At 63.3% G+C, this 57,671-nt stretch carries 45 protein-coding genes, 1 tRNA gene and 2 pseudogenes (2 of these 48 running past the window's edge); 22 read left to right on the top strand and 26 right to left on the bottom strand.

All coding sequences use genetic code 11. The features are described 5' to 3' along the window. The 5 genes and pseudogenes from AC0NIH_RS13000 to AC0NIH_RS12980 form a co-directional block, all read left to right on the top strand. On the top strand, positions 1-1,235 hold the 3' portion of the coding sequence (locus tag AC0NIH_RS13000) for a mandelate racemase/muconate lactonizing enzyme family protein (RefSeq protein ID WP_473461494.1). 124 nt of this gene lie to the left of the window's left edge; the window shows 1,235 of its 1,359 coding nt (coding positions 125-1,359); its start codon lies off the left edge, out of view; its stop codon occupies positions 1,233-1,235. A 45-nt stretch (positions 1,236-1,280) separates the two neighbouring features. Beyond that, positions 1,281-1,607, top strand: coding sequence for an NIPSNAP family protein (locus AC0NIH_RS12995; protein ID WP_023767759.1), 327 nt, complete (start codon positions 1,281-1,283; stop codon positions 1,605-1,607). 8 nt (positions 1,608-1,615) lie between these two features. Further along, positions 1,616-2,812 carry a mandelate racemase/muconate lactonizing enzyme family protein gene (locus AC0NIH_RS12990; protein ID WP_473461491.1) on the top strand — a complete coding sequence of 399 codons (1,197 nt, stop codon included), beginning with the start codon at positions 1,616-1,618 and terminating at the stop codon, positions 2,810-2,812. Between the two features lie 335 nt (positions 2,813-3,147). Further along, positions 3,148-3,822 (top strand): GntR family transcriptional regulator, encoded by a 675-nt coding sequence (locus AC0NIH_RS12985; RefSeq protein ID WP_473461489.1) that lies wholly within the window; start codon positions 3,148-3,150, stop codon positions 3,820-3,822. A gap of 46 nt (positions 3,823-3,868) precedes the next feature. Further along, positions 3,869-4,139: pseudogene (locus AC0NIH_RS12980) on the top strand (SDR family oxidoreductase); the annotation flags it as partial. A 293-nt stretch (positions 4,140-4,432) separates the two neighbouring features. On the opposite strand, the gene AC0NIH_RS12975 reads toward AC0NIH_RS12980, so the two are convergent. Continuing rightward, positions 4,433-4,509, bottom strand: a tRNA-His gene (locus tag AC0NIH_RS12975). Between the two features lie 351 nt (positions 4,510-4,860). Beyond that, the gene (locus tag AC0NIH_RS12970) at positions 4,861-5,319 is read right to left on the bottom strand and encodes a phasin (protein ID WP_013893743.1); all 459 of its coding nucleotides are present in this window, start codon (positions 5,317-5,319) and stop codon (positions 4,861-4,863) included. A gap of 250 nt (positions 5,320-5,569) precedes the next feature. Between AC0NIH_RS12970 and AC0NIH_RS12965 the strand changes: the two genes are divergently transcribed. After that, positions 5,570-9,487, top strand: a complete 3,918-nt coding sequence (locus AC0NIH_RS12965; protein WP_473461486.1) for a PAS domain S-box protein — start codon at positions 5,570-5,572, stop codon at positions 9,485-9,487. 284 nt (positions 9,488-9,771) lie between these two features. Here AC0NIH_RS12965 and AC0NIH_RS12960 read toward each other — a convergent pair whose 3' ends face one another. Then, positions 9,772-11,730 carry an acetoacetate--CoA ligase gene (locus AC0NIH_RS12960; RefSeq protein WP_473461484.1) on the bottom strand — a complete coding sequence of 653 codons (1,959 nt, stop codon included), beginning with the start codon at positions 11,728-11,730 and terminating at the stop codon, positions 9,772-9,774. A gap of 186 nt (positions 11,731-11,916) precedes the next feature. On the opposite strand from AC0NIH_RS12960, the gene AC0NIH_RS12955 reads away from it, so the two are divergent. Continuing rightward, positions 11,917-13,770: an AsmA family protein gene (locus AC0NIH_RS12955; RefSeq protein ID WP_473461481.1), complete on the top strand. Its 1,854-nt coding sequence runs from the start codon at positions 11,917-11,919 to the stop codon at positions 13,768-13,770. A 25-nt stretch (positions 13,771-13,795) separates the two neighbouring features. Here AC0NIH_RS12955 and AC0NIH_RS12950 read toward each other — a convergent pair whose 3' ends face one another. The 6 genes from AC0NIH_RS12950 to AC0NIH_RS12925 all read right to left on the bottom strand — a co-directional run bounded on the left by AC0NIH_RS12950 (position 13,796) and on the right by AC0NIH_RS12925 (position 20,769). Then, positions 13,796-14,614, bottom strand: a complete 819-nt coding sequence (locus AC0NIH_RS12950; protein WP_013893738.1) for an ABC transporter permease — start codon at positions 14,612-14,614, stop codon at positions 13,796-13,798. After that, positions 14,611-15,579, bottom strand: a complete 969-nt coding sequence (locus tag AC0NIH_RS12945) for an ABC transporter permease subunit (protein ID WP_473461479.1) — start codon at positions 15,577-15,579, stop codon at positions 14,611-14,613. The genes AC0NIH_RS12950 and AC0NIH_RS12945 overlap by 4 nt, the downstream gene beginning before the upstream one ends. 9 nt (positions 15,580-15,588) lie before the next feature. Then, a complete protein-coding gene (locus AC0NIH_RS12940; RefSeq protein WP_473461476.1) occupies positions 15,589-16,731 on the bottom strand; it encodes an ABC transporter ATP-binding protein in 1,143 nt (380 codons plus the stop codon). 76 nt (positions 16,732-16,807) lie between these two features. Continuing rightward, complete coding sequence (locus AC0NIH_RS12935; RefSeq protein ID WP_473461474.1) at positions 16,808-17,905, bottom strand: polyamine ABC transporter substrate-binding protein; 1,098 nt, start codon at positions 17,903-17,905, stop codon at positions 16,808-16,810. 325 nt (positions 17,906-18,230) lie between these two features. Then, complete coding sequence (locus AC0NIH_RS12930) at positions 18,231-19,184, bottom strand: DMT family transporter (protein WP_473461471.1); 954 nt, start codon at positions 19,182-19,184, stop codon at positions 18,231-18,233. A gap of 136 nt (positions 19,185-19,320) precedes the next feature. Beyond that, positions 19,321-20,769, bottom strand: coding sequence for a helix-turn-helix domain-containing protein (locus tag AC0NIH_RS12925; protein WP_473461469.1), 1,449 nt, complete (start codon positions 20,767-20,769; stop codon positions 19,321-19,323). A gap of 236 nt (positions 20,770-21,005) precedes the next feature. Between AC0NIH_RS12925 and aceA the strand changes: the two genes are divergently transcribed. From aceA to AC0NIH_RS12910, 3 genes are all read left to right on the top strand, one after another. Continuing rightward, positions 21,006-22,295, top strand: a complete 1,290-nt coding sequence (gene aceA / locus AC0NIH_RS12920; protein WP_023766760.1) for an isocitrate lyase — start codon at positions 21,006-21,008, stop codon at positions 22,293-22,295. 63 nt (positions 22,296-22,358) lie between these two features. Continuing rightward, on the top strand, positions 22,359-22,601 hold the full coding sequence (locus AC0NIH_RS12915) for an SMc00767 family acetate metabolism repressor (RefSeq protein ID WP_023766759.1): 243 nt from the start codon (positions 22,359-22,361) through the stop codon (positions 22,599-22,601). A 271-nt stretch (positions 22,602-22,872) separates the two neighbouring features. Next, positions 22,873-23,316: a response regulator gene (locus AC0NIH_RS12910; protein ID WP_473461465.1), complete on the top strand. Its 444-nt coding sequence runs from the start codon at positions 22,873-22,875 to the stop codon at positions 23,314-23,316. A gap of 63 nt (positions 23,317-23,379) precedes the next feature. On the opposite strand, the gene AC0NIH_RS12905 is transcribed toward AC0NIH_RS12910, so the two are convergent. Beyond that, positions 23,380-24,096 carry an HAD family hydrolase gene (locus tag AC0NIH_RS12905; protein WP_473461462.1) on the bottom strand — a complete coding sequence of 239 codons (717 nt, stop codon included), beginning with the start codon at positions 24,094-24,096 and terminating at the stop codon, positions 23,380-23,382. A gap of 146 nt (positions 24,097-24,242) precedes the next feature. Here AC0NIH_RS12905 and AC0NIH_RS12900 point away from each other — a divergent pair, with 146 nt between their 5' ends. From AC0NIH_RS12900 to AC0NIH_RS12885, 4 genes are all read left to right on the top strand, one after another. After that, a complete protein-coding gene (locus tag AC0NIH_RS12900; RefSeq protein ID WP_023766756.1) occupies positions 24,243-25,679 on the top strand; it encodes a glutamine synthetase family protein in 1,437 nt (478 codons plus the stop codon). Between the two features lie 63 nt (positions 25,680-25,742). Then, a complete protein-coding gene (locus AC0NIH_RS12895) occupies positions 25,743-26,111 on the top strand; it encodes a four helix bundle protein (RefSeq protein WP_249491013.1) in 369 nt (122 codons plus the stop codon). Between the two features lie 57 nt (positions 26,112-26,168). Beyond that, complete coding sequence (locus AC0NIH_RS12890) at positions 26,169-27,455, top strand: NAD(P)/FAD-dependent oxidoreductase (RefSeq protein WP_473461460.1); 1,287 nt, start codon at positions 26,169-26,171, stop codon at positions 27,453-27,455. Between the two features lie 366 nt (positions 27,456-27,821). Then, positions 27,822-28,679, top strand: coding sequence for an SH3 domain-containing protein (locus AC0NIH_RS12885; protein WP_473461457.1), 858 nt, complete (start codon positions 27,822-27,824; stop codon positions 28,677-28,679). Positions 28,680-28,718: 39 nt separating this feature from the next. Here AC0NIH_RS12885 and AC0NIH_RS12880 read toward each other — a convergent pair whose 3' ends face one another. Then, positions 28,719-30,023 (bottom strand): Mur ligase family protein, encoded by a 1,305-nt coding sequence (locus AC0NIH_RS12880; RefSeq protein WP_473461455.1) that lies wholly within the window; start codon positions 30,021-30,023, stop codon positions 28,719-28,721. A 105-nt stretch (positions 30,024-30,128) separates the two neighbouring features. Further along, positions 30,129-30,875, bottom strand: coding sequence for an SDR family oxidoreductase (locus tag AC0NIH_RS12875; protein WP_023766751.1), 747 nt, complete (start codon positions 30,873-30,875; stop codon positions 30,129-30,131). 279 nt (positions 30,876-31,154) lie between these two features. On the opposite strand from AC0NIH_RS12875, the gene zwf reads away from it, so the two are divergent. The 3 genes from zwf to edd all read left to right on the top strand — a co-directional run bounded on the left by zwf (position 31,155) and on the right by edd (position 35,210). After that, a complete protein-coding gene (gene zwf, locus AC0NIH_RS12870) occupies positions 31,155-32,624 on the top strand; it encodes a glucose-6-phosphate dehydrogenase (protein WP_473461452.1) in 1,470 nt (489 codons plus the stop codon). Further along, on the top strand, positions 32,606-33,322 hold the full coding sequence (gene pgl, locus AC0NIH_RS12865) for a 6-phosphogluconolactonase (protein WP_473461450.1): 717 nt from the start codon (positions 32,606-32,608) through the stop codon (positions 33,320-33,322). The genes zwf and pgl overlap by 19 nt, the downstream gene beginning before the upstream one ends. A gap of 64 nt (positions 33,323-33,386) precedes the next feature. Continuing rightward, positions 33,387-35,210 carry a phosphogluconate dehydratase gene (gene edd, locus AC0NIH_RS12860; protein ID WP_023776558.1) on the top strand — a complete coding sequence of 608 codons (1,824 nt, stop codon included), beginning with the start codon at positions 33,387-33,389 and terminating at the stop codon, positions 35,208-35,210. Between the two features lie 66 nt (positions 35,211-35,276). Here edd and AC0NIH_RS12855 read toward each other — a convergent pair whose 3' ends face one another. The 4 genes from AC0NIH_RS12855 to AC0NIH_RS12840 form a co-directional block, all read right to left on the bottom strand. Next, the gene (locus tag AC0NIH_RS12855; RefSeq protein WP_473461447.1) at positions 35,277-36,935 is read right to left on the bottom strand and encodes a vWA domain-containing protein; all 1,659 of its coding nucleotides are present in this window, start codon (positions 36,933-36,935) and stop codon (positions 35,277-35,279) included. Between the two features lie 127 nt (positions 36,936-37,062). Then, on the bottom strand, positions 37,063-38,061 hold the full coding sequence (locus tag AC0NIH_RS12850; RefSeq protein WP_032923168.1) for a GlxA family transcriptional regulator: 999 nt from the start codon (positions 38,059-38,061) through the stop codon (positions 37,063-37,065). A gap of 28 nt (positions 38,062-38,089) precedes the next feature. Further along, positions 38,090-38,989 carry a bifunctional methylenetetrahydrofolate dehydrogenase/methenyltetrahydrofolate cyclohydrolase FolD gene (gene folD / locus AC0NIH_RS12845; protein ID WP_473461445.1) on the bottom strand — a complete coding sequence of 300 codons (900 nt, stop codon included), beginning with the start codon at positions 38,987-38,989 and terminating at the stop codon, positions 38,090-38,092. A 185-nt stretch (positions 38,990-39,174) separates the two neighbouring features. Then, on the bottom strand, positions 39,175-41,748 hold the full coding sequence (locus tag AC0NIH_RS12840; protein ID WP_473461442.1) for a GumC family protein: 2,574 nt from the start codon (positions 41,746-41,748) through the stop codon (positions 39,175-39,177). A 200-nt stretch (positions 41,749-41,948) separates the two neighbouring features. On the opposite strand from AC0NIH_RS12840, the gene AC0NIH_RS12835 reads away from it, so the two are divergent. Then, positions 41,949-43,244 (top strand): lipopolysaccharide biosynthesis protein, encoded by a 1,296-nt coding sequence (locus AC0NIH_RS12835; protein WP_473461440.1) that lies wholly within the window; start codon positions 41,949-41,951, stop codon positions 43,242-43,244. Positions 43,245-43,276: 32 nt separating this feature from the next. Here the strand turns inward: AC0NIH_RS12835 and AC0NIH_RS12830 are convergent, their stop codons facing one another. The 3 genes from AC0NIH_RS12830 to AC0NIH_RS12820 are packed head-to-tail and all read right to left on the bottom strand — an operon-like array spanning position 43,277 to position 46,175. After that, the gene (locus AC0NIH_RS12830; protein WP_473461438.1) at positions 43,277-44,212 is read right to left on the bottom strand and encodes a DUF6492 family protein; all 936 of its coding nucleotides are present in this window, start codon (positions 44,210-44,212) and stop codon (positions 43,277-43,279) included. Next, a complete protein-coding gene (locus AC0NIH_RS12825; protein WP_224690319.1) occupies positions 44,209-45,012 on the bottom strand; it encodes a WecB/TagA/CpsF family glycosyltransferase in 804 nt (267 codons plus the stop codon). The genes AC0NIH_RS12830 and AC0NIH_RS12825 overlap by 4 nt, the downstream gene beginning before the upstream one ends. Then, the gene (locus tag AC0NIH_RS12820) at positions 45,009-46,175 is read right to left on the bottom strand and encodes a glycosyltransferase (RefSeq protein ID WP_473461435.1); all 1,167 of its coding nucleotides are present in this window, start codon (positions 46,173-46,175) and stop codon (positions 45,009-45,011) included. Before AC0NIH_RS12820 ends, AC0NIH_RS12825 begins: the two co-directional genes overlap by 4 nt. A gap of 171 nt (positions 46,176-46,346) precedes the next feature. On the opposite strand from AC0NIH_RS12820, the gene AC0NIH_RS12815 reads away from it, so the two are divergent. The 3 genes from AC0NIH_RS12815 to proC are packed head-to-tail and all read left to right on the top strand — an operon-like array spanning position 46,347 to position 49,518. After that, on the top strand, positions 46,347-47,345 hold the full coding sequence (locus AC0NIH_RS12815) for a glycosyltransferase family 2 protein (RefSeq protein WP_473461432.1): 999 nt from the start codon (positions 46,347-46,349) through the stop codon (positions 47,343-47,345). Further along, positions 47,314-48,642, top strand: coding sequence for an O-antigen ligase family protein (locus AC0NIH_RS12810; protein WP_473461430.1), 1,329 nt, complete (start codon positions 47,314-47,316; stop codon positions 48,640-48,642). Before AC0NIH_RS12815 ends, AC0NIH_RS12810 begins: the two co-directional genes overlap by 32 nt. 60 nt (positions 48,643-48,702) lie before the next feature. Next, positions 48,703-49,518, top strand: coding sequence for a pyrroline-5-carboxylate reductase (proC, locus tag AC0NIH_RS12805; RefSeq protein ID WP_287275364.1), 816 nt, complete (start codon positions 48,703-48,705; stop codon positions 49,516-49,518). Between the two features lie 11 nt (positions 49,519-49,529). Here the strand turns inward: proC and AC0NIH_RS12800 are convergent, their stop codons facing one another. From AC0NIH_RS12800 to AC0NIH_RS12770, 7 genes and pseudogenes are all read right to left on the bottom strand, one after another. Continuing rightward, entirely contained in the window at positions 49,530-49,922 is a 393-nt protein-coding gene (locus AC0NIH_RS12800; RefSeq protein ID WP_023766737.1) for a type II toxin-antitoxin system VapC family toxin, read from the bottom strand. Next, positions 49,922-50,164 (bottom strand): type II toxin-antitoxin system VapB family antitoxin, encoded by a 243-nt coding sequence (locus tag AC0NIH_RS12795; RefSeq protein WP_023766736.1) that lies wholly within the window; start codon positions 50,162-50,164, stop codon positions 49,922-49,924. The genes AC0NIH_RS12800 and AC0NIH_RS12795 overlap by 1 nt, the downstream gene beginning before the upstream one ends. Before the next feature lie 66 nt (positions 50,165-50,230). After that, the gene (locus AC0NIH_RS12790) at positions 50,231-51,544 is read right to left on the bottom strand and encodes an NAD(P)H-dependent oxidoreductase (protein ID WP_473461427.1); all 1,314 of its coding nucleotides are present in this window, start codon (positions 51,542-51,544) and stop codon (positions 50,231-50,233) included. 84 nt (positions 51,545-51,628) lie between these two features. After that, on the bottom strand, positions 51,629-53,023 hold the full coding sequence (locus AC0NIH_RS12785; protein WP_287275369.1) for a multicopper oxidase family protein: 1,395 nt from the start codon (positions 53,021-53,023) through the stop codon (positions 51,629-51,631). Positions 53,024-53,246: 223 nt separating this feature from the next. Continuing rightward, positions 53,247-53,727, bottom strand: a pseudogene (locus tag AC0NIH_RS12780) (alpha/beta fold hydrolase); the annotation flags it as partial. Between the two features lie 140 nt (positions 53,728-53,867). Beyond that, positions 53,868-55,418 (bottom strand): peptidoglycan L,D-endopeptidase MepK, encoded by a 1,551-nt coding sequence (locus tag AC0NIH_RS12775; protein WP_473461425.1) that lies wholly within the window; start codon positions 55,416-55,418, stop codon positions 53,868-53,870. Positions 55,419-55,627: 209 nt separating this feature from the next. Further along, positions 55,628-56,770 (bottom strand): hypothetical protein, encoded by a 1,143-nt coding sequence (locus AC0NIH_RS12770; protein ID WP_473461422.1) that lies wholly within the window; start codon positions 56,768-56,770, stop codon positions 55,628-55,630. 266 nt (positions 56,771-57,036) lie between these two features. On the opposite strand from AC0NIH_RS12770, the gene AC0NIH_RS12765 reads away from it, so the two are divergent. Further along, positions 57,037-57,671, top strand: the 5' portion of a protein-coding gene (locus AC0NIH_RS12765) for a LysR family transcriptional regulator (protein WP_287388617.1). It continues 367 nt past the right edge of the window; the window shows 635 of its 1,002 coding nt (coding positions 1-635); its start codon is at positions 57,037-57,039; its stop codon lies beyond the right edge, outside the window.

The raw sequence follows: 57,671 nt of genomic DNA, 5'->3' as shown, positions 1-57,671 counted from the left end.
TCATCAAGATCTACACCAATCAGGGCATTGTCGGCCTGGGCGAAGTGCGCGACGGCGCCAGCGCGACCTATGCGCTGATGCTCAAGAGCCGGCTGCTGGGCGAGAACCCCTGCGACATCGACCGGCTGTTCCGTCGCATCAAGCAATTTGGCGGCCACGGGCGGCAGGGCGGCGGTGTCTCGGCGGTCGAGATCGCGCTTTGGGACCTTGCCGGCAAGGCCTATGGCGTGCCGATCTACCAGATGCTCGGGGGACGGTTCCGCGACAAGGTGCGTGTCTATTGCGATACCGACGCGGAGAAGCCCAGTGGCACCGAGACCGGCAAGCGGCTCAAGGCGCGGATGGATCTCGGTTTTACCTTCCTCAAGATGGACCTCGGGCTGACGCAGATCTCCCACATCCCAGGCGCGGTGGTCGCGCCGGCTGGCGTGCTCGATGGTTTCCGCGGGCACGCCGCTCGCGGCCGGGCACGCACGCTGGACGAGCGCCGGGCGCGCAACGCCGCCTATGACGCGCAGAACGTGCAGCATCCCTTCACCGGCCTCCACTTCACCGAAAAGGGCATCGACCTACTCGACCGATATATCCACGAGGTCCGCGAGGTGATCGGCTACGAAATCCCGCTCGCCATCGACCATGTCGGCCACATTTCGCTGCAGGACGGCATCCGTCTCGCCCGGCGGATCGAGAAATATGCCCCAGCCTGGCTCGAGGACGTGATCCCCTGGCAGTACACCGAGCAGTATCGGCAGCTGCAGCAGGCGACTTCGGTGCCGATCTGCACGGGCGAGGACATCTACCTCAAGGAAGGCTTCGAGCCGCTGCTCAAGGCGGGCATCTCGGTCATCCATCCGGACCTGCTGACCTCGGGCGGCATCCTCGAGACCAAGAAGATCGGCGACGCGGCGCAGGACCATGGCGTCGCCATGGCCATCCACATGGCGGAAAGCCCGATCGCCGCAATGGCCGCCGCGCATGTCGCGGTGGCCACGGAAAACTTCATGGCGCTCGAATATCACAGCGTCGAGGTGGACTGGTGGGACGATATCGTCACGGGCCTGCCCAAACCGCTGGTCAAGGACGGGTTCATCAGCGTGCCGGACAAACCGGGGCTGGGCATCGACGACGTGGTCGACGAAGTGATCAGCCAGCACCTGCAGGAAGGCATCAAAGGTATCTGGCAGCCGACCGATCACTGGGATGACGAATACTCCTGGGATCGGACCTGGAGCTGACTCTACACCTCTTCCAGGAGGGAGAGGTGAACACAAGGATCGACCATGATCTACGAACTTCGCATTTACGACTGCCTGCCGGGCCAGTTGCCGGCGCTGCTCAAGCGTTTCAACGACCATACCTTGGCACTGTGGGATAAGCACGGCATCCGCCAGGCCGGGTTCTTCACCACGGTGGTCGGCGAAAGCAGCAATCGACTGACCTATTTCGTCGCCTGGGAATCCCTTGCCGAGCGCGAGGTGAAATGGAAGGCCTTCACCACCGATCCGGCATGGCTCAAGGTCCGCGACGAGTCCGAGCGCGATGGCCCGATCCTGGCCAATATTTCCAGCCAGTTTCTCGCGCCAACCGCCTTCTCGTCGGTGAAATAGAGGACGTCATGAAGATCACCGATCTCCGGTGCGCCGTCATCGGCAAGCACCCCATCGTCCGCATCGTGACCGACGAAGGCCTCCATGGCCTGGGCGAGGCTGAATACACTAAGCCCTATCTCAAGCCCTGGGTCCTGCATTTTCGCGAGGCGCTGATCGGTGAAGACCCGACCGATGTCGAACGCTGCATGCTGAAGATCCGCCAGCGCGGTTCGTTCAAGCCCTACGGCGCTGCCGTCAGCGCCATCGAGCACGCGCTCTGGGACATCGCCGGCAAGGCGGCAGGCGTTCCGGTCTATAAGCTGCTCGGTGGCAAGGTGCGTGACAAGGTCCGGGTCTATAATGGCTCCATCCGCAAGAAGCGCACCGGGGACAGACCCGAGGACTACGCGGCCGACGTCAAATGGATGATGGAGCGGCCGGAAAACTTCTTCATGGTCAAGCAAGGCATCTCCTTTCACTCCAACATGAAGACCAGCATCCCCGACTTCCACTATGGCGTGCGCCAGCCGCCGACCTATCACGGCGCTATGGACCAGGGCCAAATCAGCGAGCGCGGCATGGCGCACATGGTCGAATGCGTCATCGCCATGAAAGAGGTGCTCGGCGACAAGGTCTCCCTTGCCCTGGATTGCGGCCCCGGCTGGTTCCTGCCGGACGCAATCCGCTTCGCGCAGGCGGTGGAGAAATACAATCTGATGTGGCTCGAGGACATGCTGACGGGCGACTACGTGCCATGGGTCAATCCGCAGGCCTACCGCGAACTCACGACATCCACTTCCACCCCCATCCACACGGGAGAGCAGATCTACCTGCGCCATAATTTCAAGGAACTGATCGAAACACAGGCGGTCCGCGTCATCGGCCCGGACCCCGCCGATATCGGCGGCATCGCCGAGCTCAAATGGGTGGCCGAGCATGCCTACATGCATTCGATCATGATGGCGCCGCATGGCACGGCAAACGGTCTGCTGGGCCTCGGCGCGCTGATCAACGTCTGCGCCACACTGCCCGCCAACTATATCGCCTTCGAATATCCCAGCGCCTCCGATCCCTGGTGGGAGGATATCGTTGTTGGCCTGCCGACGCAGATCGTGAAGGACTCGATGATCGACCTGCTCGAGGCCCCCGGATTGGGCCTCGACATCGATGCCGTGGGCGCGAAGAGACATCTCAAGGAAGAGGACGCCGGCTTCTTCGATTGAATGTCCGCGGCGCGAACCTTTGCAGATGCGACCCTCGTCGGCTGCATCCTGGATCCGCCACACCCGGCTAAGCAGCCAAATCACGCAAGTCGCCGCGGAAGACGGAGCAGGCGGCCCGGCTGAGCGCGATCCGCCTTCGGCAAGAATCCTCGCCTCTCGGCATGCGGCTCCGTTCAAGCCTTCCCTTGCGGGTCGAATTCCTCACTGCGGATACCGACTATTGCGACTGCGCAACCCCTTCCATCGTCGACGAACCACGGCTCGCATTGGATGCAGCGCGATTTACATTCTAGTATAATCTGATCATTTCTGGTGAACGAAGCCACGGATTTGCCATGGACCTGGATCCTTCGACCCTCAATCGGGCTCTGCCGCTCCGCGACCAGATCTATCAGAAGATCCGCAACCTGATCGTCGTCGGGCAGATGAAGCCGGGGGAAGTGATCAACGAGGTGGCGATCGCCGAAGCCCTCGGGGTCTCACGCACTCCGGTGCGGGAAGCCGTCAAGCGCATCAGCGACGAGGGTCTCGTCAAGATCCTGGCGCAGACCGGCACCTATGTCGCGCCGATCAGCCGCGCCGACCTAGAAGAAGCCTATGTCATCCGTCGGGCGCTGGAGATGGAGAGCGCGCGGCGCGCGGCCGTCAAGCTGACACCGGCATCGGCCGAACTGCTTGAAGACAATATGGCGGCGCATCGGCTTGCCATATCGCGCGGCCGATATGCCACCGCGATACAACTCGACGATGTCTTCCACCGCACCATCGCCGAGATCTGCGGCCTGCCGATGATCTGGCGCGCCGTCGACATCTCCAAGGCGCAGATGGATCGCGGCCGTTACCTCGCCATTCCCAAGCCCGGCTTTGGCGAACAGACGATCGAGCAGCACGAGGCCATCCTCGACGCGCTCAAGCGCCATGACGCCGAGGGGGCAGCGCAAGCGATGGAACACCATATCGAGACGTCGTTCCGCAACACGCTCGAAGTCGCGGCCGACCTGCTCGGTTGAGGCGGCCCGCCCGGCGGGCGCACCAAGTCGGAAGCGCTCGGTTATGGCCGCCGTCATCGGCATGACCAAGTCGCTCGGCAACGAACTGGCCCAGTACGACATCGCGGTCAACTGCATCTCGCCGGCCACCGCGCAGACGCGCATCCTCGAACAACTGACGGCCGAGCGCATTGAATACATGCACTCGCGTATCCCGCGCGGCCGCCTGCTGGAAGGTCGACGAGGCCGCGACCATGGTCGCCTGGCTCATCTCCAAGGAGAACAGCTTCACCACGGCCTCGACCTTCGATCTGTCGGGCGGGCGGACAACCTATTAGAGCGCGTCGCGCTGAAAACCGGGTCACTTTTGGGCGACATGCATTGGTCGCACACCGGCATGCCGCATTCTGCGGTGCGGCATGCCGGAAGCACGGCCTGTCCGGCGGACGCCGGCACTCCGTCAATGGCCGGCCGGCAGATTGATGGCGCATAACTGCCTCGGCACGATCTCGAGCTCGCCGTCGGGCACGGCGACCGCGATGCCGGCAATGTGCCGCATCACATGGGTGCGACGGTTTCCGGGAGCGATTGAGTTCGCCCGAAGAAGATCAAGGCCTTGTGAAAAAGCCGATGGTACCGTTGGCTGGGATCGAACCAGCGACCTCCGGATCCACAATCCGGCGCTCTAACCATCTGAGCTACAACGGCACGTTTGCCTGAGCAGATCGAGGTGGGAAGTCCCGGCGATCTGCTCTGTCGTTCGGCGATGCGTCCTTACGGGCTTATGGATTCTAATTCAAGGCTTTTGGAAAGCAAAGGGCAGTTCCCCACATCTCGCCGCAACGACGCTGGTTTCGCCGGGCAAAGAAAAAGGCCGGCGGGAGGAGGTGCCGGCCTTTTCCTGTTACGAGCCAGCGGGAGGAGGTGCTGGCTGGTCACCCCGGGAAGCAGAGGGAGGAGGTTCCACTCGCCGGGTATTCGTTGATGGCTGTCATCATACGCTTTATGGGCTTGAAGAAAACGCGACCTTTTGTTGCATCTTTCAACCAAGCGCAAATATTAGGCAGCCTTAATGTCCTTCACGGCCTTCTCGAAGGCGGTCTTGATCGGCTTGGAGACGTCTTCGGCCGCCTTGGAGGCAACAGCCTGGAAGTCCTTGGCCTGCTCGACGGTCATTTCGACGCGCTTGCGCAGGAAAGCGGTCTGCAGCTCGACGACTTCCGACAGCGACTTGGCGCCGATCAGGGCTTCGAGATGCGAGAAGCCGGCTTCGGCATTGGCGCGCAGCGCCGCGATGGTCTTGAGCGAGAGGTCGCCGGAAACAGTCTTGGCGGTCTCGTAGGTGGACTCCAGAGCCTTCTGTGTTTCCTCGGCGCCGGTCTTCAGCTTGGCATAGGCCTCTTTCGACTGCTCAACGCCCTTTTCGGCGAAAGCGCGGATCTGGTCGGTGGCCTTGGAAGCGTCGAAGCTCGGGAATTCAACGTTTTCGATCGTCTCGGCGGTCTTGGTCCTGGACATTTTCCATCCTTTTCAGCGGCAGCGGCTTTGACAGAAAGCCGTCTCGTTCATGTATGATGGCAATATAAAGGCAATTTTTGTGCATTGCAATATCTTTGTTGCAGTGCACAAAAAAATTGTTTTCCGCCGTTAACCAAAAGCCCAAATTCCAACCTTTGCACGTTCTGGCTTGTGGACCTTCGCGCCTGCGGCTTTTATTAACAAAGCGTTAACTGCAAATTTCGCCGCTCCGTGAGGGTTCGCCAAGCGCATGCCGTCCGAATACTCCTTCCTCGATGTCGCCGTGCTCGACGCGGTCCGCCAGCGGTTCGCCGCCGGCGACGCGATCGCGATCCTGTCGGTGGATCTGGAACAGGTGATCTGGGCCAATGGGCCGGGTGCCGCGGCGTTCGGCTATCCCGACATCGAAGCCATCATCGGTGCGTCGGCGCGGCTGCCGCTGATCGCCCGCCGCCAGATCATGGCGACCAGCGGCTTTCCCGAGATCGGCAGCGACCGTGCCATCACGGTCCGGCTGGCAACCGGAATGACCAGCCGCGCCGCCGGCTTCCTCGCCAGCGCCGTGACGCTGCCCGATGACGAGAAGGCGATCATGCTGGCGGTGCCGGCGGCCCAGACGGGTTCGCGCAGCACCGCCGAAATCGCCAATCGAGCGATCAGTGGGTTTACCGAAGACGGTCATTTCATTGCCTTCATCGATGCCGAAGGCAAGGTCGAGGCAGCGTCCGAGGGCTTTGCGGCGCTCGGCATCCAGCCCGAGACGCTGGCGGCTCTGGTGGCCGACGTGGCCGCCGAGAGCGAGCGCATCGTCAAGCGCCTCGTTCCGGGCGGCAAGACATCCTACCCGGCCGGCCTCGCCCGGCTGACGCCGGAGCGTCATCTCCTGGTGGTGATCGACGAAGATCAAATGGAGGAGAGCGGGGCCATCGAAGGAGCGCCGGCGGACGATCGCTCCGATGGGGTGGCCGCTGGCGCCGCCGTGCAATCCCAACCCGAACTCGACAACGAGCCGGCGGCAGAGCCACAGGCAGAGACGGTGGGCCAAGAACCCGTCCCTGCCGGAGCCGCCGCTGAAGACATCGTGGAACCGGCAGCGCGGGAGAGCGCGGAAACGGCCGCGCAGACACCGGTCGCGGCAAACAGCGACCAGCCGCCGACCGGCGGAACGCCGTCGCAGCACGACCACTGGTACTTCAATGCCGACGAGGACGATGGGCGGCCCGCGCCCGGGGCGCCCGACCCGGAAACCGTGCCTGGACAGACCGCCGCTGACGCTGCCGTCGAAAAAAGCGGAGCGGACGGTATCCAGTCAACCTCGCAGTCTGGCCCGACCGCAACCTCGGCCGCCAGGACGATAGACCGCTCGGCAGCGCCGATGCGTTTCGTCTGGCGCACCGACGCCGAAGGCAAATTCAGCACGCTGTCACCGGAATTCGCCGATATCGTCGGCCAGCCGGCCGCAGATGTGATCGGCCGGCGCTTCAGGGATGTCGCGGCGGCCTTCGGCCTCGATGCGTCCGGCGAGATCGCCGGCCTTCTGGAGCGGCGCGACACCTGGTCCGGCCGCACCGCGCTGTGGCCGGTCGTCGGCACCGACCTGAAGATCCCCGTCGACCTCGCGGCTTTGCCTGTTTATGCCCGCAGCCGCGCTTTCGAAGGCTTCCGCGGCTTCGGCGTTGCCCGCCCCAGTGACGCCGTCGTCGATCCCGAAGCGATCGGCATAGCGCTTGTGCCCAACGGCAAGGCTCCGGCGGCGCCAGAAGCCGTCGAACCTGCCGCCGAAGAGCCGACAGCCGGCGAACCGAAGGCGGATCCGTTCAAGGGCGAGGTACCGGCGCTGACCATCGTGCCGAAACCGGAGCGGCGCTTTGCCGACAAGGTAATCCGGCTGGCTGAACACCGGCAGCCGGTCAACGACAAGGGGCTATCGACCCTGGAACGCAGTGCGTTTCGCGAGATCGGCGAACGGCTGAAGAAGGACAGTTCGACGGCCGAGCCGCCGGAGGCTGAAAAGCCCGGCGTCGAAGCACCGGCGCCCACCGAACCCGTGGCGGAAGCACAGGCGCCGGCCGTGAAGACGAACGCTCCAGCCGATGCGACCGGCGGGGTTTCGGAGGCAGACACCGCAACGCCGTCCGAAGAGCCGAAGGATACCGGCGAACACCCGACGACAGAGTCCCAAGGCGACGCGGTCCTGGCCGAGCTCTCCGAGACCGAAGTCGATGCCGAGGACGAAGCGGATCTTGCGCGGCTCGACGGCGTGGACGAAGCGGTTCGTGCGGAAGGCGACACCTCGCCCGGTGCAACCGGCTCGCTGCTCGACTATGCCGGCCGGAGCGACGAACCCGGCCCTGTCGCTGACAATGACGAGCCTGCCGTCTCCGAACCGGCAGCGGCGGAACCGGAGAGCGCCGAGCCCAACGCGACAGAGACCGAACCGGTTGGCGCAGATACGACGCATGAGCCTGTCGACGACGACAGCATGACGTCAGCCGATTTTCGCGACGCCGAGGACAATGAGGATTGGGCCGGTAGCGAGGAAGGCGCCGCGCCCGACGTGCAGGCGGCCAGTGACGGGGCAGAGGCCCGCACCGAGCGGCCGCGCTTGCAAGTGCCACCGCTCAAGGCCGAAGGGTTCACGCCGTCTGCATTTTCCGTCGGCGACGAGAGCAAGGCTCCGGATACCTTGCTGCTCGGCAAGCTGCCAGTGCCGCTGCTCATTCATTCGGGCGACCAATTGCACTATGCGAACGAGGAGTTCCTGAACCTGACCGGCTACGCCGCGCTCGACGATCTCGAGGATGCCGGTGGCCTGGGCGCGCTGTTTGCCGACCCTTACGCAGAGGACGGCGTCTCCGACGGCAGCGATCGGGCGCTGCGGCTGAGGACGCGCGATGGACAGGAATTTCCGATCGACGCCATCCTGCGCTCCGTTCCCTGGCGCGACGGCAAGGCACTGATGCTGGTCGTGCGCCGTTCCGGCGAGGATGAGGCGCCTGGTGCCCTGCATGTGGTCGGCGATGAGCCTACACAGCCCGACATTTCCGAACTCAAGGCGCGCATCGCCGAAATGCGCACCATCATCGATACCGCCACCGACGGCGTCGTGCTGATCGGCACTGACGGCACCATCCGCTCGATCAGCCGCCCGGCCGAAGCGCTGTTCGGTTTCGACAGCGACGAGGTGACCGGCAAACCGTTCGCATCGCTGTTTGCCATCGAAAGCCAGCGGGCGGCGCGCGACTATCTCACCGGACTGTCCGAACCGGGCGTGGCGAGCGTCCTGAATGACGGCCGCGAGGTCATCGGGCGCGAGGCACAGGGTCGCTTCATCCCGCTGTTCATGACCATCGGCCGACTGCCCAACGACAGCGGCTTCTGCGCCGTGGTGCGCGACATCACGCAGTGGAAGCGGGCGGAGGAGGATCTCACCCAGGCGCGTGCGGTGGCCGAACGCGCCTCCTCCCAGAAGACCGATTTCCTCGCCCGCATCAGCCACGAGATCCGCACGCCGCTCAACGCCATCATCGGGTTTTCCGAGTTGATGGTCGACGAGAAGTTCGGGCCTGTCGCCAATGATCGCTACCGCGACTATTTGCGCGACATCAACCGCTCGGGCAACCATGTGCTGGATCTGGTCAACGACCTGCTCGACATCTCCAAGATCGAGGCCGGCCAGCAGGAGATGGCCTATGAGGCGGTGTCGCTCAACGACACGCTGGCCGAGACGGTGGCGATGATGCAGCCGCAGGCCAACCGCGAGCGCGTCATCATCCGCTCCAGCTTCGCCTCGCGGCTGCCGGAAGTGGTGGCCGATTTGCGCAGCGTGCGCCAGATCGCGCTCAACATCCTGTCCAACGCTATCCGCTATACCCAGGCGGGCGGCCAGGTGATCGTCTCGACCGCCTATGAGACCTCGGGCGACGTCGTCATGCGGGTGCGCGACACAGGCATCGGCATGAGCCAGGCCGAGATCGAGCAGGCGTTGAAGCCGTTCAAGCAGATCAACGCCCTGAAGCGCGGGCGTGGCGACGGCACCGGACTTGGCCTGCCGCTGACCAAGGCCATGGTGGAGGCGAACCGCGCCCGGTTCACCATCAATTCGACGCCGGGAGAAGGAACGCTTGTCGAGGTCGCTTTCCCCTCGACCAGGGTGCTCGCGGAATAACAGGTCGGGCAGCCAGAAGGTCGGGCAGCCAGCAGCCAATTCCGGCAAAAAGAAAAGGCGCCCAAAGGACGCCTTAGAGATGGAATTGCTGTCACAACGGGGCTTGAGCGAATTCAGATCCTCCGGGGGCTGAGGAACGGGATTTCTCCCTCAAGTTACATGCGACTATCGACGCCGGGCCTTAACAAGTCCTTACCGGCGCCGCGGAAAATTTACGAATGTGTACCACTCGTGAAATCTAGGTAAATTCGCACGACATATTTGGTTAACCATGCCGCTTGCGGTCACTCGGCCAGCTGCGGCAGGTCGCGGAACAGCTCCAGCGCCTCGGGGTTGGCGAGCGCTTCCTTGTTCTTGATGACGCGGCCATGGACCACGTCGCGTACCGCGAGCTCGGTGATCTTGCCAGATTTGGTGCGGGGAATGTCCGACACCGCGACGATCCTGGCCGGCACGTGGCGCGGGCTCGCGCCGCTGCGGATCTTGGCGCGGATGCGTTTTTCGAGTTCCTCGTCGAGCTGCACGCCGGCTGCCAGGCGCACGAACAGCACGACCCGCACGTCATTGTCGAAATCCTGGCCGATGCACAGTGCCTCCAGTATCTCCGGCATCTGCTCGACCTGGTTGTAGATCTCCGCCGTTCCGATCCGCACGCCGCCCGGGTTGAGCGTGGCGTCCGAGCGGCCATGGATGATCATGCCGCCATGGCCGGTCCATTCGGCGAAGTCGCCATGGCACCAGACATTGTCGAAACGCTCGAAATAGGCGGACCGGTATTTCTTGCCCTCGGGATCGTTCCAGAAGCCGATCGGCATCGCCGGAAAAGCCTTGGTGCAGACCAGTTCGCCCTTCTCCTGGCGGATCGGCCTGCCGTCATCGTCCCAGACATCGACGGCCAGGCCAAGGCCAGGCCCCTGGATCTCGCCGCTCCAGACGGGTTCGATGGGCACGCCGAGCACGAAACAGGAGACGATGTCGGTACCGCCGGAAACCGAAGCCAGGTGCACGTCCTTCTTGATGCCGTCATAGACGAAGCGAAAATCCTCGGGCGACAGCGGCGAGCCGGTGGAGGAGATCGCCCGCACCGTCGACAGATCATGGCTGCGGATCGGCTTGAGACCGGCCTTGCGCACGGAATCGATGAACTTGGCCGAGGTGCCGAAGAAGGTCATCTTCTCGGCATCGGCGAAATCGAACAGCGCGTTGCCGTCGGGGTAGAAAGGCGAGCCGTCATAGAGCAGCAGCGTCGCGCCCGAAGCGAGGCCCGACACCAGCCAGTTCCACATCATCCAGCCGCAGGTGGTGAAATAGAAGAAGCGATCGCCGTCGATGAGGCCGGCATGCAGCCGGTGTTCCTTGACATGCTGGATCAGCGTACCGCCGGCCGAATGGACGATGCATTTGGGAACGCCGGTGGTTCCGGACGAAAACAGGATGTAGAGCGGATGCGAAAACGGCAGCGGCTCGAAGGTGACGGGCTTGACGGCGAAGGGCGAGAGCGCCTCTTCCATCGCCACGGCCTTGTCGATGGTCGCGGCCACATCGGCAGAGGTGCCGAGGTAGTCGACGACCAGGACCTTGCGGACGGTGCCGAGCCTGGCCGCGACCGCCGCGATCTTGTCGGCGACCTCGATCGCCTTCCCATTGTACCAATAGCCGTCGGGCGCGATGAAGACGACAGGTTCGATCTGGCCGAAGCGGTCGAGCACGCCCTGTTCGCCGAAATCGGGGGAGCAGGAAGACCAGACGGCACCGATCGAGGCCGCGGCCAGCATGGCGGCAATGGTCTCCGGCATGTTGGGCATCATCGCGGCAATGCGGTCGCCCTTCTTCACCTTGAGCGACAGGAAAAGCTGCTGCAGGCGCGAGACCAGGCCATGCAGTTCGCTCCAGGACAGCCGCCGTTCGACCTTGTCCTCGCCGCGAAACACGATTGCTTCGCCCGCGCCGGTCTTCTTCAACAGGTTCTCGGCGAAGTTCAACGTCGCATCGGGAAAGAACGATGCGCCGGGCATCTTTTCGCCGTCGACCAAGACGCGCTCGCCCTTTTCGCCGACAATGCCGGAAAAATCCCACACCAGGTTCCAGAATGCCTCGCGGTCCTCGACCGACCAGCGGTGAAGCTCGGAATACGAAGAAAAAGCTGCGCCGGCTTTCGCCTCCGCGGCCTTCATGAAAGCGGTCAAGGGCGCGGCATCGATCTGGTCTTGCGTCGGGGTCCAGAGCGGTACTTCGGCGGCCATGATCGATCCTCCCAGGGTCGACACCGCTTATGCATATCGCAGCGCAGCAGAGCAAGATTTTGTTCGGCCGATGCGGGCAAGTGTGCGCAAATGCCATCGCCGGGCCATAAAGACTTGAAATGCCTCGGCCCTAAGTCGTAGTGACGACTGGACGATTTTTGTCGGAACGGAAGCATACAGGGCGATATGCCGTCATCCTTCATCCGCCGCGGAGTATGGGCGATCGGCGCTGCCGTGATCGTCATCGCTCTCGTGGTCGCTGCCCTGCCGCTGATCGCCTCGACGCGCATCGTGCGCGACCGCATCGCTTGGGAAATGAGCGCATGGAGCGGCTTTCGCGTCGCCATCGATGGCTCGCCGCGCATCGAGGTCTGGCCGAATTTCCGTGCGATCCTGACCGATGTGACGCTGTCGAAGTGGACGGACACCGATGCGCCGCCGGTCGTCGAGGCCGAACGGGTCGAGGTCGACCTCTCGGCCATGGCGGCATTGCGCGGCGATGTGGAGTTTTCCACGGCACGGCTGGTGCGGCCGACGATCCGGATGCAACGGTCGGCGGACGGCCTGTTCCTGCCCACGGCGCCGACCGGCGGCCGCATTGCACGCTCCATCGACGCGGCGCGCGGCGTGGTCAGTGCCGATCCCGCCAAGCCCGATCTCGACAAGCTGCCGACCGACACGTTCGGCACGGTGGAGTTCAGGGACGGCCGCATGGTGGCATCCGTCAACGGCAAGGACGTGGAGATCCTGAGCAGCCTCAGCGGCCAGGCGACCTGGGCGGCGATGAACAGCAATGCGACGCTGTCGGCAACCGGAATCTGGCGCGGCGAAAGCGTGACCGTCGACGCCGCCTCGGCGAAGCCGCTGGTGCTGTTTGCCGGCGGCATGGCGCCGCTTACCCTGTCATTGAAGGCCGCGCCCGCCACCTTCTCCTTCGACGGCACGGCCAGCATGTCCGAGAATGCCTATTTCGACGGCCAAGTGAAATTCGCGGCTCCCTCGCTGCGCCGCGTGCTGGAATGGACACAGGCTGGCATCGCGCCGAGCGCGGCGATCGGCTCGGTCAGCATTTCGAGCAAGGTCACCGCGTCGGCCGGGCGCATCAAGTTCGAGAACACCGCACTGGCGCTGGACAACAACCCCGGTATGGGCGCGCTGGACCTGTCGCTTGGCGACGCGCAGCCGGTGATTTCGGGCACGCTTGCCTTCGACACACTCGACCTCAGGTCATTCCTGTCCGCCTTCACGCCGCTGGGACCGGCGAGCGGAGCCGGACCGGGTGACGTCGAGACAAGTTTTGCCGATCGGATCAACCTCGATCTCAGGCTGTCTGCGGCGCATGCCACGGCGGGCGCCATCCAGCTTGCCGATGTCGCCGCCACTGCCCAGGTCAAGGATGGTCTTTCCGTCTTCGACATCTCCGACGCCTCGGCCTTTGGCGGCAACATTCAGACCAGCCTTCGTTTCGACCGCAAGCCCGAGGGCACCCAGGTCGAAATCCGGCTGCTCGCGTCCGATGTCGACGGCGGCGCGTTCGCTACGGCTGCCGGGATGACCCGGCTGGTGCCGGTCGGCACGGGTACGGTTTCGGTCATCCTGAAGGGACCGGGCAGGACCTGGGATTCGATCTTTGAAAACTCCGATGGCTCGGTCTCGGCGACCTTCGGCCCCGGCGCGCTCAGCAAGTTCAACCTGCCGGCCTTTCTCAAGCATACCGAACAAGGTGGCTTCTTCGCACTCGATGATGTTTCGGACGGGACCTTGCCGATCGACGGCGCCGAAGTGAAGGCAACCATTTCGAGAGGCGTGGCGAGGCTGGACAAGGCCGAGGCCAATTCGGCGAAATACAAGATCTGGCTTTCCGGGATCGCCTCCTACGCCGGGCGCGGACTGGCACTCTCCGGCGGCGTCATCCAGCCGGACCAGGCCGCCACGCAGGCGAATGGCCAGCAAGGCCCCAACCAGTCGTCCTTCTTCGTCGGCGGGACATGGAGCACGCCGTTCATTTCGCCGATAAGCCGCGGCGTTTCGGGCGAGTAGGCCGCCCGAAATATCCACCACATAGCTAGCCGCGCTGGGCGGCCTGTTCATCCAGTTGGCGCTGCACCTCGCGCCGCTTGTTGGCGATCGAGGCGATGATGACGCCGACCGCGACCACGGCGATCAGGATGGTGCAGGCGGCGTTGATTTCCGGCGTCACGCCGAGACGGACCTGGCTGTAGATCTTCATCGGCAGCGTGGTTGCGCCCGGCCCGGAGGTGAAGCTGGCGATGACCAGATCGTCAAGCGACAGCGTAAAAGCCAGCATCCAGCCGGACACGATCGCCGGCATGATGACCGGCAGCGTGATCTGGAAAAAGGTCTTCGTCGGCGTTGCGCCAAGATCCATCGCTGCTTCCTCCAGCGAACGGTCGAAGGAAACCAGGCGCGACTGAACGACGACCGCCACGAAGCACATTGTCAGCGTGATATGGGCGAGCGTCACGGTCAGGAAGCCGCGGTCGAGACCGACAGCGACGAAGAGCAGCAGCAGCGACAGGCCGGTGATGACTTCCGGCATGACGAGCGGCGCGAAGACCATGCCGGAAAACAGCACCCTGCCCCTGAACCGGGTGTAGCGCGTCAGGGTGAGCGCCGCCAACGTGCCGAGCACGGTCGCCACCGTGGCCGAAATGACGCCGACGCGCGCCGTGACCCAGGTGGCGTCCATCAGGCCCTGATTGTGGAACAGCGACACATACCATCTGGTCGAGAAGCCGCCCCAGACCGTGACGAGCTTGGACTCGTTGAAGGAGAAGACGATGAGCAGCACGATCGGCAGGTACAGGAAGGCAAAGCCCAGCACGATCGAGGTGACGTTGAAGCGGCTCCAGGTGGTGTTCATTTGTCCTGCTCCTGCGCCTTGGCCTGTGCCTGCTGGAAGAGCATGATCGGAACGGTCAGCAGAAGCAGGAGGATGACGGCAACGGCCGAAGAGACCGGCCAGTCGCGATTGGCGAAGAACTCGTTCCACAAGGTCTTGCCGATCATCAGCGTCTGCGAACCGCCGAGCAGGTCGGGGATGACGAACTCGCCGACGGCCGGGATGAACACCAGCAGGCAACCGGCGATGACGCCCGGCAGGGACAGCGGAAAGGTAATCTTCCAGAAGGCTGATGTCGGCGGGCAGCCGAGATCCTTGGCCGCCTCGATCAGCGAATAATCCATCTTTTCCAAGGACGAATAGAGCGGCAGCACCATGAACGGCAGGTAGGAATAAACGATGCCGATGAAGATCGCCGTGTAGGTGTTGAGGATGACCAGCGGCTGATTGATGATGTGCAGCGACAAAAGCAGCTGGTTGAGCAGTCCCTCGGGTTTCAGGATGCCGATCCAGGCATAGACCCGGATCAGGAACGACGTCCAGAACGGCAGGATCACCAGCATCAGCAAGGTCGGGCGGATGGTGGCCGGCGCGCGCGCCATGCCGTAGGCGATGGGGTAGCCGACCAGCAGCGTCAGCACCGTCGAAATGGCGGCGATGATCAGGCTGGTGACGTAGGCTTTGAAATAGAGCGCATCCTGCGTCAGCCAGACATAGTTGTCGAAGTTGAGATCGCGAAACCCGGCGAAGAAGCCTGAGACGCCGTCCTTGAAACCGAGCACCGGCGTGTAGGGCGGCATGGCGATCGCCGTCTGCGACAGTGAAATCTTGAAGACGATGACGAAGGGAACGAGGAAGAAGAACAGCAGCCAGAGATAGGGGACGATGATGACGAGGCGGTTGACGAAGCCGGCGCCCAGCCGCGCCAGGAACGGCTTGTCGGCGGCCGACGGCACGGCGGCGTCGGTGACAGCGATGTTGGACATATCAGCCCCCTACCGCGCCAGCACGACGCCGGCGTCGGGCCGGAAAGACACCCAGGCGCGGTCGTTCCAGGTCAGCGGATCCTCGGTCACGCGCACCGCGTTCAAGGCGCTTGCCCTGATGATCTGCCCGTCGTCCAGCCTGACGTGATAGACGGTCATGTCGCCGAGATAGGCGATGTCGTAGACTTCGCCCTCCAGAGCGTTGACGGCATCTGCCGGCTTCTTCGACGAGACCCTGATCTTCTCCGGCCTGATGGCGAAGACGATGTCGGCATTGGCCTTTGCAGCCGCGCCACCATTCTCGACGACGATCTGGGCTCCGCTTGGGCCGGTGATGCGCGTCGTGTTGGCTGACTGTTCGGCAACCTTGCCCTCGAACATGTTCACGTTGCCGACGAAATGGGCGACGAAGCGCGATGCCGGAGCCTCATAGACTTCCGCCGGTGTCGCAACCTGCATGACTTCGCCCTTGTCCATGATGGCGATGCGGTCGGCCATGGTCATCGCCTCTTCCTGGTCGTGGGTGACGACGACGAAGGTGAGGCCGAGCTCCTGTTGCAGATCCATCAGTTCGAACTGGGTTTCCTCGCGCAGTTTCTTGTCGAGCGCGCCGAGCGGCTCGTCCAGCAGCAGCACCTTCGGGCGCTTGGCGACAGAGCGGGCAAGGGCGACGCGCTGGCGCTGGCCACCGGAGAGCTGGTGCGGCTTGCGCTTGGCGAACTGCTCGAGCTTGACCAGCTTCAGCATGTCGGTGACGCGCTTTTCGATATCGGGCTTGGCCATGCCTTCCTGCTTGAGGCCGAAGGCGATGTTGTTTTCCACCGTCATATGCGGGAACAGGGCATAGGATTGGAACATCATGTTGACCGGCCGGCGATGGGGCGGAATGCCGCGCAAATCCTGGCCATCGAGCAGGATGCGGCCAGCCGTCGGTTCCTCGAAGCCGGCAAGCATCCTGAGCAGCGTCGACTTTCCACAGCCGGAGGCGCCCAGCAGCGCGAAGAATTCGCGCTCGAATATGGTCAGCGACAGATTGTTGACGGCGGTGAAGTCACCGAACTTCTTGGTGACGTTCTCGAACTGAATGTATGGCTTGGCGTTCGGGTCCTTCCATGGCGCGAAATCCCTGCGGATGCTGCCAAGCGATTTCATATCCCCACTCCGTCTGTCCTGAGTCCCCAAAGAAAATCGACCCCGGCAGTTGGCTGCCGGGGTCGTGTCGGATTGCTTACTGGCCGGTGACGATCTTGGTCCAGCTGCGCGTGATGATGCGCTGGGTCTTGGGATCGTACGGCTGGACAGTGTAGAGCTTTTGCAACGTCGCTGCGTCAGGATAGACCGACGGGTCGTCCAGAAGAGCCTTGTCGACGAATTGCTGCGACGCCTTGTTGCCGTTTGCGTAGAGCACATAGTTCGACGATTTGGCGATCACTTCCGGCGTCATCATGTAGTTGATGAATTCGAGTGCCTCGGCGGTATGCGGCGCATCGGCCGGAATAGCCATCTGATCGAACCACATCTGGGCGCCTTCCTTCGGCACCGAATAGCCGATCTCAACGCCTTGCTTGGCTTCGACGGCACGGTTGCGTGCCTGGAAAACGTCACCAGACCAGCCGATCGCCAGGCAAATGTCGCCATTGGCGAGTGCGTTGATGTATTCGGAAGAATGGAACTTCCTGATGAAGGGCCGCACTTTCATCAGCGCGTCCTCGGCCTTGGCGATGTCGTCGGGCGAGGTGCTGTTCGGGTCCAGACCGAGATATTTCAGCGCCGCCGGAATGATGTCGGCTGGTGAATCCAGCACATAGACGCCGCAGTCCTTCAACTTGGCGAGGCTGTCCGGATTGAAGAACGAATCCCAGCTGTCGATCTTGTCGGTGCCGAGTGCCGCCTGCACTTTCTTGATGTTGTAGCCGATGCCGACGGTGCCCCACATGTAATTGACCGAGTATTCGTTGCCGGGGTCATATTTGGCGGTGCGCTCCGAAACCGTGTCCCACATGTTGGAGATGTTCGGCAGCTTCGACTTGTCGAGCTTCTGGAACACGCCGGCCTGGATCTGGCGAGCCAGGAAATTGCCGCTCGGCACGACGACGTCGTAGCCGCTGCCGCCAGCGAGCAGCTTGGTTTCCAGGATCTCGTTGGAATCGAAGGTATCGTAAACGACCTTGATGCCGGTCTTCTTGGTGAAGTCGTCGATGATCGAACTGTCGATGTAGTCCGACCAGTTGAAGACGTTGACGACGCGGTCCGCGGCGTGACCGCCGGCGGTGAAGAGGGTCAGAAATACCGAGGTCGCCGAAAGCCAGAGCGCTTTGCGGATCATGCTATTCTCCTTTGGTGAGTGTTCCGTCGCCGGCTCGTCGCGGCATGCGCGCGGCCGGGCATTTTCGTCAGGGTATTGAGCTTTCCAGGGGACAACAAGAACCGATCGGCGCGCCGCCTGCGGCCGTCCGGCTGTCCTAAACTGGAAGGAATTACGGCGCCGTCAGAAGCTTTCGCCGCCGCGCGGACAGAAATACAGGAATGTGGTCCGGTCTCGATCGGGCCGCCGGGGAGACTTGGCAAGATACGCCTGTCTTGTTGTTGCCGTGTTTCCCAGCCTGCCCGGGCGGCAGCGACGTTGTCAATGGCAAAGCTCCGGGCCGGCATCAATTAGGCGACGGCACCCCGGTGACGCCTGCCCGCTGCGGCCGTGCCTGGCGCTTGAACTCCAGCCCGATATGGACAAGCAGCGCCGTGACCACCACCGCGCCGCCGATGATGGTGCGCCCGGACGGCACTTCGGAATGGATGAGCCAGACCCATATCGGCCCGAGAATCGGCTCGAACGTGCCGAGCAGCGCCGCGATGGCCGCCGGGACCAGGCGCGCGCCGGTGGCGAAGAAAGCGAGGCCAATGCCGAGATTGAGGACGCCGAAGGCGAAGAGGAAGCCCATGTCGGCCGCCGACACCGCGAAGGCCGACGCCTGAGACGCCGCCAAACCCGCGGCCAGGATCGTGCCGAGACAGGTCGCAGGCGTCATGCGCACGCTGGAAAATCGCCTTGTGATGACGGTTGCGATCGAGAACATGAATGCGATCAGCAGCGCCAGCCCGTCCCCCACGGGCGAGACGGCGCCATCGAGCGATTCCGACACCATTATGGCAACGCCGGTGATGACGGCGGCGATCGCCACCCAGGTCACGACAGTCACCCGTTCGCGAAACAACACCCAGGCAAACAGCGCCGCCAGAAGCGGCACCCCAGCCTGCATCAAGAGGATGTTGGCAACAGTCGTGTAGGCAAGTGCCACGACGAAGGAGGTCGACGCGATGGCGAAGCAGAACCCCACGGCGAGACCGGGCAGGCCCATGTCGCGAAACGATCTCAGCATGCCGCGCCAGCCGTCACGCCAGGCCATGAAGGAGAGCAGGAAGGCGGCGGCCCAGACGGAGCGCCAGAAGATGACCGTCCAGCTGTCGCCGACGGTGATGAAGCGGGCGATGGTGCCGCCGAAACTCCACATCAGCGCCGACAGGAAGACCAAAAGCATGCCGACGCGTTCCTCGCGCGGCGAGGCTGTCGGGCTAACAAGGCCGGGCGATGATGCTGCGTCTGTCATGGCCGCGACTGTCGGACTTTTGTGGACGGGACGATGCGCAAGGGACGACAAAAAACTGCTCTGTTCGCGTAGCGCAAAGACTTGAGCCGCGGGTGATCCAGACACCGGTGACGATTGTGGCACCTTTGCTGCCGCGTTACTGGAAGTCGAAGGCGCTCAGGCCGGTCACCATCTCGTCGAGGCCGAGCGGACGCGTCACCGGCGGCTCGGCGCGCGCCAGGCAGCCGACGCGTTCGCAAAGCCGGCAGGCGGGCCCGACAGGCGTCGCCGCAATGGCACCTGGCCCGGACTTTCCGGCGGTCGCCGCGCCGGGCAGTGCCGCGCCATAGACGATGTCGTCGCGAAAGCCGATGTCGCAGCCGAGCAGCATCGCGGTGCGGCGCGGTCGTTCGGAGAACGCGCCCTGCGGCCCTTCCAGCGTGCGGGCGATGCACAGGAACTCGGCGCCGTCGGCCATTTCCACCGCTTCGACGAAGACCTGGCCGGGCTGGGAGAAGGCGACATGCACGGGCAGCTTGGGACAGCCGCCGCCGAAGCGGCTGTGCGGAAAACCCTGGCTGCCGGCCTTGCGGAAGCGATTTCCCGCATTGTCGACCTCCAGCATGAAGAAGGGTACCCCTGGGGCGCCCGACCGCTGCAGCATGGTCAGCCGGTTCGCCGCCTGCTCGAAGGAGACGCCGAAGCGCGAACGCAGGACGTCGATGTCGTAGCGGGCGCGAACGGCGGCGGCGTAGAAGGCCTGATAGGGCATCATCAGCGCATGCGCCGCATAGCGGCCGAGTTCGAAGCGGGCCAGACGACGGGCTTCGTCCGTGCTCAGCTTGAGCGCCTGGATCTCGCCGGCGACCGCGACCGTCATGCGGATCAGGCAGGCTTCCATCGCCACTTCGCGCAGCTGGTCGAACGGCGACAGCCGCTCCGACAGGAACAGCCGCTGCGAGTGGCGATCGTAACGGCGGCGCCAGTTCGGCATCGTGGCAACCGGCAGCACCTTGACGACGATGCCGTATTCGCGCTTCAGCCAGGCTTTCAGCGCGCCGAACAGGTCGTCGCCGGGATCGAGCACAGACGTAAAAGCCTCGGCTTCTTCCTCGAGTGTCGAAAAATGGTTCGGCCGCCGCTCGAAGGTCTCGTGCACCTCATCGATCGGCAGGCGGGCGCCGGAAAGCGCCGTCGCCCGCCCCTCGCGGGCGAGAAGCTCGTTGAGATCGGACAGCCGCTCGGCCTGCTCGCGATAGGCGCGAAACAGCTTTATCACTGCGGCGGACGCATTGGGCGCCGCCTCTGCAAGCTCGATCAGCTCCTGATCTCCAGGCAACTCGCCGACCAGCAGCGGATCGGTGAACACTTCCTTCAGGGCAGCGACAGACCCCCTTGCCTCGCCCTGCAACTCATGCGGATCGACCTTGTAGACGGACGCCAGTTTCAGGATCAACTGCACCGTCAGCGGCCGCTGGTTGCGCTCTATCAGGTTGAGATAGGACGGCGAGATGCCGAGCCCCTCGGCCATCGCCGTCTGGGTCAGCCCCTTGGCGTTGCGGATGCGGCGGATGCGCGGCCCGGCGAATATCTTCTGGTCAGCCATCGGCCATCCTTGACAGGAATTTACACAATTTCCACGGCAATCACGCTGCCGATTTCTTTACAATTATGACAGATTTACAGCGATCCTCTGTCAAACACAACACAAGTTTTCCCCTATATTCCGGCATATTTGTTGATTTATCTGGCTCATTCCGCGCCGCAATGTAAATTCAGTCACATTCCAGCAGGCCAATGACTGGCCGCCGACCATAGCGCAGCAATCCTTCGGAGTATCCCATGACTGATTTTTACAACCTCGTTCCATCGGCGCCGGAAGGCCGTTTCGACGGGATCGAACGTCCCTATTCGCCGGAGGATGTGAAGCGGTTGCGCGGTTCGGTGCAGATCCGCCAGAGCCTGGCCGAAATGGGCGCCAACCGGCTGTGGAAGCTCATCCATGAGGAGGATTTCGTCAACGCGCTCGGCGCCATGTCCGGCAACCAGGCGATGCAGCAGGTGCGCGCCGGGCTGAAGGCGATCTACCTGTCGGGCTGGCAGGTTGCCGCCGACGCCAACACGGCGTCCGCCATGTATCCGGACCAGTCGCTCTATCCGGCCAATGCGGCGCCCGAGCTGGTCAAGCGCATCAACCGCACACTGCAGCGCGCCGACCAGATCGAGACCTCAGAGGGCAACGGGCTTTCGGTCGAGACCTGGTTCGCGCCTATTGTCGCCGATGCGGAAGCCGGCTTCGGCGGACCGCTCAACGCCTTCGAGATCATGAAGGCATTCATCGAGGCGGGCGCCGCCGGCGTGCACTACGAGGACCAGCTGGCGTCGGAAAAGAAGTGCGGCCATCTCGGCGGCAAGGTGCTGATCCCAACCGCGGCGCACATCCGCAACCTCAACGCCGCGCGCCTGGCGGCGGACGTGATGGGCACGCCGACGCTGGTTGTCGCCCGCACCGATGCGGAAGCGGCCAAGTTGCTGACCTCCGACATCGACGAACGCGACCAGCCTTTCGTCGACTATGGCGCCGGGCGCACGGTTGAAGGTTTCTATCATGTGCGCAACGGCATCGAGCCCTGCATCGCCCGCGCCGTCGCCTATGCGCCTCACGCCGACCTGATCTGGTGCGAGACGTCCAAGCCGGATCTCGCGCAGGCCAGGAAATTCGCCGAAGGCGTGCGCAAGCATCACCCGGACAAGCTGCTCGCCTACAATTGCTCGCCGTCGTTCAACTGGAAGAAGAACCTCGACGACGCGACGATCGCCAGGTTCCAGAAGGAACTCGGCGCCATGGGCTACAAGTTCCAGTTCATCACGCTCGCCGGCTTCCACCAGCTCAACTACGGCATGTTCGAACTGGCACGCGGCTACAAGGCGCGGCAGATGGCTGCCTATTCCGAGTTGCAGGAAGCCGAGTTCGCCGCGGAAGCCAACGGCTACACCGCGACCAAGCACCAGCGCGAGGTCGGCACGGGCTATTTCGACGCCGTGTCGATGGCGATCACCGGCGGCCAGTCGTCGACCACCGCCATGCATGAATCGACCGAGCACGCGCAGTTCAAGCCGGCTGCGGAATAAGTCCACGAAAAGACGACCAACAGAGGAAACGCCCGACAGGGCTTCGGACACAGGAGAAGACCAATGGCATCGATAAGCCGCGTCAAGGAACGGGCGGAAGAGCAGTCCACCACGATGAGTGTCGACCAGCAGGCGACGATCCGCATGCTGGCCAATGACCTGCACAGGCTGAACCAGTCGGTGATGAAGGCGGTCGAGGCAGGTGTCTCGGTGGAGCTCGTGCGTTCGGCCAGACACCATGGCGGCGACGGCAATTGGGGCGATCTGCTGATCCCGGTGATCGTCACGCAGCAGAGCCATAGCTGACCGAACCGGGGCTGATCGAACTGGGGCTGACCGGAAATCGTTGCAACCGGCCCTTCACCTGCGCAGCGTATGCGCAGGTGAATTTTATTTTTATGCGACCAAGCAGTGGACAGGGCAGTACAGTACTGTTGCTTGACTCCACTGTCGTAAGAGGTGCTCTCGGGAGCCTTTTATTTCAGCTTGACACGCGGGCGATCTCACGCCAATTGTCGCTCCGATTTCAACTCTGCATTGAAACGGGAGCGAGGTTCTTGGCCGACTTGGGTGCCCTGTGAATCGTGAGGGCGGGACCGGAAGACATCTGAATCCGGGGACCCGAGGTTCAAGCAGCGAGACGATCCACGATCCCTCGAAGGTGCTGGTCGTCGGAAAGTCGCCGATCAATCGCGTGGTGGTGTCGAAGATTGTCGAGCGTTCCGGGCTCCGACCAATCTCGGAATCACCCGATATGGCGGCGCGGACCTTGCGCTTGCTGGTCCCCGGCGCGATCGTGCTGGACGGCGGCCCCGACAACAAGGACTGCGACAATCTGATGTCCGGCATCGAAACGTTGCGGCGCGCTTCGGGGAAATCGTTCCCTCCCGTGATCCTGCTTTCGACCAAGAATGGCACGACGGAAAGCCTGGGCTTGTCGAGTATCATCGATGCGGTTGTGACCAAGCCGATCACACCTGAACGGCTGCAACCGGTGATCGACCGCCTCGTCAGCCGCTAAAGCAAGTCGAGGAAGCGGTTTTCAGTCCGGAACCGCGCGGGACCTAGCTGGTGGAAGCAGCGATCAACCTCGTTTCGTGATGCCCTGAACCAGTTCGGGCAATTGCCCGAGATCGGATATCTGCAGGAACCGCGGCTCCGCGACCGGCGCCTCGACATGGTCGAGCACCCAGGTCAGTTCGTGCGGCACATGTACGCCCCAACCGCCGGCTTCGATGGCCGGCATCACATCCGACTTCAATGAATTGCCGACCATCATGCTCTTTGCAGGACCGTCGCCATGGCGGCTGAAGAGGCGCGCATAGGTCGCGGCATTCTTGTCGCTGACGATCTCGAGCGCGTCGAACAGGTCGCCGAGGCCCGATCCGGCCAGCTTGCGTTCCTGGTCGAAGAGGTCACCCTTGGTGATCAGCACCAGGCGGTAGGCGCCGGCGAGTTTCTCCACCGTCTCACGCGCGTGCGGCAGGGGCTCGATCGGGTGGCTCAGCATCTCGCGGCCGGCATCGAGAATCTCCGCTATGACCGAAGCCGGTACCCGCCCGTCGGTGACCTCGATCGCCGTTTCGATCATCGACAGCGTAAATCCCTTGATGCCGAAGCCATAAACGGCAAGGTTGCGCCGTTCAGCCTCCAGCAGTCGTGCCGAGATCTGTTCTTCCTCGGCATGATCGGCAAGCATGGCGGCGAAGCGCTTTTCGGTCATTCGGAAGAACTGCTCGTTCTGCCAAAGCGTATCGTCGGCGTCGAAGCCTATCGTCGTCACTTCGCTACTGGTTCGCATCGCCGACTTCTTGTGTGCAGCACAAGCCGAACCTACGCCGACCCGCGAGCGGTTTTCAACCACGAAGGCAGATGCCGGCAGCGGCTCCCCTTCCCTTCGGCAGCCGGGCACGGCTATACTCCGAAATCCGCAACTCCATCTGGTGAATGATGCCGCCTGCAAAAAAGGAAGTCCGTCCGTCGAGCCGCGGAGGACGGGCGCGCACGCCTGCTTTCGTGAAAAACCTGCGCGGCGTGAAGAACTGGAAGGAAGTCAGCGAATGGCTGGAATGGCGCGGCATCGAGGATATCGAATGCATCACACCTGACCAGGCCGGCGTCGCGCGCGGCAAGATGATGCCGTCGAAGAAATTCACCTCAAACACCTCGCTGGCGCTGCCTTCGGCCGTCTTTATGACGACGATTTCCGGTGGCTATCCCGAGGACGGCAACGGCTTCCATTATCCCGAGGACGACGGCGACCTCAAGCTGATGCCGGACCTCTCGACGCTGACTGTGGTGCCCTGGGAGGAAGACCCGACCGCCGCCGTCATCTGCGACCTCGTCCACCAGGATGGCCGTTCGGTCGAATTCACGCCGCGCAATGTCTTGAAGCGCGTGCTTGCCGCCTATGACAGGCTGGGGCTGAAGCCGGTGGTGGCGCCCGAGATCGAATTCTACCTGGTGCGCAAGAATCCGGATCCGGACTATCCGCTGACCCCGCCGGTCGGCCGCTCGGGCCGCGCGATCGGCGGCGGCGCCGGCTATTCGATCGCCGGCGTCAACGAGTTCGATGAACTGATCGACGACATCTACCATTTCTCCGAAAGCCAGGGCCTGGAAATCGACACGCTCATCCATGAAGAGGGCGCCGGCCAGCTCGAGATCAATCTGCGCCACGGCGACCCGATCGAGCTTGCCGACCAGGTGTTCATGTTCAAGCGCACGATCCGCGAGGCGGCGTTGAAGCACGAGATCTACGCCACCTTCATGGCCAAGCCGATCCAGGGCCAGCCGGGCTCCGCCATGCATATCCACCAGTCGATCATCGACAAGAAGACGGGCAAGAACATCTTTTCGTCCGAGGACGGCTCGGAAACCGAGGACTTCTTCCACTTTATCGGCGGCATGCAGAAGCATGTGCCGAACGCGCTGGTGATGTTCGCGCCCTATGTCAATTCCTACCGCCGGCTGACACAGGCGGCCTCGGCCCCCGTCAATAACAAATGGGGCTATGACAACCGAACCACGGCGTTCCGCGTGCCACGCTCCGATCCGGCGGCCCGGCGTGTCGAAAACCGCATCCCGTCCTCCGACGCCAACCCCTATCTGGCGCTGGCGGCCTCACTTGCCTGCGGGCTGATCGGCATCACCAGGAAGATCAAGGCCGAGCCTCCGGTACTGACGACCGCCAATGCGCACGAGATCGACCTGCCGCGCAGCCTGCTCGAAGCCGTCGACCTGTTCGAGGGCGACGAGGAACTCTGCGCGCTGCTGGGCAAATCCTTCGCCGCGACCTATGCGGCGATCAAGCGGGCCGAATTCGAGACCTTCATGGAAGTGATCAGCCCGTGGGAGCGGGAGTATCTGTTGCTGAATGTTTAGGGGAGTAGGGGAGTAGGGGAGTAGGGGAGTAGGGGAGTAGGGGAGTAGGGGAGTAGGGGAGGGATGGCCGAAAAAACAGGGTCCTACAAGGACTTGCTCGTTTGGCAGCAGTCAATGGATCTCGCAGTGGCGGTTTACGGCGCTACGAAATCCTGGCCTAAAGAGGAACTTTATGGGCTGACCAGCCAAGTGCGGCGCGCGGCAAGTTCAGTGCCGGCAAATATAGCAGAAGGGTATGGCAGAGAAATCCGAGGTTCTTATCAGCAATTTCTTCGCATCGCGCAAGGATCGCTGAAGGAACTAGAAACTCAGCTGCTGATCGCCGAACGCATCGGCATTACGCCGAAAGCGACGGCGGCGTCGTTGCTGGCGAGTACCGAAAGCGTGGGAAAGCTTCTTCGACTTCTTATCCGCAAACTTTCCACCGACTAGGTCCCCTACTCCCCTACCCCCTACTCCCCTACTCCCCTACTCCCTAGAACGAGCATCATGCCTTACCAATCCCCCATTTCTCCTGGCCGCTCCTGGTATGAAGACACGGCCGGCCCTCGGCCTGAATACCCGGCGCTCGATGGCGACCGGAGCTGCGATGTTGTCATCGTCGGCGGCGGGTTCACCGGCCTGTCGGCGGCAACGCATCTCGCCAAGGCGGGAACCAATGTCGTCTTGATCGATGCCTACCGTTTCGGCGATGGCGCGTCCGGGCGCAATGGCGGCCAGCTCGGCACCGGCCAGCGTGCCTGGGCCGAGGATATGGAGGCGGAATACGGATTGTCGCGCGCCAAGGCGCTGTTCGATCTCGCCGAGGAGGCGAAGGCGCATCTCATCGAATTCGCCGCCACCAACCAGATCGATATCGACTACATGCCGGGCCAGCTCTCGGTGGCGCACAAACAGCGTTATGTCGACGATTACAAGGCGCATGCCGAGATCATGGCCAGCCGTTTCTCCTACCCGCATATTTCCTTCATGAATAAGACGGAAACAGCGGAGCGGCTGGGCTCGACCGCCTATTTCGGCGGCACCCGCGACATCGGTACCGGCCACATCCATCCCATGAAGCTGGTGATCGGCACGGCGCGGGTGGCGGCACAGGCCGGCGCGCAGCTGTTCGAGGGGACGCCATCGACCGGCATCATTTCCGCCGGCGGCAAGGTCAGGGTTTCCACGCCAAGTGGCACCGTGACGGCCCAAAAGTGCCTGATCGCGGTCAATGCCTATGGCGGAACGCTCGAACCGGTGAGTGCGGCGCACATCATGCCGATCGGTTCGTTCATCGGCGCCACCGTGCCGCTCGGCGCGGGATCTACGGTGCTGCCGGGCGGCGAGTCGGTCGATGATTCCCGCTTCGTCGTGCGCTATTTCCGCAAGTCGAGGGATGGCCGGCTGCTGTTTGGCGGACGTGAGGTCTATGGCGTCAACGATCCCAAGGACATCCACATTCATATCCGCCGCCAGATCGTGGAACTCTATCCGGCGCTGGGCGATGTCGAGATCACGCACGGCTGGGGCGGTTATGTCGGCATCACAGTGCCGAGAAAGCCATTCGTGCGCGAAGTGATGCCGAATGTGATCTCGGTCGGCGGCTATTCCGGCCACGGCGTCATGCTGTCGAACTTCTTCGGCAAGCTCTATGCTGAAACCGTCGCCGGCAATCGCGACCGCTTGAAGCTGATCGAGGACCTTAAAATTCCGCCATTTCCCGGCGGTCGCCGCTTCCGTACACCGCTGCTATTCCTGGCGCTCAACTGGTTCGCGCTGCGCGACAGGATTTGAAGCGCGTCGCGCGTCAGGTCGTTTTATGCATGTCGTTATCCAAAACCGAGTTCACTTTGGGCGACATGCATTGGACTGGATCAAGTGAGCCACGATGCCGTGCCATCACGACCTCATGTAATATTGTAATATTCCCTGTAACATTTGTTGCCCAGGGGACACGTTGCGCAATTGCCGGCAAAGGCGCAGAATCTTCTATAATGGCGCAGTGATGCCACAATCGCGGGCGAAAGGTGCCTCTTCTGGGTGATTGTTCGGGGGTTGCTGTGGGCGCCTGCCCGTGTTGATTTTGGGACCGATGCCGATCAAATGCCGAACTTGCGGCACGATCGAAAGAACCTCGGCCCGCTTATGGAGGTGGCGAGATTGAGAGAGCCCTTCAGTTTCGGTGCTCCGGAACGTCGGCGCTTTGCCATGCAGTTCGGCTATGACATGCGCCCGTCCTTCTGGCAGGAAGTCCGTTCGAATTCACATTTGGTGATTGCCGCGGTCGGCACTGCCGCGTTGCTTGGCGTGGCCGCGGTGGCGCTCTGGCTGGCATTGCCGGCCAGCGAGAGGCAAGCCGCTGCCAGCCAGGAGCAGAGCATTCCAAGCATTCCGGTGAAGACGACCAAGATCGTCCCGGCCGGGACCACGGTAGCCGCGGCGGCAGCGGTGCCGCAAGCCGAGGGCAAGGCCAATGCGGCCTCTACGGCCATGGCTGTCGCCCAGGCCGCTATTCCCGCACTCGCTGCCAACGATCCTCGCTGGACCGGCTCGCAGACAAAAGCCGCACCGGCTCCCGCTTCAGCCGGCCAAGGGACAAGCAAGGCCGAGAAGGCGCCGGACAAGCCGGCCACCACGGCGGCGTTCGCGCAACCGGCGGCCGATAGCGATGCCACCGCCGAACTTGCCAAGGTTGCCGCGCCGCCAGCGGCGGCAAGCGGCAGCAATCCCGATGGCGCGCAAACCGCGGCTATCCCGACGGTAAAACCGCAGGCACCGGACCAACAGGACGACAATGGTCAAGCCGAAGCAAAGCCACGGAAAGTCGCAGCCGCCAGCACGGGACGCATTCTGAGAGCCGTGACCATGCGCAGCAGTCCGAAGAAGCATGCCGCCGCCATCGTCACGGTGCCAGCCAAGACCTCGGTGCAGGTGATGAACTGCAAGCAATGGTGCCAGATCGTCTACAACGGCAAGACCGGCTGGGTCTACAAGAGCTATATCAAGACCGGCGCGTAACTTGCCTGCGCGTCTGGCACCGGCCTCGCTTTCGAGACCCTATGACGACCTGCCACCGAACAGGCCGCGGAATTGCCGCCACACCTTGGCGCGCCTGCGTCGCATGACATGGGCACGATGCTGCTCGTAAGGCAATTCATATAGACCGCAGGTGTGGCAGCCCTCCGGCTTGCCGCAGATATGGATCCAGCATTTGACGTCATGCGTCCAGGCAAGCGCGATGCGTTCGAGGTGAAGGTTGGATGAGCTTTTAACGAGGATCAGTTCGCCGGCCACCGCTGTCCGCTTGATATGGTCCGAGACTTCCTTCGCCGTGCGAAGCTCGACAAACCGGCCGTTGTCGCGATCGATCTGGCTGGCACGCGAGCGATGTGCATTGTCTCCAGTATAGATCACCTGGTCGGCGATTTCCCGCGCGGTTTGATAGGCGTGGGCGTATTTCCTAGTCGAACCGGCGTAGTCCGAAATCTGGCCCAGCACGATGCGTTTGCGGCTAGCAGTGGCCTTGGCCACCATGTTCAGGGCAAGATTGATCGAGTGCCAGGGCGCCTTGGCCGCATCGATGATGAATTGCGGGCCGCCTTGGGTGATCAGCACGGTACAGCGATTAACGACCGGCTGGAACGTTGCCACCTGGACGGCAACCTTGTCCGGAGGGACGCCGAGTTCAAGCGCCGTCGCAACGGCGGCAACGGTCGGCAGCCAGAAATATTCGGCGGGAAAAGACGTCTTGAGTTGCAGCAGCCCTCCCCGCCAATGGATCGAAAGAGTCAGCAGATCCGGATATGCGGCGTGGATTTCGGTCACACGATAGTCGGCCGTCTCACTCATGCCGAAGGTGACGACACGGCATCCGGTGCGGGCAGCCATGTCGGCTACATGGGGATCGTCGGCATTGAGGACAGCAAGGCCGTCCGGTCGCAACGCCGCGACCAACGCGCTTTTTTCCAAGGCGACGTTTTCCAGCGTCCTGAAACTGGTAACGTGCTCCAGACGAACCATGGTGACGACAGCCACATGCGGCCGCAGCATTTCCGCCATGGGCCGGATCGTGTCGATGCCGTACGCCCCGGTTTCCATGACGACGTAGTCTGGCCTCTCCACTTGCTTCATACGCTTGTAAAGCGTGCTGACGACTGAATGGATGGTGTTGGCCAGAACCTGCGTGTAGACGGGTCGATGAGCGGCCAATATGTGCCCAAGCAGCGCCGTGACAGTCGATTTTCCCGAACTGCCGGTGACACCGATGAAGGTTGCCTTGCTTTTCGCCCGGGCACGCCTCGCCCTGTAGACGCTGATGCGCCACCGCAGGTCTTTGAAACCTCTCCGCAGTTTCGATTTCATCGCGCCGACAACCCCTTCGCCCCTGGCAAGACTCCAGGCCCCGCAACTCAGTCAAGTCGAAGCCCGAGGCACGGTCAAGCCGGCGATTGCGCCTGACATGGTGCTTCAGATGCAGCGCCCGCCATCGACCTCCAGCGCAACTCCGGTGATGAAGGCGGCTTCGTCCGAAGCCAGCCATAGCGCCGCATTGGCAATGTCGAGCGGCGTCGACAGCCGGCCGAGCGGGATCGAGGCGCGGAATTTCTCGCGGATCTCGGGCGTGTCGGCGCCCATGAATTTCTCCAGCATGCCGGTTTCGCCAGCGACCGGGCACAGGCAATTGACGCGAATGTTCTTGGGCGCCAGTTCCACCGCCATCGACTTGGTGGCGGTGATCGCCCAACCTTTCGATGCATTGTACCAGGTGAGACCTGGCCGTGGCCGCAGGCCGGCGGTGGAGGCCGTGGTCAGGATCACCCCGCCGCCTTGCCGCTCCATGATCGGCACGACGGCAAGGGCCGCATGGTAGATGGCCTTCATGTTGACTGCCGTGATCAGGTCGAAGGTCGCCTCGTCGACCTTGAGCAGATCGCCATTGCGATGGGTGAAGCCGGCATTGTTGACCATGATGTCGATGCGGCCGAAAGCGCTTTTGGCGGCATAGATCATCTCGTCGAATTCGGAGCGCAGGGAAACGTCGGTCTGCGTCCAGATCGCCATCTTGCCGATTTCGCCGGCGACACGTTCCGCGCCCTTGGCGTTGAGATCGGCAACGACGACCCTGGCGCCCTCTTCGGCGAAGCGCCTGGCAATGCCTTCGCCAAAGCCCGACGCCGCACCGGTGATGACGGCAACCTTGTTCTCCAGACGCATGCTTTTCCCGCTCCCTGAGCTCATGTCCACACAGCGACGGATATCGCGCAGATTTCTCCCTTAGCTTTCGTCACATTCACACTCTATGCTGCAACTGCGAAGCGTCCGGAGTCTTCGATCACCGACAAGCCTCCGGGTGGCGCCAAGTGTCAAGCGCACACGTGGACCCAATCAATATCCGGCGATTGGTCCTTGATGTGACACCGTGGCACTGGAAAATTTAAATCGATTAGAATATATCAGCCGCGTACTCGCTAGCGGCGTCAGAGCGGACAGACCATGACCAGCCAGATCATCCCCGTCGACCCTTTCGACTTCATCATTTTTGGCGGCACCGGCGACCTGTCGGAACGCAAGCTTCTGCCGTCGCTCTACTACCGGCAGCGCGACCATCAGTTCTCCGAGCCGACACGCATCATCGGCACGTCGCGCTCGAAAATGAGCGACGACGAATTCCAGGCCTTCGCCAAGCAGGCTATCTCCGATCACGTCAAGCCGGCCGACATCGACCCCAAGGAATTAAAGACCTTCCTGGCGCGGCTTTCCTACGTCTCGGCAGATGCGACGAGCGGAGCCGGCTTCGACAAGCTGAAGAAAGCGATCGGCGAAAGCGACCGCATCCGTGCCTTCTACCTGGCCGTGGCGCCGGCATTGTTCGGCGATATCTCGCACAAGCTCAAAGAGCATGATCTGATCACGGCGAACTCGCGCATCGTGCTCGAGAAGCCGATCGGCCGCGACCTGGCCTCGGCGCAGGCGCTCAACGACCTGGTCGGCGACGACTTCCACGAAAGCCAGATCTTCCGCATCGACCACTATCTCGGCAAGGAGACGGTGCAGAACCTGATGGCGCTGCGCTTTGCCAACGCGCTCTACGAGCCGTTGTGGAACTCCGCCCATATCGACCACGTCCAGATCACCGTGGCCGAGACTGTCGGCCTGGAAGACCGCGTCACTTACTACGACAAGGCCGGCGCACTGCGCGACATGGTGCAGAACCACATGCTGCAGCTCTTGTGCCTCGTCGCCATGGAGGCGCCGTCGTCGATGGACGCCGACGCCGTGCGCGACGAGAAGCTGAAGGTGCTCAGGGCGCTGAAACGCATCAATGGCAACGAGGCGCCGAAGCATACCGTGCGCGGCCAGTACCGCGCCGGCGCCTCGGCCAGCGGGGCCGTCAAGGGCTATGTCGAGGAGCTTGCCCATGACAGCAATACCGAGACCTTCGTCGCCATCAAGGCCGAGATCGGCACCTGGCGCTGGGCGGGCGTTCCGTTCTACCTTAGGACCGGCAAGCGGCTGGCGACCCGGGTTTCGGAAATCGTCATCGAATTCAAGCCGATCCCGCATTCGATCTTCGGCGACACCGCGGGGCCGATCTTCGCCAACCAGCTGGTCATCCGGCTGCAGCCCGACGAAGGCGTCAAGCAGTTCATCATGATCAAGGATCCTGGTCCCGGCGGCATGCGGCTGCGCCAGATCTCGCTCGACATGAGCTTCGCGCAGTCCTTCGACGGCCGCGCGCCGGACGCCTATGAGCGGCTGATCATGGACGTCATCCGTGGCAACCAGACGCTGTTCATGCGCCGCGACGAGGTCGAGGCGGCATGGAAATGGATCGATCCGATCCAGAATGCCTGGGAAGGCGCCAGGCAGGAAGCGCAGGGCTATACGGCAGGCACATGGGGGCCGTCGGCCTCGATAGCGCTGATCGAACGTGACGGACGGACATGGCACGAGAGCAATTGAACGGCGCCAGCTACAACTGGAACGGCTTTGCCGGCCGCCAGGACCTGGCGGCAGCCCTTGCCGGCCATGTCACGGCGCGCCTGACCAAGGCCATCGACGAGCGCGGCACCGCCCTGCTTGCCGTTTCCGGAGGCACCACGCCAGCGAAGCTCTTCGCCGCGCTGTCGGCAATTCCCATTGCCTGGAACAAGGTGACGGTGACGCTGGTCGACGAAAGGTTCGTCCCGGCCTCCTCACCGCGCTCGAATGCCGGGCTGGTCGCCGCCAACCTGCTCCAGAATGCTGCGGCCGCGGCGCGCTTCGTGCCGCTGTATCACGAGGCCACAAGCATCGAGACTGCGGCAGCGTCCGACGATGCGGCACTCAAGGCACTGGCCTGGCCGCTCGACGTCGTGGTGCTTGGCATGGGCAGCGACGGCCACACCGCTTCGTTCTTTCCCGATGCCGACAATCTGCCTGCCTTGCTCGATCCCGCCTCGCAGAGGATCGTGCTGCCGGTGCACGCGCCAAGCGGCGGCGAGCCGCGGCTGACGCTATCGATGGCGCGCATAATTGGCGCCGGCTTCATTGCGCTGCATATCGAGGGCGAGGACAAGCGCACCGCCTTCGAGGATGCGATGGGACCGGGTGCGAAAAAGCCCATTCGCAAAGTGCTCGAAGCAGCACCCATACCAGTAGAGGTGTTCTGGGCACCTTGATTTCACGAAAAGCAGCCCCGGCAAACAGTGGGAGGACGTTCTCCGGGGCTCGAAAGGACCGACCATGACCGCAAGACGCGATATCGAAGCCATCACTGAGCGCATCCGCCAACGCTCGAAGCCAGGACGCGAGCGTTATCTCGGCCGCATCGCCGAAGCCTCGAACCAGACCGCCAACCGGTCGGTGCTGTCCTGCGGCAACCTTGCCCATGGCTTCGCCGTCTGCAGCCCTTCGGAGAAGCTGGCGCTCGGCGCCGACAAGGTGCCGAACCTCGGCATCATCACCTCCTACAACGACATGCTGTCGGCGCATCAGCCTTTCGAAACCTTCCCCGCCCTGATCAAGGAGGCCGCGCGTGAAGCCGGCGGCATCGCCCAGGTGGCCGGCGGCGTGCCGGCGATGTGCGATGGCGTCACGCAGGGCCAGCCGGGCATGGAGCTGTCGCTGTTTTCGCGCGACGTCATCGCCATGGCCGCCGCGATCGGCCTGTCGCACAACATGTTCGACGCCGCCGTCTATCTCGGCGTCTGCGACAAGATCGTGCCGGGACTGGTGATCGCGGCGTTGACCTTCGGCCACCTGCCGGCGGTGTTCATTCCGGCCGGTCCGATGACGACAGGCCTGCCCAACGATGAGAAGGCCAAGGTCCGCCAGCTCTATGCCGAGGGCAAGGCGGGTCGCGCCGAACTTTTGGAAGCCGAGTCCAAATCCTACCACGGGCCAGGCACCTGCACCTTCTACGGCACGGCCAACTCCAACCAGATGCTGATGGAGATCATGGGCCTGCACACGCCGGGTGCTTCCTTCGTCAATCCCGGCACGCCGCTGCGCGAGGCCTTGACCCGCGAGGCGACGAAGCGGGCGCTGGCCATCACCGCGCTCGGCAATGCCTATACGCCCGTCGGGCGCATGATCGACGAGCGCTCTATCGTCAACGGCGTTGTCGGCCTGCATGCCACCGGCGGCTCGACCAACCACACTATCCACCTGATCGCCATGGCGGCGGCGGCCGGCATCGCCATTACCTGGCAGGACATTTCCGACCTCTCGGAAGCCGTACCGCTCCTGGCTCGCGTCTATCCGAACGGGCTTGCCGACGTGAATCATTTCCACGCCGCCGGAGGGCTCGGCTTCCTGATCCGCGAACTGCTCGACGAAGGCGTCCTGCACGAGGATGTGCAGACGGTCTGGGGCGAAGGCCTGCGGCCCTATGCGGTCGAGGCAAAGCTCGGCGCTGATGGCTCCGTGGTGCGCGAGGCAGTCCCGCTCCAGAGTGGCGACGAGAAGGTGCTGGCGCCGTTCAGCAAAGCCTTCCAGCCGACCGGCGGCCTGAAGGTGCTGGCGGGCAATCTCGGCCATGCCGTCATCAAGACGTCCGCCGTCAAACCGGAGCGGCGCCTCATCGAGGCACCGGCCAAGGTGTTCGACAGCCAGCAGGGGCTGAACGACGCGTTCAAGGCCGGCACGCTGACAGGCGACTTCATCGCCGTCATCCGCTTCCAGGGACCGAAGGCCAACGGCATGCCGGAACTGCACAAGCTGACCACCGTGCTCGGCATCCTGCAGGATCGCGGCCAGCGTGTCGCGCTGGTCACCGACGGGCGCATGTCGGGCGCATCCGGCAAGGTGCCGGCGGCGATCCATGTGACGCCGGAAGCCGTCGAGGACGGTCCTATCGCCAGGATCCACGACGGCGACATCATCCGCCTCGACGCCGATGCCGGCACTCTGGAGGTGCTGGTGCCGGGGACGGAGTTCGCGCTGCGCCGCACCGCCGAAGCCGATCTCATCGGCAACGAGTTCGGCTTCGGCCGCGAACTTTTCGCCGGCTTCCGGCAACTGGTAGGACGCGCCGACCACGGCGCCAGCGCATTTGGAACGGCCTGACGTGATCCCGTCTCATCCATGAAAAAGGGCGGCTTGTGGCCGCCCTTTTAGGTTATCCATGCGACCCTATTGCACCGTCAACTCAGCGCGCTCGCCGGCCTTGACCGTCACAGTGCCTTCCTTCGAGCTGTTGTCCGATTTCTCCGAGACGACGGCATAGTCCCCCGCCGGTATCGCCGCCTGATACTTCTGGTCGTATGCGTAGCCAAGCGACTTGCGGTTGCCGTTGATGTCCTTCTTGGTTTCGAAAATCTCAATCTTCGAGGCCCCGGGCGCGGTGATCGCCAGCACGCCGGTATTCATGGTGACCTTCACATCCTGAAATTCGCCGACCTTGACGTTGAACGGCTGCTCGACGACTGCAAGATCGACCGTCGCAATCAACACATAGTCATCAGGCGGCAGATCGAACTTGCTGTCGGGACCATAGGCATAGGTCACCTCGTCCCGGGTTCCGTCGATCTTCTTTTTCGCCTTCACGATCTTGAAGCCGATGCCCGAACCGTCGGCCTTGTCGCCGCCGGCTGTATAATAGGCGTTGGCAACGACATGTCCGACGCCGACGATGATGTCCTTTTCAACTGTCTTGCCGGCAGCGAGCGGTATCGTCTCGGAAACCACGCCCTGGCTGATCGTGACCGTCACTTTCTCGTCGCCGGCCGGCAACACGGTCTTGGTGGTCCCATAGTAGGTCGCGGGATTATCGGCACTTGGGTAGTCGATCACGACAGCCGCGCCATCGACAACATCCGCCCCCGCGCTTGGTCGCGGATGAATGACGAGCGTGCCGGCATTCAGGGTGAAGAGCGGCTTGGCGACCTGGCCTGCCTCGATCTTGACCTTCTGCTCCACCTTGGCCTCGCCGTCGCGCGCGACGATGACGTAATCGCCCGGTTCCAGATTGGCTTTGTAGGCGCCATATTCGGTGGTGACGCTGTCGCCACGCGTGCCGTCGGACTTTGCCTTGTAGACTTCCCAGGCATTGCCGTCGGTGACCGGATCACCGCCCTCGGCAAGCACCGCCGTCGGCATGAAATTGAATTCCGGCTTGGCAGGCTCGGGTGCCGGAGTGGGCACAGGTTCGGGTGCAGGCGCCGGCGCTGGGGCGGCGACGGTTTCGGCCAAAGCTTCCTGCAGCGCCCTCTCGTCGGAGGCCTGGATGTATTTGCCGCCGGTGTTGTCGGCGAGGCAGGCGATCTGCTTGCCTTCGTCGGCGGTCAGGCCGAAGCCGACGACGTCGGCCGTGAAGTCGACACCGGACGCTTCGAGTTCCTTGCCAAGCGCACAGGGGTCGCCGCCGCAGGTCTCGAGTCCATCGGTGATGAGGACGACCGTCGCCTTGTCCTCGGTGTATTTCAGCGCTTCGGCCGCCTGCTTGACGGCTGCCGTCAGCGGCGTCTTGCCGAGGAATTTCAGACTGTCCGCGGCATCCGTGATGGCGCTTGCCGAGCCGGCCTGAGGCGGCACGATCAGCTGGATGTCGTCGCAGCTGCCTTTCTCGCGATGACCATAGGCCATGAAGCCGATCTCATCGTCGGCGGGAACCGATTGCAGCACGGTCCTGAGCGACTCGCGGGCGATTTCGAGCTTCGGCTTGCCGTCGATCTGGGCCCACATCGACCCGGAAGCGTCGAGAATGATGATGACCTTGTTGGCGGCAAAGCCGAACGTCGTCATCGACAAAAGGAGGATCGCCGCAGCGACGCTCCGTGCAAGTCCCGCCATCGAAATCTCCTGATTGATCCACCCCGTTCGCCGGCCGAAGCTATTTGAGCCCACCTTGGGACACAAGCCCGGACGCGGCCTGTCCTCAGGTCCCTGGAGTCTTGGCCACGCTGTAGCGTGGAGCAGCTCAGTAAGTCGTCCGGCGCTCTTCCGAAGGCGGACGGCCGAACTGCAGCCGGTAGCTCTGGGCAAAATAGGAATGCGAGGTGAAGCCGGTGGCGATCGCCACGTCGAGGATCGGCATGTTGGTCTGGCGCAGCAATTCGCGCGCCCGTTCCAGCCGCAACCGCATGTAGTAGCGCCCGGGCGTGACGTTGAGATGGCGCAGGAACAGGCGTTCCACCTGGCGCACCGACAGGCCGGCCGACTTGGCGAGCTGTACCGCCGAGAGCGGCTCGTCGAGATGGTCGGCCATCAGCTCGACGATGCGCCTGAGCTTCTCCGACTTGCCGGTCAGATCCCGCTCCGGCCCGACGCGCTGGCGGTCGCCGGCCGAGCGGATGCGCTCGTGCTGGAACTGGTTGGCGACGCCATTGGCGAGGTTCGAGCCGAAATCGCCGCGCACGATCTCCAGCATCAGGTCGATCGAGGTGGTGCCGCCGGCGCAGGTGTAGCGCTTGCGGTCGATCTCGAAGACGTTGCCGGTGCAGTTGATGTCGGGAAAACGCTCGACGAAGCCGGCGCGGTTTTCCCAATGGATGGTGCAACGATAGCCGTCGAGCTGGCCGGCCTCGGCCAGCAAATAGGATCCGACCGAGAGCGCGCCAAGCGCGTTGCCGCGCCGGCCCCAGCTGCGCAGGGCAGCCAGAACCTTGCTCTTGCCGGGAAATTCCGTCGTCAGGCCGACCGAGACGAAGAGGATGTCGACCGGCGGCAGGTCGGCGACGCTGTAGTCGATCTTGAGCGGCAGACCGTTGGAAGCCATCACCGGATCGCCATCAGCCGATACCGTGGTCCAGCCGTAGAAATCGCGGCCAAGCAGACGGTTCGCCGACCGGAACGTGTCGATCGCGGCGGCCAGCGAGAACATGGAAAACTTGTCGACCAGCAGGAAGGCGAACTGCCGGCCGCCTTGAACGGGATCATTCGTGACCGGCCGTTCCTGGGAAACAGAGGGGTTAGGCAAAGCTGTGGCTTTCAGGGACAACCCGGGCTCAGAAGGAGGGCCGTTTCAGTCCGGCCGCAAGGTAGGCCGAAGCTAACGTATTGGCCATCAGCATGGCAATGGTCATCGGCCCGACACCGCCGGGTACCGGGGTGATGGCGCCTGCTTCCTTGGCCGCCTCGGCATAGGCGACATCGCCGACGAGGCGGGACTTGCCCTCGCCCTTCTCGGGCGCGGGAATTCGGTTGATGCCGACATCGATGACGGTGGCGCCGGGTTTCACCCAATCACCCCTGATCATTTCGGGCCGGCCGACGGCGGCGACAAGAATGTCCGCTGTGCGGGCAAGCGCCGGCAAGTCCTTGGTGCGGCTATGGGCGATGGTGACGGTGCAGTTGGCGGCAAGCAGGAGATTGGCCATCGGCTTGCCGACGATGTTGGAACGGCCGACGACAACCGCGTTGAGGCCCGACAGGTCCTTGCCGCGCACGCGCTCGATCAGGAGCATCGACCCGGCGGGCGTGCAGGGAACGAAGGCGGTGTCGAGCTCACCGGTGCCGAGCTTGCCGACATTGATGAAATGGAAACCATCGACGTCCTTCTCCGGCGCGATGGCCTGGATGACCTTGCCGGCGTCGATATGGCCAGGCAGCGGAAGCTGCACCAGGATGCCGTTGATCGCCGGATCGGCGTTGAGCTCGCCGATGATCTTCAGCAGCGCGTCCTGGGAGGTGTCCGCCGGCAGCGTGTGCTGGAGCGAATGAAAGCCGCATTCCTTGGCGGTGCGGGATTTGGAGGCGACATAGACCTGGCTGGCCGGATCCTCGCCGACGATGACGACGGCAAGGCCTGGCTTGGCCTTGCCCTTGGCGACCAGCTCGGCGGTCAGCGCCTTGACTGTCCGCACCACGTCTTCGGCGACGGTCTTTCCGTCAATCACTTCGGCCATGGACTATTACCCTCAACACCGTTTCGCTCAAATCCTGGATCAAGTTCCAAAGGCATGCCTTGGCGACTTGCACAAGCGCGGCATTCTCACGAAAATTCAAGCACGCAATCCCGTCAAAGCGCCGTCTCATGCCGTTTACTCGAAACCGGCACGGTTTTGTTCGGCACCAGCGACTTTCGTATGGCTCAGAAGTAGCGGCGGCGGGCGCGACTCTCGGTGAGTTCGCGGACCGCTTCGCGGAATTCGCGCAGGCTGGCGCGAATTTCCTCGATCGGCGCCTGTTCGGCGCTTTCCTCGACCTGCGAACGAGGCTCCGCCGATGGCTGGGCCGGATAGGCCTGCGGCTGCGGTTGCGGATACGGCCCGGCATAGGGCGCCATGGCCTGGGCGTAGGGAGAGCCCGCCGGCGGCTGCCACGGCTGCATCTGCGGGTGGCTCGCCGGCTGCACCGGGGGATAGGACGGCAAGGGGGTCGCCGGATAGTTCGCCTGCGGCGGCATCACGGGCGACCGCGACGGCGGACCCATCGGCCCTGCATAGGCGGCGTTGAAGCCTGGCTGGAAAGGTGGCCGCGGGTAGGCCGTCGCGCCCGGCGGCGGCATGAAGGCGGGATTCGGTTTCGGATAGCGAGAAGGCATGGCGGCATCCGCCGGCCACGCATCTTCGCCAAAGGCGGCGAACTCGCTGGAGTTGTCGTCGTCCGCCTCGGCGGACGGCTTGCTGGACATGGCGTTGCGCAGCTTCGCCATCAGCGCGCCGATCCGCCCGGGACGTTCTTCGGCCACGGCTTCGGTCCGTGCGATAGGCGCGGGCGGCGGCGAGGCAGGCGGAGGAGGCGGTGCCGGAGGCATGGGCATTGCCGGCATTGGCGGCGCAGGCGGAGGGGGTGCGCGGAACGCCTGGTCTTCGAGAGGCGCCTTGCGATCACGGCGCGAGCGCGATGTCGCGGTCTCGCGCAAGCTTTCATAGGCGCCACGCATGGCGCCGAGACCAATGCCTGAGGCAAAGCCCAGCAGCAAGCCGGCGAGCGCGGTCACGGCCCGCGACGGGCCTTTCGCCTCGAGCGGCGCAAAGGCCTTGGAGATGACGTTCATGTTGGCGGTGTTGATGTCCTTCTGCTCGCCGGTCTCCTTGGCGCGCAGCAGGAACTGTTCGTAGACGGAGCGCTTGGCGGTGGCTTCACGCTCCAGTTCGCGCATCGACACCAGGTCATTGTTGACGTCGCCGCTGCGGACTTTGAGCTGGGCAAGGCGAGAAGAGAGATCCTGTTCGAGTTGGACGGCGCGTTTCAGGTCGACCTGCAGCGAGGACGCGATGCGGCGCAATTCGCCGGCGATGCGGTCGCGGGCGCCGGCGATCTGTGCGTCGAGGGCCTGGAGTTCGGGATGGCGCGGCCCGAGCCGGATGGCGGCGCGGTCGGCTTCCTGCTTGAGCGTTGCATATTGCGAGCGCAGGTCGCTCATCGTGTTGGAATTGATCTCTTCCGGCAAGGTGCCGGAGAGCACCGAATTGACGTCGACCGAGCGCGCCGAAGCCGCCCTTGCATTGAGCTCCAGCGTGCGGGCGCGGGCGACCGAGAGCTGTTCGTTGAGCTTCAGCATTTCGTCGTCGCTGATCAGATGGCCCTGCGCGTCGACAAGATCGTGCGAGGCCCTGAAATCCTCGACCTTGCGCTCGGCCGCCTCGACGCCCTTGCGCAGTTCATCGAGCCTTGCCGTCAGTTCGTCCGTCGCGCGACCGGCCGTATCGGACTGGATCTGACCGAAGGTCTGGAGAAAGACGTCCGTCATCGTGTTGGCGATGAGGGCGGATTTCTCGCCATTTTGCGTGGTCGCGCTGACGGTGATGACGAAGGTCTTGCCGCCGCGCTCGACCGAAAGGCTTTCGGCCAGATTGCCGACGGCGAGCGCACGGCGACGGACCTCGTCGACACTGCCCGGGCCATCCTCGCGCGACAGGATCGAATGGACGAGCGACCTGATGCCGAGGCCGCCGGACCCTTCGCCATTGAACTCCGGATCGTTCACCAGGTTGAGCTTGTCGACGACCTTGTTCAGCACCGTGCCCGAAGTCAGCACCCGGACCTGGTTTTCGACGATGGCGAGCGTGGCGTCGGAGGCGACCACATTCTGGGTGAGATCCCGGTCGGTGAGCTTGAGGTCGCGCGGATCGACGATGAGTTCGGCGGTGGCTTCATATTTCTTTGGCGTCGACAGGGCGATGGCGATGCCGAGCCCGGCACCCAGTATCGTCGTGGTGATGATCAGCAGCTTCGACCTGGCGACGCCGCGCACCACCTGCATCGGATCGATCAGCGGCTTCCATTGCTGATCGTCGCCGCGAGCGCCAAAGGATGCATCGGCGTCGCCAACCTGGCGGGATCCGGACCTGTCATGAGAGCGGGCGCTGGCGGAAACCTGCTCGGGAGCCATCCTCGCGCGCGGCATGCGTGGCGGCGGATCGCCGGCGCCATAGTCCTGCTCGCGCCAAGCGTCTTCCCGTGCTGCCGCTTCCGGCTGCTCGTCCGGCCGGAGCCGCCCGGTTCCGACGTCAGCAGACGAGGTTGGATCCGTACGGGCCTGACGCCGTGAACGGGCAAGACGATGGCGCGTGGCGGCATCCCCGCGCCATGACGGATCGGCCCGGTCCCCGATCGAGACCAGGGATGGGTCGGGATCGTCCTCACCGCGCACGGCCCGGCCGAGCGCCAGCAGCGAACGCTCACGCTTCCAGTCCTCGCGGTTTTCCCTGTCAGCCATTGTCCGGAGCTTTACCCTTGGCGGCTTGCGGAACGGCGCTTGGCCATTCGTTAAGCCACGCTAAACAGGCATGGAAAACAAAACGTTAATTTTTGCCCGCCCGGCATGCCGTTTCTCGGCCCGGCGGCACAATTTTCCCAACGCACCAAAAGCCTCAGAACGGCACGTTAAGCTTTCCCACCTATGCATTTCCTTGACGCATGACTGAGGCCAGCGACATACCGCAAAGGCGGCCCCTCGCCCGGATCGGCACTTTCGTGGCCGAACGACGGGGGCTGGTCCGCGACTATTTTTCGGCCATCAGCGGCGCCGGCGGTCGGCTGGTGTTTTCGCTGGCCTATTTCATCGCGCTTGCCAACACGCTGTCCATCTCCGAATTCGGCATGTTCGCGACAGCGTCCGCCGCCGGGGTGATGCTGTCGCGGCTCCTGGCCTTCGGTTTCATTTCGGCGCTCTACCGCACCGCCACCATCCGGCCCAACCTGATCGGCACCTTCACCGCCGGCTTCCTGCTGCTCGGCATCGTCTCGCTGCCGCTGCTGGCGGCAGCCTCGTTCGGCGTCTATCTGATCTTCTTCGCCAACACCGTGCCGCTGCCGGTGTTTTCGGCGATCGTGTTCGCCGAAACGCTGCTGTGGCGGCCGGTCGAAGTGGCGCTGATCGTCAACAACGGGCTGGGCAAGTTCGGCCGCGCCGCCCTGCTGGCGATCCTGACCACGGCGCTGCGCGCGCTTGGCGCGGTGCTTTTCATGATCTCAGCGCAGCACAGCGTCTGGGTATGGTCGTGGTTCTATATCGGCGCCAATGCCGCCTCGCTGCTTCTGGCTTTCGGCTGGTTCTATCCGCGCCAGCGGCTGCGACTGCGCATCGAGCTTTATCTCAGGCGGCTCGCCGATTCCGTCTACGTGGCCGGCGCCGAGGTGCTGTTCTACCTGCAGATGGAGTTCGACAAGCTTCTGGTGCTGGCGATCGGCGGGCCGCATCTGGCCGGTATCTATGCCATCATCATGCGGCTGGTCGACCTGACCGCGATCCCGATCCGCACCTTCTCGATGATGCTGGTGCAGCGCATGATGCGTGCGCCCGAACTGTTGTCACGGCTGGCGGTCAAGAGCGGCATCGAGGGCGGTGTGTTCGCGGTCTCGACGCTTGCGCTGCTGACGCTCGGCATCGTGCTGCACTTCTTCCCCAACGCGCTCGGCAGGAACGTCTCCGAAGCGGCCCCGCTGGTGGCGCTGGCGATCTGCGTTCCGGGACTGCGCAATCTGGTCGAATACCAGGCCGAGCTTCTGTTCGCGCGCGGCCAGACGCTGGTGCGGGCGCTCAATCTCGGCCTGCTCGCCGCTCTGAAGGCGCTGCTGCTGACCTATGTGCTGACCACCATCGCCGACACGCCGAAGCTGGTGCTGTCGCTCAACATCGTCTTCCTGCTGCTCTATCTCGCGTCGATGCTGCTGACCTATTCCGCGCTGCGTAGGCCGGCAAAGCCGGTATAGGGCATCCGGTTCCTATTCTTCCGCATCATGCCTCAGCCAGCGATCAGGCGGCGGATGCGGCCGATGTCGGTGCCGATGAAGGACTGCATGCCGATCGCCACCTGCTCCGGCGCCATGCCGGCAACGAAGCGGCGGAACTCGTCGTCCGACAGCGCCTCGCCCGTCCAGTGGACGCGGCAGAACTCTTGCGAACCGTGAAAGTGGCCGGCGCCGTCAAGCAGATCGTCGACGTAGCGGCCATAGATCATGCATTCGGAGAATTGCCGAGCCGAGCCGATGACCTCGACCCAGTCGCGGCCATGGACCTTCTCGATCCGGCCGCACATGGCCAGCACGGTGTCGCGGCGCCAGGCGATCAGCGTCGAGATATAGTCGTGGGCCGATGGTCGGGACGGGTCGATGCCGAGCGCCGAGCCGGCATTGCGCGACCAGATGCGGTGCTCGTCATGCCCGTCATCGGCAAGCACGTCATCGGCAAGCACGCCGTCGCGGCGGAACAGCCGCGCCTTGCCATCGCGCCAGAAAGCGGTGCAGTCGAAAGGCCTGAGGAACGCAACGTCGGAATCGCAGAACACCAGCACGTCTTCCCTGGCGTGCGCCGATATCGCGATGCGGCGCAACTGCTGCACATGCCAGCCGCGCAGCGGCTGCGTTTTCAGGCTGAGCCAGACGCGCCGGCGAAACAGGCTGAGCGGATCGTCGAAAGCGCGCAGCCAACGCGGCAGCAGGTCCCGCTCATCGACGACCGTGCGCCGGCTGGTCTGCAACTGGCGGAAAAGCGCAACGTCGCGATGTTCGACCAGGATGTAGTGGTGCGCGGCACCCGAGACATGCCGGTCAAGCGTTTCGCACAACAGGCGGCAACGCTCGAAATCCGGCGCGTAGCTTGCCGTAACCACGGCCGCCGTCGGCGTCTTCGGCAGCAAGCCCGAGCCGGCAAGGGGGTCTGGGACGAACCGCTTGTTCAACGGAGCTCTCCGGGCGCGTCCGCGACAGTCCGGCCGCCCGACCATCTCTGCTTGACGACCCGCCACAGGAACAAGGGATTGCCGACCACGTAGCGGCGCCAGAGCCGGCCCGGTTCGACCGCCAGCCGGAACAGCCATTCCAGCCTCAGGCGGCGCATCCACATTGGTGCTCGCGGCACCGAGCCGCTCAGGAAATCGAGCAGCGCGCCGACCGCGATCGGCAGCGTGCAATGGCGTTCGTCGATGTGGCGTTCGATCCACAATTCCTGGCGCGGCACCCCCATGGCAACCAGCAGCATATCAGGCCGCAGCCTTGCGATCCGGCCGATGATCTCCGGTTCCTGCGCGGCGGAGAAATAGCCGTCGTGAATGACTACGAAGCGGTGCTGCGTGGCAAGGGCCGCCAGCTTGACCGACGCCGCCTCGGCGTTGACACGCGTGGCACCTAGCAGCCCGACGGTCAGCGGCCTCGTCGATGCCTGCAGGAAGGCCGGTATGAAATCGGTGCCGTTGAGATTGTCAGGAAACGGCGCGCCGTAGAGCAGCTTTGCGGCGAGATCGACGCCGATGCCATCCGGCAGGATGAGGAAATCGTCGAGCGCCTCCGCAAAGACAGGGTCGGTATAGGCGATGTTGGCATTGTGGGCATTGAGAAAACTGACCTTGGTGAAACGCTGCTCGGAGATCAGTCGGCTCAGCAGGGCGATCGCATCATCCCAGCGGATGGCGAGCACCGAGATTCCGAGGATCGTCTTCAATTTGTCGAGCCCGGACGCGGCGCGGGCGGTGTGCATGTTCATGCAAACGCCTCCTGCCTGACCACTCCGATTTTTTCGAGGCCGAGCCGGATGGCGGCATCAAGCGCCCTGATCTGCTCGCGATGGAACGCGCTGCCGTCGACGTCGCGGATGTCGGCTGCGGCAGCTTCCAGCGCCCTGGCGAAGCCGTCTGGATCATCGGTGACGACACAATTGGCGGGACGATAATCGATACCGCGCAGCGAGCGGCTGGTGGCGACCGAAGGCAGGCCGAGCTCGAAGGTCTCGATGGTCTTCAGCTGCACGCCGCTGCCGGCGGTGCTGATCAGCGGGATGACGGCGGCGGCGCGCACGAAGGCCTGGGCATCGGGTACGCGGCCGACAAATTCGACACCCGGATGCGCCGAGGTGACGCCTGACGGCATGCTGCCGGCGATCCTTATGCGGAAATCGGGCCGCAGATGCGGCACCACCTTGTCCAGGAACCAGTCGAGGCCGATGCGGTTCGGCTGCCAGGTCCAGGTGCCGATCAGCGCCGCGTCACACTCGATGCGGCGCGGGCCTTTCCGGGCCTTGGCGCCGGTTACCAGCGGCAGCACCGCAGAGCGGTCGTCGGAGCCAACACCAAGGGCTGCACGATCTTCCTCGGCCAGCGTGAAGACGAAGCGCGCATGACGGCAGAGACGCTCTTCCACGACCTTGAGCAGCCTTGCCTCGCGGCGGAACAACAGGCGCTGGAAGATGCCGGTGGCGGCAGCGGCATTTTCCCGTGCCGAAAGATGCTCGACATTGTGGGCGACGAAGATCGAAGGCCGGTCTTCGAAGAGCTTTTCGAAAGCGCCGGCGAACTGCACGGAGTTCAGTACATAGCCGTCGAAGGGGCCGGCGCGTTCGATGGCGGCGAGAACATCGCTGTCGGACACCGCGCGCAACTTGATCGACGCGAAGGTAAGACCCGAAAGCATCGCCTTGCCGAACCAGGCCAGCTTTTGCGGCGCGGAGGCATTTTCGGTGCGCACGTCGACGGAACCCAGCACGACTGTGTTTTCCGGATCGCCCGCGGCCCTCCCCGGCCAGGTGAAGCCAATGACCGTGACGCGCGCGCCAACGCGCCGCAAGGCGGCGATGATCGCAGCATTGGCGATCTCGTAGCCGGAGGCGAGAGCGCCATCGGGCACGATCGATGTGGCGAACAGCAGATGCATCTCACCTATCCTGTGGTGTAGCCGGTAGCAAAGCGCGGTGAACCCTTGATTAAGCCAGCACGATCAGCGGCCGAAAGCCCGTGTCTGGCAGACCTCTCCGTGCAAGGTGATTAACGAAACCTTATCATCGTGGTGCTACCAGAACCCAACTCACGAGGCGGCTGGACACGGATGATCCCTTTGCCATCGGACGGTTCTGTATCGATCGCAGGACGGTCTCCCCGGCTTGATGTCGAGGCCGTTGAAGCGGTCGTCACCTTGCCGACCTTCAAACGGCCCGAACAGGTGCTGGAAACGCTGGCATCGCTGCAGGCGCAGCGGACCGGCAGGCGCTTTGCCATCATCGTGATGGAAAACGAGGCCAAGGCGCGTGAAGGCGCCAAGGCAGTGCTGCCGCTGTTCGAGCGCGGCGAGATACCGGGCATGGTCATCATTGCGCATGAGCGCGGCAATTGCAGCGCCTACAATGCGGGATGGCAGACGGCGATCCTGCATTTCCCCAATTTCAGGCATCTGCTGGTCATCGATGATGACGAGATCGCCGATCCGCAATGGCTGGAGCGGATGTGTCGAGCTGCCGAAACGCTCGGCGCCGATATCGTCGGCGGCCCGCAAGTGCCTGTCTTTGCCGATCCTTCCCACGCGCGATGGGCCGAACATCCGGTCTTTGCGCCTCCCTACCGGGAGACCGGCCGGGTGCCGGCGCTCTATTCGTCCGGCAATCTCCTGATCGGGCGCGACGTGCTTACCGCCATGGGGCCGCCCTTCCTCGATCTCAAATTCAATTTCATGGGTGGCGGCGATTCCGATTTCCTCAGCCGGTCGGCGCAGAGAGGCTTCGTGCTTGGGTGGTGCGCCGAGGCGGAAGTGCGGGAGATCGTTCCGGCACGGCGTGTCGAAGCCGACTGGATCCGTGCGCGCAGTCTGCGCAACGGCGTCATCTCGACGCTGGTCGAGAAGAAGAAACGTGCCGGCACGCCGATGGCCGGCGCCAAGGTGTTCGCGAAGAGCCTGGCGCTGCTTGCCGCCTCACCGTTCCGCGGCATGGTCCGGCTGGCGCGGACAGGATCGCCGGCGATCGCCATCTACCCCATCCATGTGGCGCTAGGCCGCGTGATGGCCGAATTCGGATATGCCAATGAGCAATATCGCCAGCCTGAAAAAAACTGAGCGCGCTCCGCTCAGCGACGCGTTCACGCGCGCAGGCGTGGCGACCGCGATCGCGGCGCTTCTGTTCACCGTCATCATGGTGTCGTTTCGCCCGTTCCAGCCGGCCGGCGCCGAACTCACCGGTGACGGTGGCGACATCGTCAACCAGCTCGGTTTCGGAGCGCTCGGCGGAATTTCGATCTTCTCGCTGATGGCTTTCGCCGATCCGCGCATCGTGCGCTCGCTGCTCAGCCCGTCCTGGGTGCTGATGCTGGGCTTCTTTTTCCTCTCGGTGGTGCTGGCGACGGACCCGCCTTCGGCCATGCGCGCCGCATCGTTCACCATGATCGGCATCCTGACCATGGCAACGATCCTGGTGCTGCCGCGCGATGCCGAGGCCATCTCCAAGGTCATCATCTTCACCGCCGTCGTGGTCATGGGTCTTTCCTATGTCGGCCTGATCGTCTTCCCGCACGAGGCGATGCATACCGCCGATTCACAGGAGCCCGAGCATGCGGGCCTGTGGCGCGGCGTGTTCACCCACAAGAACATCGCTGGCCCGATCATGGCCTGCTTCAGTTTCGCAGGCCTCTATCTCTACCGGCGCGGGCAACGCTGGTGGGGTGCGGCAATCTTTTGCGCGGCGATGATCTTCATGCTGCACACCGGGTCCAAGACCACCGCCGGCCTGGTGCCGTTCTCGATCCTGATCGTGATGTTCCCGAGCCTGATAGGCATGCGGCTCGGGACGCCGATCCTGTTCGCGCTGGCGATCGTCGCCACGGCGGTCGGCACGCTGGGCATCGTCTTCCTGCCGCCGGTCAAACATCTGGCGGCGATCTATTTTCCCGATCTCACCTACACCGGGCGCACAACGCTGTGGGAGTTCGCCGGCTCGATGCTGGCGAAGAAGCCATGGACCGGCTACGGTTATGAAAGCTTCTGGGGCACACCGTTGCTGCTCAACCAGGACCAGCCCTTCGACCGTCCCTGGGACATCCGAACCATCGTACACGGCCATGACGGCTATCTCGACATCGCCGTGCTGATGGGCGTTCCCGCCCTTTGCGTGGCGGTCTACACCTTCCTCATCGCGCCATTGCGCGACTACATGCGCATTCCGCTGCGCAAGGAAAACATCTATCTCGGCGACTTCTTCATGATGGTGGTGCTGTTCACGGCGCTCAACGCTTTCCTCGAAAGCTTCTTCTTCCATCGTGGCGACCCGGTCTGGCTGTTCTTCGTGCTCGGCGTGCTTGGCCTGAGGCAAGTGTCCTTGCGGCCGATCGCGGTGCGCAACGCCTCCCGCCCGGCCTGACAGGGCTTCCCCAGAGAACCGCGAGCGTCTATGTCAGGGCCTTCCTTCGGAGGGCTTTCGATGACGATCAGGCTTGTTCTCGCCGGCTGCGGCAATATGGGTTACGCCATGCTCTCGGGCTGGCTGAAATCCGGCAAGCTTGCCCCATCGACGGTTTTCGTCGTCGAGCCCAATGCCGACCTGCGCAACCGCGCCGCAGCACTGGGCTGCGGCACCGCGGCGGATGCCGGTGCCGTTCCCGCCGATGCCGTGCCTGATCTCGTCGTCATCGCGGTGAAGCCGCAGGTGATCCGCGACGTCACCGCCGCCTACAAGCGTTTCGGCGATGGCCGCACGACCTTCGTCAGCATCGCCGCCGGGACGCCCTCCGCCACCTTCGAGGAAATCCTGGGCAACCGCGCGCCGATCGTGCGCTGCATGCCCAACACGCCCGCGGCGATCGGCAAGGGCATGATGGTGGTGTTTTCCAATCTCCTGGTTTCCGACGACACCAAGCGTTTCGTCGCCGACCTGTTGTCGGCCAGCGGCGAAGTGGCCACCATCGAAGACGAGGGGCTGATGGATGCGGTGACCGCCGTCTCGGGATCGGGACCGGCCTACATCTTCCACTTCATCGAAGCGCTGACCGTCGCCGCCGAGAAGGCCGGCCTGCCGACGGCGACCGCCAAGCTGCTCGCCATGCAGACCGTCTATGGCGCCGCCTCGCTCGCCGCAGAGAGCCAGGAGGATCCAGGCGTGCTGCGCCAGCAGGTGACCAGCCCCAACGGCACCACGGCGGCAGCGCTTGGCGTGCTGATGGGCGAGGACCGGCTGACCAATCTGCTCACGCAGGCGGTGGAAGCAGCGCGGCTGCGGTCGATCGAGCTGGGGAAGTAGAGCGGACGCCGCTAACCGAGGTCCGTGTGCGAGAAGTCGTTGCCCTTATAGAGCAGGACTGAGCCGCGGCTCTTGGCGCAGGCGTAAGACAGACAATCAGCAAGATTGAGTTGGGCCGGATGTCCGCGACCCTTTCCGTACTCTGAAAACGCCTGGATGGCGAGCTTGGCGTCGCCGGCTTCTATCGGCACGATTTCGATTTCAGCCTCGCGCAGAAAGGCCTCGATCGCTGCTTCCACGACAACGGGTTCGATAGCAAGCATGGTGGAAAGCCGCATCGCTGCTTCGAGCACGACCAGTGCGGAAGTCATCTTGTGCGTTGCCGCCTGGATACGGTTACTCCATTCGCCGGCATCCCCTTCCCTAGAGAGAATTGCGACAACGACAGAGGTGTCGACGAACATCAGGGATGCCCCCACATGTCGTCGATTTCATCCTTGCTTACAGGCCGACCGCCCTGGCCGGCCTTGGCCTTTAAGCCCTTGGCGATGGCATCAAGCCGCTCCGCCAGGGAAACCTGTCCACTTTCCCGTTTCAATTCAGACTCAAGTGCTTCGATGACCGCTTCGGTCATGGAGATGTTGCGCTTGGCGGCAAGCCGCCGTGCCAGCTCGCGCGCTCGCGGATCCCTGATCTGGAGATTCATTGGCCGGTCCTCAGTGACATTGTCATTACAATATACTGCATTTGTCATGACATTGCTACAACGGGCCTATTTTCCGTACAGCATCTCATCCTGCAGCCGGCGCAACGCATACAGTCTCGTCGTCTGGTCGGGCGCGGCGTTGTCGGCGGTCAGCAACTCGCCTTTCCTGACCGGCTTCAGCACCTTGCCGCCCTCGAGCAGGCCGACCGGCACGGCGCGCTGGGTACGGGCGTCGCCGACCGTCATGGTCCAGGAGCGGTAGCAGGTCTCGCCGATCGCATCGAGGGTTTCGCCGGCGGCGAGATCGCGCTTGGCCACGGCGCAGACTTCGGCAACGGGCCGTGGCAGCGGCACCATGTCGGGCTTGCCGAAGAGCACGATGCGGGCGGCGGTCAGCGGCACTTCCAGCGAGGTCAAATGGTATGGTCGGAACAGGCTGTAATAGGGGCCGTGGCCGATATGAAGATCGTCCATGCGCTCGATGATGCGCGGATGCGTCGCTTCGACGATGACGAAGACACCGGGCGCGACGCCCTTGCCGATCGTGTAGTCGACGACGCCTTTCTTCAACAGCAGCCCGCCATCCTCGCGTGGTATGAGCACCTTGACGAGGTCGTCGCGGTCGGCTTTCGGGCCGTGCATGCCGGGCACGTCCGGGACCAGACCGGTGGCGTTGGCGATGGCGCACATCTCGACCATGGTCTTGGAGCCATCGACGAACTCGACCAGCATGCGCGGGTTCATGTTGCGGCGGATCGCTTCATCGCGATAGTCGTCAGGCACCGCATCGTGGTTGAGCGGGTTGTTCTTGCCCTTGCCGGCCGAGATGATGGTCAGGCCCAGCGCGGAGGCGAACTCGATCAGCTCCATGCAGCTCGACGGCTCGTCGCCGGCGCCGACCGAATAGATGACGCCAAGCCTGTCGGCCTGCTGCTTGAGATAGCAGCCGATGGTGACGTCGGCCTCGACATTCATCATCACCAGATGCTTGCCGTGCTCCATCGCTGACAGGCAGAAATCGGCAGCGACGCCGGGCTTGCCGGTGGCGTCGATGACGACATCAATCAGCGGATTGGTCACCAGCATCTCATTGGAGGTGATGGCGATTTTTCCCGCTTCGATCGCGGCGGTCACCTTGGACGCGGTGTTTGCTTCAACCGCCATGGCTTCATCGCCATAGGCTATGCGGATGGCCTCGCGCGCCGTGTGCGGGCGCCGGGTCGAGACCGCGCAGACCGAAATGCCAGGCATCAGCATTCCTTGCGTGACCAGGTCGGTGCCCATTTCGCCCGAGCCGATGACACCGATGCGCACCGGCCGACCCTCAGCTGCACGCCTGGCGAGATCGCGGGCAAGCCCGGTCAGGGCGACATTGGTCATGCTGGCGCGTCCATGGTTTGTGATCCGGAGGCGGCAATAGCAGGGAACCGCCCTCCCTTGCCAACGAAACCGCCTGATGTGGCTTCACACCACCCTGACATAGCTCGTCATGCCCGACTTCTGGTGCTCGATGATGTGACAGTGCAGCAGCCAGTCGCCGGGATTGTCGGCGACGAAGCCGAGCTGAACCTTCTCGTTCGGCTGGATGAGATAGGTGTCCGAAATCAACGGCTGAACCTGGCGCGTCGAGGACGACAGCACCTTGAAACTCATGCCGTGCAGATGCATCGGATGCGATTGCGGCGTCAGGTTCTCCATGTCGATGACATAGCTCTTGCCCAGCTTCAATTCAGCGAGCGGTGCCGTCGGATCAGGCGTATCACCCGGCCACGGCACCTTGTTGATGGCCCAGAAACTGTAGCCGAGCGAACCGCAGATGCCGTCGCTCGGGACGTTTTCGGCGGTGGCGCTGAGCGCCAGGGAAATATGCTGGGCAGCGGTGAGATCCACTTCTTTCACCGGATTGGCCTCGAGCGGAGCAATGTCACGAACGTCCCGCTTGAGCGAGCCGCCGGTGGCGCGCAGGTTGGCGAGGATCTTGGGCTTGGTGCCCCTGACATCCCGCAGGCTGACGATCGCGCCCTCGTCGTCGGGCATGCGGATGGCGAGTTCCATGCGTTGTCCCGGTCCAAGCAGCAAGGCATCGGGCGAAAAACGCTCGGGCACCGGGTTGCCGTCCAGCGCCATGACGGTCGCCTCGGCGCCGTCGACGCGGAAGGCGTAGATGCGGGTAACGTCGGTGATGGCGACGCGCAACCGCACCAGCCCGCCCGCCGGTGCATCATATTGCGGCTGGTCGAGCCAGTTCGCGGTCCGCACCGTGCCGTAGGTGCCGGTTCTCGCGGCATCACGCGGCCGAAACTGGTCGATGAACTGGGCGTCGTCGCCGAGGCGCCAGTCGCGCAGATTGAGGACGAACTCGGCGTCGAATTTCGGATCGCCGGGGTTTTCGACCACGATCACACCGGTCAGGCCGTGACCCATCTGCTCCAGCGTGTTGCAATGCGGGTGGTACCAGAAGGTGCCGGCGTCGGGCGGTGTGAAGACGTAGTCGAAATGATCGCCGGTGTAGACATAGGGCTGGACCAGGAACGGAACGCCGTCCATCTTGTTCGGCACGCGAATGCCGTGCCAGTGGATGGTCGTCGGATCGTCGATGGCGTTCACAAGGCGTGCGGCGAAAGGCTCGCCCTTTTTCATCCTGAGCACCGGCGGCATCCCGGCATTGCCATAGGTCAGTACATCCCTGGTCAGGCCGCCGTCCATCAGCTTCGTCTGGATTTTGGCCGTCTGCAGCACCATCGGTTCGGGCGCGGCGGCTGCCCAGCCGCCGAGCCTGCCCATGGCCGGGATTCCAACTCCGCCAATGCCGGCGAGCGCGGCCGTTTTCAAAAGCCCGCGGCGTGTGAATAGGGTCATTCAGCGCTCCAACTGCCAGGACGATTATCTGGCATTTATCGCGGCCTTGGATCACAGACGAGCCATCGGCGCAAATGCCGAGAATGGCATATCGCGTCTACATGGCGCCTGGATGGCATTTATCAGCCATGTGCTATGCGCGCGCCTGGCGAGAAGCCAAGCATGTGCAGCGCTCTCACATTATCTCGCCCATGGTCGGCGAGGCTGCAGGCTGTTCGGTGGCCTACTTTTCGTCGACGCTTGCCAGGAAGCGGGCGAAGATCGGGTCAAAACGATCCGGCGAATCCCAGAACGGCGCATGGCCTGATCTGTCGAGCAGATGGGCCTTGCCTTCCCACAAATTGGAAAACTTCACCGCGGCGACGAAATCGGTGTTGACGAAAGGCTCGTCCATGCCGTTGAGGACGGCGATCGGCGGCGTCTTGCCGGCGACGATCTCGCGCTGGTTGCGGCCGGTGCCGGCCGCGAATTTCTCGAACATCAGCCGCCGCCCGTCCGTCGGTGCGCGCGACCGTGTCGATAAGGAACGGCTCGAACGGCTCGCCGCAGGTGCTGCGCGCATAGGCCTCGACATCGGCGGCAGTGAAGGCTTCCTGCCCGGCGAGGTGCATATGCGGGCTCGACTTGAAGCCGTTGCCGACCTCCTCGGGCGAGACCGGCGGGGTGCCTGATATCATCAGGCCGAGCAGGCCCGGAAATCGGTCGCGCCGACGGAAAGACGATTATCTTACAATTTCATGCATGATTGTCAAATTTGGAAAATCTCTTACAGAGCCCAACGGGCGTCGCTGTGGAGGCCGCTGATTTCGCCCGACGGGTCTGGGCCGTCGCGGCCGTCGCCAACCTATTTGAAGCTGGCGATGGGCAGGAACTTCACCGCGGAGCCGGTGAAGCGGCGGTGATCGGACGCCTGTCCTCGCGGCTGGAACCCGTCAAGATAGATCTGCTCCGGTGCCGTGCGGATGAAATTAGCGGCGATGACCGGCGCCGCCGTCGATACTTTCCCCCCGACGATGCCGCGTCCTGTCGCAAGCGACCGGCCGGACAATGCGGCCGGCACGACGTCGGCGGTGGCTTCGGGGTCGAGACGTGGCTGGACACGGTCGGCCTTCGGGCTGGTCCTGACGCGCTCTTCGGGTTTCGATTGAGCGACTGCTATCCGCTGCCCGGCCAGCTTGTCGGGGCCGTCATCAGGATGATGCATGGCCAGCAGGGCACCGACAGCATCGCCGGATTTGGCCGCTTCCGGCTGATGCGCCGGGCTCGTCCGGCTTTCCGGTCGCCATGTCGGCAACGGGATGTTGAGCGCCACCATGTCCGGCGCGAGGCTCGCCGGAGCGGGATCCGTCTTGCCCAAGGAAATTTCGGCATTGGCTGATGCCGGCTTGTCGTCCGGCAATTCGGCGCGCGGCGCGAAGGCCGGCAGCGGCACTGAGTCCGGCGCCATGGCCATGACAGTCGCTTCGGGCCCGGCGAGCGGTTCTTCCGCCGGATCGGCGGTGGCCGTCTGGATGTCCGCGCGCTTCGCTTCCTGCGGCGGCACGATAGGGATGCCGGGTTCAACGGATTTGGACGGCTTGCGCGGCGCCGGCGCCGCTTCCGCGACATCTTCCGCCTCGTCCTCGCCGCGACCCAAAAGCGTCGCCAGCAAGCCACGCGACTTGCGTTGGCCGCCGTCGACGCTTGCCAGTTCGATGTTGGGCGTGCCGGCGGCCTTGCGCGATTTGTAGGCGGCAAACGCCTGCTGGTAGCCAGGCAGCGGTTTGCCGTCGCTCGGCACGTGCAATGTGTTGCCGTTCGGGAAAACCCTGGCGAGTTCCTGGCGGCTGATGCCCGGCCAATGCCGCACATTGCCGACATCCATATGAATGAAAGGCGAACCGGAGGTCGGGTAATAGCCGACGCCACCGCCCTGCATCTTGAGCCCGATGTCGCGCAGCTTCTTCAGCGGCACGTCCGGCAGGAAGAAGTCCATCGCGCGGCCAACCATATGCTGGCTCTCGCGAGCCACGCCCTTCGAGCGGCCGCGCAGCATGGTGTTGGTCGCTGGCGAACGATAGGCGCTGACGATGTAGATGTAGGCTGTCGAGCCGCTGGCCCGGTAGGCCTGCCAGACAAGGTCGAGCAGGCGCGGATCCATCCTGGTCGGCTCGTTGCGGCGCCAGTCGCGCAGCATCACATTGATCTTCTTCAATCCCGCCTGATCGTAGCGCCCGTTGCGCTTGAAGACGATCTCGGCCTTTTCGCCGGTATGAAGATGCTGGATCTTCAGGGTGCGCGTCTCGGCGAACGCGCTGGTGACGCACATGCAGAGGAACGCTGCCACGATGGCCGGCAACCGTGTCCAGCAACGGGAAGCGCCGGGCGTGTTTTGTTCGCTTTCGATCACGGTCATGCCTTGCACATCGTTTTTGTTTCGGGCGATTTGACGTCCCCGCCGGGATGAGGAACTTTCTCTTCGAGCCCTCGACCTGGCGAGCAGGCTCGATCACGCAGACGGGCACCCGTCATGTCGATGAACAGCATCTTGGTTAACGAATCGTGTCGGCGCCGGGAATGGGACGCTCCCACAGCGACGGTTGTCCGGAATTTCAGCCAATCACTTCAGCGGAACAGATATTTCGACACTTCGGGGTTGCCGCGCCGCCACATCACATTGTCGAGGAAGTAGTGGTGCACGTTGATGAATATCCACGCGATGAAGAGGAAAAGCGACGAGCCGAACACCGCCTTGTCGTAGGGAACAAGGTCCGCCAGTGCTATCGGCACCAGCCAGAAACCGAGCGCGCCGAGAATTGCGCCGACGACGATGAAGGCCAGCACCCGCAGCCTGTACACCGGCCCAAGAATGGACAGGATTTGCCATCGCGGCCTCTCGACGGCATCCGCGCGGTCGCGCTCGACGTTGGTCTGGTAGCGCCAGACCACCGCCAGATACTGCAAGGAATGGAGCGCCGGCACCACCAGCAGCCAGAGCGGGTTCAGCGTCACGAACAGGATCCAGGCATAAAGGGACACGACGTAAGCGACGACGCCATTATACGGCAGCGCCCCACCATGCCTGCGCCAGCGATTGATGAACATCACGGCGGTGGCCGCCGAGGAGGCGGCGGCGATCGACATGGCGATGGTGATGAGCCATGGCGGGACGGCGAAGGTGTAGTATTCCAAACCCCAGAACTGCCTCTCGGTGATCACCACGTTTGTCTGAAGCCAGGCGAACAGCCATACGGCGTAGCCGTTGAACAGCAACACCTTCTTGTCCTGATCGCTGAAGAACCTGCGCTTCAGCACGGCATCCACCATCAGCATGCCGTAGCCTTGCTTGACGTAATGCCAGCCGACGAAAAAGCCCATCGCGTTGGTCGCATTGCCGAGCAGCCGGGCATTCCCCGTCAGCGAGCCATAGGCAAAGAAGGCGGCCATGGCCAACGGGACGACGATCCCCGCGAGGATATAGCGGATCTGCAGACTGCGGCCGTAGCCCTCGCCGCGCACCTTGCGCGCGAAGTTGCGATAGAAGATCTGGTAGGAATGACCGAAGTGCGGCTGGTTTATAAGATGGGAGAGCAAGAACATCGTCAGCGTCAGGGCAGCTTCGTATCTGAGCGGCACAAAATATAGAACCGGCAGGATGACAAGCGCACTCCCGCCAAGCATGAAAAAGTCGATGAACGGGCCAAAGAGGTATTTTTGCGGGGCAGCCGCGACCGAGGCCGGGGCATCCGCCGAAAGGTGAAGTGCCATGGTGCCTTCTCCCTGTGATCGTTTATTTTAGCCATCGACCCTGGCGTCGGGCAAGCCGCCGGTGCGCGAAAACGACCTGGTCGGACGCACGCCGAGGTTCCAAAGCAGGCCAATTCAGGAAACAGGGGGGAATCTGGTGCTGCGAGAGAGGATTGAACTCTGAGTTTATCCAACAAAATCAATTGTTTAATCTGAAATTTGTAACATTGTGACGTCCGGCAAAATGACCTCGTCTATCGATCGAAGAAGGTCCATTCCCCGGGGAATTGGGCCGCGCCTTTGCCTTGGCCTCCTGTTGCGTTAGCATAGGCTCAAATTTGCTAGGCCTGACGAATCGGATTTCGCTGAGGGGGCGAAGATTCATGGAGATGCAGCAGGTCCGTTATTTCCTGGCCCTGTCCAGCACCCTGAACTTCACCAGGGCAGCTGAAGAGTGCAACGTCACACAACCTGCGCTGACGCGCGCGATCAAGACACTTGAAGACGAGTTGGGTGGAGAACTCCTTCGGCGCGAGCGCCAGCATTCCCATTTGACCGAGCTTGGGCGTCGCATGCTGCCGTTGCTGCAGCAATGTTACGATGCCGCCACTTCCGCCAAATCGCTCGCCAAGGCGGTGCAAAGCAGCGACGTGGCGCCGCTCAATGTGACCATTTCCAACAGCGTCAACATAGCGCTGCTGGTTTCGCCGTTTACGGAGCTTTTCCGTGCCTATCCCGGAGTCCACCTCAAGATCAACCGCGGCTCGCCAACCGCGGTCATCGATGCTCTCAAAAATGGGGAGGTCGAACTGGCGGTTGCCGGTTCGCTGGGGCAGGCTTGGGATCGACTCGACACCTGGCCACTTTTCCAGGAGGGCATAGAGCTTGTCGTGAATTCCGATCATCCGCTTGCCCGCCGCAA

This window comes from Mesorhizobium sp. WSM1386, assembly GCF_055901595.1.
This window is presented reverse-complemented; position numbering and strand designations above follow the sequence as displayed.

Excerpts from the sequence above, each read along its gene's own strand:
- AC0NIH_RS12995 (WP_023767759.1), top strand. The coding sequence starts at position 1,281 with ATGATCTACGAACTTCGCATTTACGACTGCCTGCCGGGCCAGTTGCCG.
- AC0NIH_RS12990 (WP_473461491.1), top strand. The coding sequence starts at position 1,616 with ATGAAGATCACCGATCTCCGGTGCGCCGTCATCGGCAAGCACCCCATC.
- AC0NIH_RS12985 (WP_473461489.1), top strand. The coding sequence starts at position 3,148 with ATGGACCTGGATCCTTCGACCCTCAATCGGGCTCTGCCGCTCCGCGAC.
- AC0NIH_RS12970 (WP_013893743.1), bottom strand. The coding sequence starts at position 5,319 with ATGTCCAGGACCAAGACCGCCGAGACGATCGAAAACGTTGAATTCCCG.
- AC0NIH_RS12965 (WP_473461486.1), top strand. The coding sequence starts at position 5,570 with ATGCCGTCCGAATACTCCTTCCTCGATGTCGCCGTGCTCGACGCGGTC.
- AC0NIH_RS12960 (WP_473461484.1), bottom strand. The coding sequence starts at position 11,730 with ATGGCCGCCGAAGTACCGCTCTGGACCCCGACGCAAGACCAGATCGAT.
- AC0NIH_RS12955 (WP_473461481.1), top strand. The coding sequence starts at position 11,917 with ATGCCGTCATCCTTCATCCGCCGCGGAGTATGGGCGATCGGCGCTGCC.
- AC0NIH_RS12950 (WP_013893738.1), bottom strand. The coding sequence starts at position 14,614 with ATGAACACCACCTGGAGCCGCTTCAACGTCACCTCGATCGTGCTGGGC.
- AC0NIH_RS12945 (WP_473461479.1), bottom strand. The coding sequence starts at position 15,579 with ATGTCCAACATCGCTGTCACCGACGCCGCCGTGCCGTCGGCCGCCGAC.
- AC0NIH_RS12940 (WP_473461476.1), bottom strand. The coding sequence starts at position 16,731 with ATGAAATCGCTTGGCAGCATCCGCAGGGATTTCGCGCCATGGAAGGAC.
- AC0NIH_RS12935 (WP_473461474.1), bottom strand. The coding sequence starts at position 17,905 with ATGATCCGCAAAGCGCTCTGGCTTTCGGCGACCTCGGTATTTCTGACC.
- AC0NIH_RS12930 (WP_473461471.1), bottom strand. The coding sequence starts at position 19,184 with ATGACAGACGCAGCATCATCGCCCGGCCTTGTTAGCCCGACAGCCTCG.
- AC0NIH_RS12925 (WP_473461469.1), bottom strand. The coding sequence starts at position 20,769 with ATGGCTGACCAGAAGATATTCGCCGGGCCGCGCATCCGCCGCATCCGC.
- aceA (WP_023766760.1), top strand. The coding sequence starts at position 21,006 with ATGACTGATTTTTACAACCTCGTTCCATCGGCGCCGGAAGGCCGTTTC.
- AC0NIH_RS12915 (WP_023766759.1), top strand. The coding sequence starts at position 22,359 with ATGGCATCGATAAGCCGCGTCAAGGAACGGGCGGAAGAGCAGTCCACC.
- AC0NIH_RS12905 (WP_473461462.1), bottom strand. The coding sequence starts at position 24,096 with ATGCGAACCAGTAGCGAAGTGACGACGATAGGCTTCGACGCCGACGAT.
- AC0NIH_RS12900 (WP_023766756.1), top strand. The coding sequence starts at position 24,243 with ATGATGCCGCCTGCAAAAAAGGAAGTCCGTCCGTCGAGCCGCGGAGGA.
- AC0NIH_RS12895 (WP_249491013.1), top strand. The coding sequence starts at position 25,743 with ATGGCCGAAAAAACAGGGTCCTACAAGGACTTGCTCGTTTGGCAGCAG.
- AC0NIH_RS12890 (WP_473461460.1), top strand. The coding sequence starts at position 26,169 with ATGCCTTACCAATCCCCCATTTCTCCTGGCCGCTCCTGGTATGAAGAC.
- AC0NIH_RS12880 (WP_473461455.1), bottom strand. The coding sequence starts at position 30,023 with ATGAAATCGAAACTGCGGAGAGGTTTCAAAGACCTGCGGTGGCGCATC.
- AC0NIH_RS12875 (WP_023766751.1), bottom strand. The coding sequence starts at position 30,875 with ATGCGTCTGGAGAACAAGGTTGCCGTCATCACCGGTGCGGCGTCGGGC.
- zwf (WP_473461452.1), top strand. The coding sequence starts at position 31,155 with ATGACCAGCCAGATCATCCCCGTCGACCCTTTCGACTTCATCATTTTT.
- pgl (WP_473461450.1), top strand. The coding sequence starts at position 32,606 with ATGGCACGAGAGCAATTGAACGGCGCCAGCTACAACTGGAACGGCTTT.
- edd (WP_023776558.1), top strand. The coding sequence starts at position 33,387 with ATGACCGCAAGACGCGATATCGAAGCCATCACTGAGCGCATCCGCCAA.
- AC0NIH_RS12855 (WP_473461447.1), bottom strand. The coding sequence starts at position 36,935 with ATGGCGGGACTTGCACGGAGCGTCGCTGCGGCGATCCTCCTTTTGTCG.
- folD (WP_473461445.1), bottom strand. The coding sequence starts at position 38,989 with ATGGCCGAAGTGATTGACGGAAAGACCGTCGCCGAAGACGTGGTGCGG.
- AC0NIH_RS12840 (WP_473461442.1), bottom strand. The coding sequence starts at position 41,748 with ATGGCTGACAGGGAAAACCGCGAGGACTGGAAGCGTGAGCGTTCGCTG.
- AC0NIH_RS12835 (WP_473461440.1), top strand. The coding sequence starts at position 41,949 with ATGACTGAGGCCAGCGACATACCGCAAAGGCGGCCCCTCGCCCGGATC.
- AC0NIH_RS12825 (WP_224690319.1), bottom strand. The coding sequence starts at position 45,012 with ATGAACATGCACACCGCCCGCGCCGCGTCCGGGCTCGACAAATTGAAG.
- AC0NIH_RS12820 (WP_473461435.1), bottom strand. The coding sequence starts at position 46,175 with ATGCATCTGCTGTTCGCCACATCGATCGTGCCCGATGGCGCTCTCGCC.
- AC0NIH_RS12815 (WP_473461432.1), top strand. The coding sequence starts at position 46,347 with ATGATCCCTTTGCCATCGGACGGTTCTGTATCGATCGCAGGACGGTCT.
- AC0NIH_RS12810 (WP_473461430.1), top strand. The coding sequence starts at position 47,314 with ATGAGCAATATCGCCAGCCTGAAAAAAACTGAGCGCGCTCCGCTCAGC.
- proC (WP_287275364.1), top strand. The coding sequence starts at position 48,703 with ATGACGATCAGGCTTGTTCTCGCCGGCTGCGGCAATATGGGTTACGCC.
- AC0NIH_RS12800 (WP_023766737.1), bottom strand. The coding sequence starts at position 49,922 with ATGTTCGTCGACACCTCTGTCGTTGTCGCAATTCTCTCTAGGGAAGGG.
- AC0NIH_RS12795 (WP_023766736.1), bottom strand. The coding sequence starts at position 50,164 with ATGAATCTCCAGATCAGGGATCCGCGAGCGCGCGAGCTGGCACGGCGG.
- AC0NIH_RS12790 (WP_473461427.1), bottom strand. The coding sequence starts at position 51,544 with ATGACCAATGTCGCCCTGACCGGGCTTGCCCGCGATCTCGCCAGGCGT.
- AC0NIH_RS12785 (WP_287275369.1), bottom strand. The coding sequence starts at position 53,023 with ATGACCCTATTCACACGCCGCGGGCTTTTGAAAACGGCCGCGCTCGCC.
- AC0NIH_RS12775 (WP_473461425.1), bottom strand. The coding sequence starts at position 55,418 with ATGACCGTGATCGAAAGCGAACAAAACACGCCCGGCGCTTCCCGTTGC.
- AC0NIH_RS12770 (WP_473461422.1), bottom strand. The coding sequence starts at position 56,770 with ATGGCACTTCACCTTTCGGCGGATGCCCCGGCCTCGGTCGCGGCTGCC.